The organism is Paraburkholderia nodosa (assembly GCF_001718195.1).
Lineage (GTDB): Bacteria > Pseudomonadota > Gammaproteobacteria > Burkholderiales > Burkholderiaceae > Paraburkholderia > Paraburkholderia nodosa_A.
Map to the genome: position 1 here is coordinate 1 of NZ_MCNV01000033.1, position 57,371 is coordinate 57,371.

Annotated in this window: 48 protein-coding genes and 2 pseudogenes; 20 read left to right on the forward strand and 30 right to left on the reverse strand. The window is 67.0% G+C overall.

Annotated features, from left to right (window positions below; translation table 11 throughout):
* Positions 1 to 235: pseudogene (locus BFD71_RS33875) on the forward strand (IS481 family transposase); the annotation flags it as partial.
* Between the two features lie 168 nt (positions 236 to 403).
* Here the strand turns inward: BFD71_RS33875 and BFD71_RS33880 are convergent.
* Genes BFD71_RS33880 through BFD71_RS33890 form a run of 3 tightly spaced genes read right to left on the reverse strand, consistent with a single transcriptional unit; the run spans position 404 to position 2,551 of the window.
* On the reverse strand, positions 404 to 1,249 hold the full coding sequence (locus tag BFD71_RS33880) for an anti-sigma factor family protein (protein WP_069268593.1): 846 nt from the start codon (positions 1,247 to 1,249) through the stop codon (positions 404 to 406).
* The gene (locus BFD71_RS33885) at positions 1,246 to 1,764 is read right to left on the reverse strand and encodes a sigma-70 family RNA polymerase sigma factor (RefSeq protein WP_069268594.1); all 519 of its coding nucleotides are present in this window, start codon (positions 1,762 to 1,764) and stop codon (positions 1,246 to 1,248) included. The genes BFD71_RS33880 and BFD71_RS33885 overlap by 4 nt, the downstream gene beginning before the upstream one ends.
* 55 nt (positions 1,765 to 1,819) lie before the next feature.
* A complete protein-coding gene (locus BFD71_RS33890; protein WP_069268595.1) occupies positions 1,820 to 2,551 on the reverse strand; it encodes a hypothetical protein in 732 nt (243 codons plus the stop codon).
* A 266-nt stretch (positions 2,552 to 2,817) separates the two neighbouring features.
* Between BFD71_RS33890 and BFD71_RS33895 the strand changes: the two genes are divergently transcribed.
* A complete protein-coding gene (locus tag BFD71_RS33895; RefSeq protein ID WP_083245620.1) occupies positions 2,818 to 5,010 on the forward strand; it encodes a hypothetical protein in 2,193 nt (730 codons plus the stop codon).
* A 12-nt stretch (positions 5,011 to 5,022) separates the two neighbouring features.
* Here BFD71_RS33895 and BFD71_RS33900 read toward each other — a convergent pair whose 3' ends face one another.
* The 11 genes from BFD71_RS33900 to aroQ form a co-directional block, all read right to left on the reverse strand.
* The gene (locus tag BFD71_RS33900) at positions 5,023 to 6,021 is read right to left on the reverse strand and encodes a diguanylate cyclase (RefSeq protein ID WP_176732995.1); all 999 of its coding nucleotides are present in this window, start codon (positions 6,019 to 6,021) and stop codon (positions 5,023 to 5,025) included.
* 184 nt (positions 6,022 to 6,205) lie between these two features.
* Entirely contained in the window at positions 6,206 to 7,231 is a 1,026-nt protein-coding gene (locus tag BFD71_RS33905) for a chemotaxis response regulator protein-glutamate methylesterase (RefSeq protein WP_069268596.1), read from the reverse strand.
* Complete coding sequence (locus BFD71_RS33910; RefSeq protein ID WP_069268597.1) at positions 7,228 to 9,522, reverse strand: hybrid sensor histidine kinase/response regulator; 2,295 nt, start codon at positions 9,520 to 9,522, stop codon at positions 7,228 to 7,230. Before BFD71_RS33910 ends, BFD71_RS33905 begins: the two co-directional genes overlap by 4 nt.
* Positions 9,519 to 10,223, reverse strand: a complete 705-nt coding sequence (locus tag BFD71_RS33915; protein ID WP_069268598.1) for a chemotaxis protein CheW — start codon at positions 10,221 to 10,223, stop codon at positions 9,519 to 9,521. Before BFD71_RS33915 ends, BFD71_RS33910 begins: the two co-directional genes overlap by 4 nt.
* Positions 10,216 to 11,694 carry a CheR family methyltransferase gene (locus BFD71_RS33920; protein ID WP_069268599.1) on the reverse strand — a complete coding sequence of 493 codons (1,479 nt, stop codon included), beginning with the start codon at positions 11,692 to 11,694 and terminating at the stop codon, positions 10,216 to 10,218. The genes BFD71_RS33915 and BFD71_RS33920 overlap by 8 nt, the downstream gene beginning before the upstream one ends.
* Positions 11,691 to 12,185 (reverse strand): chemotaxis protein CheW, encoded by a 495-nt coding sequence (locus tag BFD71_RS33925; RefSeq protein ID WP_069268600.1) that lies wholly within the window; start codon positions 12,183 to 12,185, stop codon positions 11,691 to 11,693. Before BFD71_RS33925 ends, BFD71_RS33920 begins: the two co-directional genes overlap by 4 nt.
* 13 nt (positions 12,186 to 12,198) lie before the next feature.
* Positions 12,199 to 13,872 (reverse strand): methyl-accepting chemotaxis protein, encoded by a 1,674-nt coding sequence (locus BFD71_RS33930; protein ID WP_069268601.1) that lies wholly within the window; start codon positions 13,870 to 13,872, stop codon positions 12,199 to 12,201.
* Between the two features lie 335 nt (positions 13,873 to 14,207).
* A complete protein-coding gene (locus BFD71_RS33935) occupies positions 14,208 to 14,876 on the reverse strand; it encodes a TetR/AcrR family transcriptional regulator (protein ID WP_069268602.1) in 669 nt (222 codons plus the stop codon).
* Positions 14,877 to 14,996: 120 nt separating this feature from the next.
* Positions 14,997 to 16,295, reverse strand: a complete 1,299-nt coding sequence (locus tag BFD71_RS33940; protein WP_256095033.1) for an MFS transporter — start codon at positions 16,293 to 16,295, stop codon at positions 14,997 to 14,999.
* A gap of 246 nt (positions 16,296 to 16,541) precedes the next feature.
* Complete coding sequence (locus tag BFD71_RS33945) at positions 16,542 to 17,462, reverse strand: shikimate dehydrogenase (RefSeq protein WP_069268604.1); 921 nt, start codon at positions 17,460 to 17,462, stop codon at positions 16,542 to 16,544.
* Positions 17,459 to 17,914, reverse strand: a complete 456-nt coding sequence (gene aroQ / locus BFD71_RS33950; protein WP_069268605.1) for a type II 3-dehydroquinate dehydratase — start codon at positions 17,912 to 17,914, stop codon at positions 17,459 to 17,461. Before aroQ ends, BFD71_RS33945 begins: the two co-directional genes overlap by 4 nt.
* Positions 17,915 to 18,219: 305 nt before the next feature.
* On the opposite strand from aroQ, the gene BFD71_RS33955 reads away from it, so the two are divergent.
* The 3 genes from BFD71_RS33955 (at position 18,220) to BFD71_RS33965 (ending at position 22,903) form a co-directional block, all read left to right on the forward strand.
* Positions 18,220 to 20,136: a bifunctional sugar phosphate isomerase/epimerase/4-hydroxyphenylpyruvate dioxygenase family protein gene (locus BFD71_RS33955; RefSeq protein WP_069268644.1), complete on the forward strand. Its 1,917-nt coding sequence runs from the start codon at positions 18,220 to 18,222 to the stop codon at positions 20,134 to 20,136.
* Between the two features lie 121 nt (positions 20,137 to 20,257).
* Complete coding sequence (locus BFD71_RS33960; protein WP_069268606.1) at positions 20,258 to 21,436, forward strand: porin; 1,179 nt, start codon at positions 20,258 to 20,260, stop codon at positions 21,434 to 21,436.
* Between the two features lie 123 nt (positions 21,437 to 21,559).
* Positions 21,560 to 22,903 carry a PucR family transcriptional regulator gene (locus tag BFD71_RS33965; protein WP_069268607.1) on the forward strand — a complete coding sequence of 448 codons (1,344 nt, stop codon included), beginning with the start codon at positions 21,560 to 21,562 and terminating at the stop codon, positions 22,901 to 22,903.
* Positions 22,904 to 22,929: 26 nt separating this feature from the next.
* Here the strand turns inward: BFD71_RS33965 and BFD71_RS33970 are convergent, their stop codons facing one another.
* On the reverse strand, positions 22,930 to 24,570 hold the full coding sequence (locus tag BFD71_RS33970) for an AMP-binding protein (protein WP_069268645.1): 1,641 nt from the start codon (positions 24,568 to 24,570) through the stop codon (positions 22,930 to 22,932).
* A gap of 317 nt (positions 24,571 to 24,887) precedes the next feature.
* Between BFD71_RS33970 and BFD71_RS33975 the strand changes: the two genes are divergently transcribed.
* On the forward strand, positions 24,888 to 26,471 hold the full coding sequence (locus tag BFD71_RS33975; protein ID WP_069268608.1) for an inorganic phosphate transporter: 1,584 nt from the start codon (positions 24,888 to 24,890) through the stop codon (positions 26,469 to 26,471).
* Here BFD71_RS33975 and aliA read toward each other — a convergent pair.
* The 4 genes from aliA to badH form a co-directional block, all read right to left on the reverse strand.
* Positions 26,407 to 28,125, reverse strand: coding sequence for a cyclohexanecarboxylate-CoA ligase (gene aliA / locus BFD71_RS33980; protein WP_083245623.1), 1,719 nt, complete (start codon positions 28,123 to 28,125; stop codon positions 26,407 to 26,409). The two genes, BFD71_RS33975 and aliA, sit on opposite strands and share 65 nt — an antisense overlap.
* Positions 28,126 to 28,171: 46 nt before the next feature.
* Positions 28,172 to 29,323 carry a cyclohexanecarboxyl-CoA dehydrogenase gene (gene aliB / locus BFD71_RS33985; RefSeq protein ID WP_069268609.1) on the reverse strand — a complete coding sequence of 384 codons (1,152 nt, stop codon included), beginning with the start codon at positions 29,321 to 29,323 and terminating at the stop codon, positions 28,172 to 28,174.
* A gap of 61 nt (positions 29,324 to 29,384) precedes the next feature.
* Entirely contained in the window at positions 29,385 to 30,167 is a 783-nt protein-coding gene (badI, locus tag BFD71_RS33990) for a 2-ketocyclohexanecarboxyl-CoA hydrolase (protein WP_069268610.1), read from the reverse strand.
* A 50-nt stretch (positions 30,168 to 30,217) separates the two neighbouring features.
* Positions 30,218 to 30,985 carry a 2-hydroxycyclohexanecarboxyl-CoA dehydrogenase gene (gene badH, locus BFD71_RS33995; protein ID WP_069268611.1) on the reverse strand — a complete coding sequence of 256 codons (768 nt, stop codon included), beginning with the start codon at positions 30,983 to 30,985 and terminating at the stop codon, positions 30,218 to 30,220.
* A gap of 230 nt (positions 30,986 to 31,215) precedes the next feature.
* Between badH and BFD71_RS34000 the strand changes: the two genes are divergently transcribed.
* Positions 31,216 to 31,641, forward strand: a complete 426-nt coding sequence (locus BFD71_RS34000) for a MarR family transcriptional regulator (protein ID WP_083245624.1) — start codon at positions 31,216 to 31,218, stop codon at positions 31,639 to 31,641.
* Positions 31,642 to 31,662: 21 nt separating this feature from the next.
* Positions 31,663 to 31,767 (forward strand): annotated as a pseudogene (locus BFD71_RS43065) (DHCW motif cupin fold protein); the annotation flags it as partial.
* 13 nt (positions 31,768 to 31,780) lie between these two features.
* Here the strand turns inward: BFD71_RS43065 and BFD71_RS34005 are convergent.
* The 3 genes from BFD71_RS34005 to BFD71_RS34015 all read right to left on the reverse strand — a co-directional run bounded on the left by BFD71_RS34005 (position 31,781) and on the right by BFD71_RS34015 (position 36,051).
* Positions 31,781 to 32,911: a J domain-containing protein gene (locus tag BFD71_RS34005; RefSeq protein WP_069268613.1), complete on the reverse strand. Its 1,131-nt coding sequence runs from the start codon at positions 32,909 to 32,911 to the stop codon at positions 31,781 to 31,783.
* A 117-nt stretch (positions 32,912 to 33,028) separates the two neighbouring features.
* Positions 33,029 to 34,807 carry a cobaltochelatase CobT-related protein gene (locus tag BFD71_RS34010; protein WP_256095030.1) on the reverse strand — a complete coding sequence of 593 codons (1,779 nt, stop codon included), beginning with the start codon at positions 34,805 to 34,807 and terminating at the stop codon, positions 33,029 to 33,031.
* 14 nt (positions 34,808 to 34,821) lie between these two features.
* Positions 34,822 to 36,051: an AAA family ATPase gene (locus BFD71_RS34015; RefSeq protein WP_069268614.1), complete on the reverse strand. Its 1,230-nt coding sequence runs from the start codon at positions 36,049 to 36,051 to the stop codon at positions 34,822 to 34,824.
* A gap of 167 nt (positions 36,052 to 36,218) precedes the next feature.
* Here BFD71_RS34015 and BFD71_RS34020 point away from each other — a divergent pair, with 167 nt between their 5' ends.
* On the forward strand, positions 36,219 to 37,031 hold the full coding sequence (locus tag BFD71_RS34020; RefSeq protein ID WP_069268615.1) for an AraC family transcriptional regulator: 813 nt from the start codon (positions 36,219 to 36,221) through the stop codon (positions 37,029 to 37,031).
* A gap of 25 nt (positions 37,032 to 37,056) precedes the next feature.
* On the opposite strand, the gene BFD71_RS34025 is transcribed toward BFD71_RS34020, so the two are convergent.
* Entirely contained in the window at positions 37,057 to 37,278 is a 222-nt protein-coding gene (locus BFD71_RS34025) for a hypothetical protein (protein WP_069268616.1), read from the reverse strand.
* Positions 37,279 to 37,647: 369 nt separating this feature from the next.
* Here BFD71_RS34025 and BFD71_RS34030 point away from each other — a divergent pair, with 369 nt between their 5' ends.
* Genes BFD71_RS34030 through BFD71_RS34045 form a run of 4 tightly spaced genes read left to right on the forward strand, consistent with a single transcriptional unit; the run spans position 37,648 to position 47,080 of the window.
* Entirely contained in the window at positions 37,648 to 38,976 is a 1,329-nt protein-coding gene (locus BFD71_RS34030) for an efflux RND transporter periplasmic adaptor subunit (RefSeq protein WP_083245625.1), read from the forward strand.
* Between the two features lie 18 nt (positions 38,977 to 38,994).
* On the forward strand, positions 38,995 to 42,153 hold the full coding sequence (locus BFD71_RS34035; protein ID WP_069268617.1) for an efflux RND transporter permease subunit: 3,159 nt from the start codon (positions 38,995 to 38,997) through the stop codon (positions 42,151 to 42,153).
* Entirely contained in the window at positions 42,150 to 45,464 is a 3,315-nt protein-coding gene (locus tag BFD71_RS34040) for an efflux RND transporter permease subunit (protein ID WP_069268618.1), read from the forward strand. Before BFD71_RS34035 ends, BFD71_RS34040 begins: the two co-directional genes overlap by 4 nt.
* 26 nt (positions 45,465 to 45,490) lie before the next feature.
* Entirely contained in the window at positions 45,491 to 47,080 is a 1,590-nt protein-coding gene (locus BFD71_RS34045; protein ID WP_069268648.1) for an efflux transporter outer membrane subunit, read from the forward strand.
* Positions 47,081 to 47,095: 15 nt separating this feature from the next.
* Here BFD71_RS34045 and BFD71_RS34050 read toward each other — a convergent pair whose 3' ends face one another.
* Positions 47,096 to 47,551, reverse strand: a complete 456-nt coding sequence (locus BFD71_RS34050) for a PACE efflux transporter (RefSeq protein ID WP_069268619.1) — start codon at positions 47,549 to 47,551, stop codon at positions 47,096 to 47,098.
* An 88-nt stretch (positions 47,552 to 47,639) separates the two neighbouring features.
* Positions 47,640 to 48,290, reverse strand: coding sequence for an oxygen-insensitive NAD(P)H nitroreductase (nfsB, locus tag BFD71_RS34055; RefSeq protein ID WP_069268620.1), 651 nt, complete (start codon positions 48,288 to 48,290; stop codon positions 47,640 to 47,642).
* Positions 48,291 to 48,474: 184 nt separating this feature from the next.
* On the opposite strand from nfsB, the gene BFD71_RS34060 reads away from it, so the two are divergent.
* From BFD71_RS34060 to BFD71_RS34080, 5 genes are all read left to right on the forward strand, one after another.
* Positions 48,475 to 48,894, forward strand: a complete 420-nt coding sequence (locus BFD71_RS34060; RefSeq protein WP_069268621.1) for a secondary thiamine-phosphate synthase enzyme YjbQ — start codon at positions 48,475 to 48,477, stop codon at positions 48,892 to 48,894.
* Positions 48,895 to 48,980: 86 nt separating this feature from the next.
* A complete protein-coding gene (locus BFD71_RS34065; protein WP_069268622.1) occupies positions 48,981 to 49,703 on the forward strand; it encodes a dienelactone hydrolase family protein in 723 nt (240 codons plus the stop codon).
* Between the two features lie 126 nt (positions 49,704 to 49,829).
* Complete coding sequence (locus tag BFD71_RS34070) at positions 49,830 to 50,603, forward strand: bestrophin-like domain (protein ID WP_069268623.1); 774 nt, start codon at positions 49,830 to 49,832, stop codon at positions 50,601 to 50,603.
* 46 nt (positions 50,604 to 50,649) lie between these two features.
* A complete protein-coding gene (locus tag BFD71_RS34075; RefSeq protein WP_069268624.1) occupies positions 50,650 to 50,961 on the forward strand; it encodes a cupin in 312 nt (103 codons plus the stop codon).
* Between the two features lie 139 nt (positions 50,962 to 51,100).
* Positions 51,101 to 51,805, forward strand: coding sequence for a glutathione S-transferase N-terminal domain-containing protein (locus tag BFD71_RS34080; protein ID WP_069268625.1), 705 nt, complete (start codon positions 51,101 to 51,103; stop codon positions 51,803 to 51,805).
* Between the two features lie 15 nt (positions 51,806 to 51,820).
* Here BFD71_RS34080 and BFD71_RS34085 read toward each other — a convergent pair whose 3' ends face one another.
* A complete protein-coding gene (locus BFD71_RS34085; RefSeq protein WP_069268626.1) occupies positions 51,821 to 52,480 on the reverse strand; it encodes a DUF4410 domain-containing protein in 660 nt (219 codons plus the stop codon).
* 67 nt (positions 52,481 to 52,547) lie between these two features.
* Entirely contained in the window at positions 52,548 to 53,165 is a 618-nt protein-coding gene (locus BFD71_RS34090; RefSeq protein WP_069268627.1) for an HAD family hydrolase, read from the reverse strand.
* Positions 53,166 to 53,320: 155 nt separating this feature from the next.
* On the opposite strand from BFD71_RS34090, the gene BFD71_RS34095 reads away from it, so the two are divergent.
* Positions 53,321 to 53,581 (forward strand): hypothetical protein, encoded by a 261-nt coding sequence (locus BFD71_RS34095; RefSeq protein WP_069268628.1) that lies wholly within the window; start codon positions 53,321 to 53,323, stop codon positions 53,579 to 53,581.
* Positions 53,582 to 53,599: 18 nt separating this feature from the next.
* Here BFD71_RS34095 and BFD71_RS34100 read toward each other — a convergent pair whose 3' ends face one another.
* Together BFD71_RS34100 and BFD71_RS34105 are read right to left on the reverse strand one after the other, a co-directional pair.
* Entirely contained in the window at positions 53,600 to 54,562 is a 963-nt protein-coding gene (locus tag BFD71_RS34100; protein ID WP_069268629.1) for a LysR substrate-binding domain-containing protein, read from the reverse strand.
* A gap of 16 nt (positions 54,563 to 54,578) precedes the next feature.
* Positions 54,579 to 55,658 carry a tartrate dehydrogenase gene (locus BFD71_RS34105; RefSeq protein WP_069268630.1) on the reverse strand — a complete coding sequence of 360 codons (1,080 nt, stop codon included), beginning with the start codon at positions 55,656 to 55,658 and terminating at the stop codon, positions 54,579 to 54,581.
* A gap of 253 nt (positions 55,659 to 55,911) precedes the next feature.
* On the opposite strand from BFD71_RS34105, the gene BFD71_RS34110 reads away from it, so the two are divergent.
* Positions 55,912 to 56,409 carry a GAF domain-containing protein gene (locus tag BFD71_RS34110; RefSeq protein ID WP_069268631.1) on the forward strand — a complete coding sequence of 166 codons (498 nt, stop codon included), beginning with the start codon at positions 55,912 to 55,914 and terminating at the stop codon, positions 56,407 to 56,409.
* A gap of 43 nt (positions 56,410 to 56,452) precedes the next feature.
* On the opposite strand, the gene BFD71_RS34115 is transcribed toward BFD71_RS34110, so the two are convergent.
* Positions 56,453 to 57,364 carry a LysR family transcriptional regulator gene (locus BFD71_RS34115; RefSeq protein ID WP_069268649.1) on the reverse strand — a complete coding sequence of 304 codons (912 nt, stop codon included), beginning with the start codon at positions 57,362 to 57,364 and terminating at the stop codon, positions 56,453 to 56,455.
* Positions 57,365 to 57,371 lie beyond the last annotated feature (7 nt).

Below are 57,371 nucleotides of genomic sequence, written 5' to 3' on the forward strand. Positions count from 1 at the left end.
CAGTGCGCACCGGTATCCGGAGACACTGCCGCCGATCGAATATCGCAGCGACGACACGGTGGTACGCGTGGGGTGGAATGGAGAACTCCGTTTCCGGTGCCGGTGTTTCAAGGTTTCAAATGCGCTGCACAAGCTGCCGGTTGCGGTGCGCCCCAGCGCAGGAAGCGGCAACCGCTATGACCTGTTTTTCCTGCATCATCATTTCGGAACCATCAACCTGGACCATCCCGAATGAGCGGATCATGTGTTACCCATGTCCCCGCACACCTGTTACCCATGTTTCCGGTCCATACACGGCTGCAAAGAAAAGTAGGTGCCGCCCCGCACAGGGGCAACGCATGCACACCGACGCGAACACAAGGAAAGGCCAACGCGGCCAGGAACAACGACAAAAAACCAACCCTCACCGCGGCGTCAGCTGCGCATAAACATCATGCGCAAGCTGCAGCAACGCCTTACGATCGATCCCCCCGGAAAGCGCATACCCAAAGTCGCCATCCACCCAATAAAACACATTCACAGGCCCATCCTGATAGAGCTTGAACGCGGTGGTATTGGCGCTCGCCTTGCGGTGCGAGATACACAGCGTCACCCGCTCGCCACGCGCATTGTGATACATGAACTGCGCGACTTCACCGCCGTCGTCGGCCGGCAACAACCGCCCACCCGAAAGCTCGAACCCGCTCTTCGAGAGCATCGGCGCGCGCACGTTGGTGCCGAGCCGGTTCGCGAGCCACTTCACGAAGTCCTGCTCCTGACTGTCGTCCATCGTGTCGGGACGCGCCACCGTCGGCATGTAGACCACGTGCGCAAGCGCCGCTTGCTGCGCAAAGCGCATGGTGCCATCCGCGCTCACCGCGCGCAGTTCGCCGCCGCCAGCCGCGCCTGCGGGTCCGCCCGTGCCGCTCATGCCGTAATGCATGCCCCACCCGATGCCCACGCCCAGCACGAGCGCCGCCGCGAGGCCCGCGAAGCGCGGCCAGTTTGCCGCCGGGCGCGCATTTCGCACCGCTTGCTGCGCGGGCTCAGGGGCGGCCACGCGCAGGCGCGCAGGCAGCGGCTCGTTGAGCACGCGGTCGTAACGCTCGTGCAGCAGATTGTTCAGCGCGAAGAAGTCGCTCGCGCGCGCGGCAAGCTCGGGGTTGCGCTCGAGCTCGCGCTCCACGTCGGCGCGACGCGCCTCGGAAAGCGTGCCGTCCACGTAGGCGTGGATCTCGTCTTGCGTGACTGGATTTTGTTGCTCGCTCATCGCACCACCTTCAGATTCGCACGCGGGACGGAACCGGCCATGAGCGCCCGCAAGCGCTCACGTCCCCTCGACAGACGCGACATGACCGTGCCGATCGGTATGTCGAGCGCCAATGCGACATCGGCGTAGCTCATCTCCTCCAGTCCTACCAGAAGCACCACCTCGCGCTGCTCCACGGGCAGACGCTGCAGCGCAAAGTCCAGATCCCGCACTTCGAGCGCACCCGTCTGCGCGGCGGGCACGGCGTAGTCGGTTTCGGGCACGCTGTCGTCGTCGACGGAAACGTGGGCCCCGCGTGCCGCCGACTTGCGCACCTGGTTCACGAACAGGTTGTGCATGATCGTGAAGAGCCAGGCGCGCAGATCGGTGCCCGAACGGAACAACTCCGTGCGGGCGATGGCGCGCTCGAGCGTGTCCTGCACGAGGTCGTCGGCAAGCTCGCGGTTGTTGATCAGCGCGCGCGCGTAGCGTCGCAGGCGCGGCACGTGTTCTATCAGCTCGTCACGGATGTCCATGTTTCATCCTGGATTGCCGCAAGGGTCATTGCGCGGTTTGCATCCTCGGGCGGGTTCACGATCCTTCGCCTTCGCGCGCCGGCTGCGCGGCGAGCGTCGCGAGGTCCGCCGCGCGCATCAAGCCGCGCGTTTGGGCGTTGCCCGCGAGCACCCAGCGCGTGCCGTGCTCGCGCCACATCAGGAGCCGCAGCGGCCCCGCGCGGTGTGCGCTCCACTGCGGCGCCGCGCCGGCCAGCCACGCGCGGCTCGCGAGCAGCACCACGCGCTCGCCCTGGTAGTTCTCGTACACATAGCGCTGCGCACTCGCAAACGGGCCAACCCGCACTTCGCCACCGCCGAGAAAATGCAGGCCCGCCGCGCCGAAATCGAACGGCGCACGCGCCGCGCCCGCTTCCAGCGCCTCCGGCTGCCCGTTTTCGGCTTCCATCAGCGCCATCACCGCGGCGTTGTTCAGCACTTGTTGCGACGGCTCCGTCACGCCGATCCACGCCACTGCGGCACCCGCCATCGCCAGCGCAGCCGCGAGAGCGATAGCGTAGCGCAACGCCCGCCTGCTCCGGGCTGGCGCGGCGCGCGAGTGCGGCGTCTGCGCGGGCCGGGCCGGGTAAGCATCGCGGATCTGGGCGTTCAGACGCCGGTAGAACAGGATGCGATGCCATTCGCCGGGCTTGCCGGCGAGGTAACGCCGCACGTGCGCCGCCTGCGCGCCGGCAAGCGTGCCGTCGCTATAGGCCTGGATATCGGCTTCGGAAACCGGCGGCTCGTCGAGCGGCCCGCGAAACTTCATGATCGTGAATCGACGTTGATTAGGTGGCGATGCGGGGGCTAACGCGCGGCGAGACCGGATTATTCCAGCAGGCGGCGAAATTCCCCTTTTGCGTGGCGCTCGAGCGACTTTGCGCCCCGCGGGCGGGCCATTCATCGCATCCGCATAAAAAAACGCCACATTACCCGCATTGAATAATATTTGAATTATTTCCTTAAAAGCGCATGCGAGCATCACGCCCAACTGCCGCGCATCCTGCGGCATGTTCGTAATTGACGGGAATTCAAGTGAAAAATGCTGCTCGCCTCATTGCCTTGTCGGTAGCGCTGCAAGGTCTCGCCATTCAACCCAGCGTTGCGCAAAGCACGCTCAACTACACCACGTCCTGGATCGGCAACAGCTTCGGTTTCGGCGACGGCAAGTGGATGCAGCAGGACGTACAGGCCATCGCCGTCGCGCCCGACGGCACCGTCTACGCGAACGCCCCCTGGGACGAAAGCGGCAGCGAGATCGGCGTCTACCGCGGCGCCGACAAGCTCGCGGTGGCCGGCAACACGCATGGCTGGGGCAATGCGGGCGGCGACGCCATCGCGGCGAACAGCACCTATGTCTATGCCGCGATGTCGATCGGCAACCAGAGCAATGCTCTCGTGGGCGCGGACTATCCGCCCGCCAACCAGACCTGGTTCGGCGTGACGCGCCGGCTGCGCTCGAACGTGGCGCAGGGCGCGCCGTTCGCGAGCGGCATCGGCAACAGCGCGAACGCGACGAAAAACAGCTTCCTGCGCGTGCTCGCCGCCGCGAGCAGCAGCGACGGCGCCGTGCGCGGCCTCGCCGCCACCGACGCCGAACTGTACGTTGCCGATACCGCGGACAACCGCATCGTGGTCTACGACGCGCAAACCATGCGTCAGCTGCGTGCTTTCACCGTGCCGACGCCGGGCCGCATTGCGCTGGCCACGGACGGCACGCTCTGGGTGATCCAGGGCATGCAGGACGCGAACGGCCCGAGCATCGGTCACTACCGCAAGGACGGCACCGCGCTCAACGATGCACCCGTGCTGCCTGCGGGCACCGTGCCGACCGATCTCGCCTTCGCGCCTTCCGGTCAGCTCTCGATTGCCGACAACGGCCCTTCGCAGCAGATTCTGCTTTACGCCCGCTCGTCGAGCGGCCAGTTGGCGGCCGCGGGCACGCTGGGCACGCGCCAGGGCATCTTCCACGTCGTGGAGGGCACGCCCGGCGACTGGCGCTTCAACGGCATCACCAGCATCGGCTACGACCAGGCGGGCAACCTGTACGTCGCGCAGAACGGCCAGGGGCCGCGACCGTACGGCACCGCGCTGGTCGGCCAGGGAGCGGTGCTCGAGAGCTACGCGATGGGCACGCGCACGCTGGGCTGGCGCCTCGACGGCCTGACCTTCGTCGATGCCGCCGCCTTCGACCCCGCCAACACCGCCAACGTCTTCACCGGCTCGAAGCGCTTCACGCTCGACTACAGCCAGGCGCCCGGCAAGCAATGGACCTATGCGGGCTTCACGCTCAACCGCTTCGTGTATCCCGACGATCCCGCGCTGCACTCCACGCGCGGCGTGCGCGGCTCGCCCATGGTGCGGCGCTTCAACGGCCAGCCATTCCTCTATACGCTCGACCAGTACGCGCACTACCTGAACATCTACCGCTTCTCGAGCGCGACCGATGGCGAAGTCGCGATTCCCTCGGGCCTGCTCGCCCAGAATCCGATGCCGGGCAACTGGCCCGCCGGCCAGCCGACCTACGGCGAATGGATGTGGCGCGACGCGAACGGCGACGGCCACGTGGACGCGAGCGAGATCACCTCGAACCCCTCGACGGGCGCGACCGTCGGCAACGGCTACTGGTGGGTGGACACGCCCGGCAACGTGTGGCTCGCCACGCCGCTTTCGGGAATTCGCGAGATGCCGATGCAAGGGCTCGACGCACAGGGGAATCCGCAGTACACCTATGCATCGTCGAAGATGTTCCCGATGCCGGCGCCGTTCAACCGCATCGCACGGATCGTCTACGTGGCCGAAACCGACACGATGTACATCACCGGCTTCACCGCGAACATTCCGTGGAATGCGTCGCACTGGAAGGAAGCCGGGCCCGTGCTCGCGCGTTACGACAACTGGTCGAGCGGTTCGCCCACGCTCACGTGGCAGGCGTCGTTGCCCTGGAACACGGGCAGCAGCCCGCAAGTGACAACGGTGGGGATCGCCGTGGCCGGCAACTATGTGTTCATCGCGGAGCTCTACACGCAGAAGGTCGACGTATACGACGCGCGCAGCGGCCAGATCGTCGGCTCGATGACGCCCGGTGCGAACGTGGGCAATACGAGCGGGTGGGTGGACATCTATATGGGCATGAGCGCCGCGCAGCGCGATAACGGCGATTACGTGGTGCTCGTGGAGGACGACGCGCGCGCCAAGATCCTGATGTACGACTGGACGCCGGGTTGAGGCGCTGCGCCTTTACGGCCGCCCCGACACGTGCGTGGAGAACGCCACGCGATTGCGGCCGTCGCGCTTTGCGCGGTAAAGCGCGGCGTCGGCTTCCTCGATCAGCGCCGTTTCCGCGAGCCCCGGCGCGGGCGTGAGCGTCGCCACGCCAATGCTGATCGTGAGGTGCTCGCTCACGGCTGAACCCACGTGCGGCAACGCGAGTCCCACCACGTCGCGGCGCATTTTCTCGGCGAGCAGCCGCGCGCCCGCGCTGCCCGTGCCCGGCAGCACCACGGCGAACTCTTCGCCGCCGAAGCGCGCCACGAGGTCGCGCGGCTGACGTATCTCGCGGCGGATCGTCGTCGCCACCGAGCGCAGCACGTTGTCGCCCGCCACGTGGCCGTAGGTGTCGTTATAGGGTTTGAAGTAGTCCACGTCGATCATCAGCAGCGACACTTCGGTGCGCTCGCGCTCCGCCCGCTTCCACTCGGCGCTCAGGAATTCGTCCAGGTAGCGCCGGTTCGAGAGGCCGGTCAGGCCATCCGAATGCGTCAGGCGGCGCAGTTCGAGGTTCGCACGGAGCAGTTCCTGCTGCGAGCGGCGCAGCGCGCGATAGGCCTCGTCGCGCTGGAGCATGTTTACGTAGGATCGCGAATGATATTTCACGCGCGCGATCAGCTCGACGCTGTCCGGCAGCTTGACGAGGTAATCGTTGGCCCCCGATGCGAACGCCGCGCTCTTGATGGCGGGTTCTTCCTTGGTGGAGAGCACGATGATCGGCACGTCGCGTGTCGCTTCGTTCGCGCGGTAGGCGCGCACGAGCGTGAGGCCGTCGGTGCCCGGCATCACGAGGTCCTGCAGGATCACGGTCGGGCGCACTTCCTCGGCCGTGCGCACGGCCTGGTCGGGATGCGCGCAATAGTGGAAGTCGATCTCGCGTTCGCTGGCGAGCGCCCGGCGCACCGCCTCCGCCACGATCGCCTGGTCGTCCACCAGCAGCACCATCATCGGCATGTCGGCGGCGGGCATCGTTTGCTCCAGCGCGCTGCGCACAGCCTCCAGCGCGACGGCGAGCGAAGCGTCGTCGGCGCTGCCGGGGTCGAGATCCGCGTCGATGCCGACGTCCGGCCCGATGCTGTCTGCAACGTTTGCGCTGGTTGGAGGATTGGACTTCTCGGTCATGATATCGGTCGCGTCTCGTGATGGCTGGCATCTAGCCGGCAGGTTGATGCGGGAGTTTCACCCGGCTCGCAAGCTCGGCGGCAATGGCGTCGAGCGGCAGGATCGCGCGCGCGGCGAAGAGCGCCGCCGCCGCTTTGGGCATGCCGTATACGGCGCTCGTCGCCTCGTCCTGGGCGATGGTGTGCCAGCCCTTGGCGCGCATCGCCTTCAGGCCGATCGCCCCGTCGCGTCCCATGCCCGTGAGCAGCACGCCAATCGCCTCGCCCGTCCAGCGCTCGACGAGGCTGTGAAAGAACGTATCGACGGAGGGACGGTAGGGTGTGTCGGCCGGCTCGCGAGTGTAAGCCAGCTTGCCGCCCGCTGTCATGCGCAGATGATCGTTGGTCGCGGCGAGCAGTACGCAGCCGGGCTCAGGCTGCTCGCCCTCGAGCGCGATGCGCACCGTGAGCGGCGTCTGGCCGTCGAGCCAGGCAGCCATGCCCGCGGCGAACGACTGGTCCACGTGCTGCACGATCACGACGCTCGCGCCGAAACCGGCGGGCAGCGCAGCGAGCACGGTGGCGAGCGCGCTGGGGCCGCCCGCCGAGGCGCCGATCGCAATGAGCGGCGCTTTCGGCATGCCGGAAGCGGTGAACGCCGGCGCGCGTGCGGCGAGATCGAGCGCGCCCGACACGCGCCCGATCTGCTCGATTTTCGCGAGCAGCAGGTCCATGGTGCGGCGCGTGTCGGGCCCGGCGAGCGTGGGAGTATCGACAGCATCGAGCGCGCCCGCGCCCATTGCCTCGTACACGCGCCAGGCGTTCGCGCCCACGCTGCTCGTCACGATCAGAATCGGGCACGGCGAGCGCGCCATGATTTGCCGCGTGGCCTCTACGCCATCGACCTTCGGCATCACGAGATCCATGAGGATCACGTCGGGCACCTGTGCCGCGCAGAACTGCACCGCGTCCTCGCCGTTCGCGGCGACCCACACCACGCGATGGCCTGGCCGCGTCGCGATGGCCTGGCGCAGCGCCTCGACTGCTAGCGGCATGTCGTTGGCGATACCGATTTTCATCCCGTCGCCTCTCCGATCAGGTCGTTCACCGCGTCGAGCAGCGCTTCGTCGTGGAAGCTGCCCTTGGTCAGATAGTAGTCGGCGCCCGCGTCGAGGCCGCGCCGCCGGTCGTCTTCACGATCCTTGTACGAGACGATCATCACCGGCACGTTGCGATGCATCGCGTCGCCCTTGATCATCGTGACGAGTTCGATGCCGTCCATGCGCGGCATGTCGACGTCGGTGATGACGAGGTCGAAGTGCGCGTTGCGCAGGGTGCTCCAGCCGTCCATGCCGTCCACCGCCACCGTGACGTCGTAGCCGCGTTTTTCGAGCAGCTTGCGCTCCAGCTCCCGCACCGTCAAGGAGTCCTCGACAACGAGAATGCGCTTGCGTGCGCGCGCCCCATCGTGTGCGCCGCCGCGCGCCACGCCCGCGAGCTGTCCGTCGCGCACGAGACGCGCGACCGACGTCACGATGTCCTCCACGTCGACGATCAGCGCGACCTCGCCGTCGTCGAGCAGCGCCGCTGCCGAGACATTGCGCACCTTGCCCAGACGCGCGTCGAGCGGCTGCACGGCGAGCGTGCGCTCGCCCGCGAAACGGTCTACGGCCACGCCATAGAGGCCCGCCTCGCTGCCCACCAGCACGACGTTGAGGTCTTCCGCGGTCGTGGCTTCGGCACCCGCGCCGAGCAGCTGGCGCGCGGTCACGAGCCCCACGGGCCGGCCTTCGAAGGCAATGTGCTGCTGGCCTTCGAGCATCTCGATCGTGCTGCGCGGCACGCTGAGCGCGCGGCGCACGTGCGCGAGCGGGAACGCATAGGCTTCGCCCGCGACCTCGACGATCAGGCTGCGCACCACCGAAAGCGTGAGCGGCAACTGCAGCACGAAGCGCGTGCCCTGCCCCGCCGCGCTCTCGATGCGCACCGTGCCGCGCACGGCCTTCGCGAAGTTCTGCACGGCGTCGAGGCCGACGCCGCGGCCCGACACGTCAGTAACGGTGTCGCGCAGCGAAAAGCCCGGCAGCAGCAGGAAGTCGAACAACTCGGCGTCGGACATCGCGGCCACGGCCTGGGGCTGCGCGAGCGAGCGCGCGGCGATGCTCGCGCGCAGTGCGTCGAGATCGATGCCCGCGCCGTCGTCTGCTACGGCGATCAGCAGCTTGCCGGCGCTATGGTGCGCTTCGAGCGTGAGGCTCGCCTCTTCCGGCTTGCCCGCGCGCTGTCTCGTTTCGGGGTCCTCGATACCGTGGTCGAGCGCGTTGCGCAGCAGGTGGCCGAGCGGCGCGTCGAGCATTTCGAGGATGTCGCGGTCTACTTGCGTCGACTCGCCGGCAATCGTGAAGCGCACGCGCTTGCCAAGCGAGCGCGCAAGATCGCGCACCACGCGCGGATAGGTGTGCGCCGTGTCGCCGAACGGCCGCATGCGACACTGCAGGGCCTCGTCGTAGAGGCGCTGCGCGAGTTGCGTGCCGCGCCGGTCGATGCGATCGACGTCGTCGAATCGTTCGGATAGCTGACGATCGAGCGACGCAACCGCATGGCGTATTTCCGCGAGTGCGTCGCGCGCGTCGACGTCGAGCGCATCCCCGTGGCGCTCCTGGAACTGGCCCAGCGCCGCGAGCACGTCGCCCTGCGCGCGGCGCGTGCGCAAGAGCCCTTCCGCGAACGGCCGCATGCGGCGCGACTCCACCAGCGATTCGCCCGCGAAGCCGAGCAAGCGGTCGAGCGTGCCGGCGCGCACGCGCAGCATGCGCTCGGCGTCGGCTGAGCGGGGTGGCAGGGGTTGCGCGAGTGGCGCGGGTTCGACGTCGGTGGACGCCACCGCCTCACGCTCCGGCTCGGGCAGACGCAGTGACGCCGCGAGCGCGGCAAGGTCGTCGGTTTCGGGCGCACTTTCGGCGGTGGTGTTGGACACGCTGGGCTGCACCCCACCCTGAAGGCGCGCCGCGAACGCCACGACCGCCTCGTGCGAAAGCGGCGGCGCGTCGGCATCGCCTGCCGCGCTCAGCAAATCGATGCCGACGAGCAGTGCATCGATGCGCGCCGCGTCGATGCGCAACTCGCCGCGCTGCGCGGCCACGAAGCAATCCTCCATCGCGCTCGCCACCTCGACCGCCTCGGGCAGCCCGACGATGCGCGCTGCGCCCTTGAGCGAGTGCGTCGCGCGCATGCAGGCTTCCAGCGTGGCGGCATCTTCGGGTGCGGACTCCAGCGCGAGCAGGCCCGCGGAAAGCGTGCGCGTCTGCGCAGCGGCCTCCTCATGGAAGAGGTCGAGCAGCGAGCGGCGGCTCAGTTCGTCGTCGCTCATCGCAAACTCCTTGCAAGCGCATCGAATAGCACCTCGGCATCGAGCACGCCCACCGAACGCCGGCGCCAGTGCGTCACGCCGCGCACGTGCCGCCCGGCCGACTGCGCGAGCGTGGCGGGCGCGGGCAGGAGCGCGTCGGCGCCGAAGTTCGCGACGCCCTCCACGGCATCGACGGGAAACGCCGTCGTTGCGCCCGCCCATTCGGTCACGAGCAGGCGCGGCGTGGCGGCGCGCGACGGTGCGCCGGGCGCCGCGGCATCGATACGCAGCAGCGCGGCCAGCGATACCGCGAGCGTGAGCACGCCGCGCACGTTCACGACGCCCAGCACGGCGGCGCTGCGCCGGTGCGGCAGCGTGTGGATGGCGCGTGCCTCGTGCACCTGGCGCAGCGCGGTGGCAGGCAGCGCGAGCCACTCGCCGCCCACGCGAAACACGAGCGAGCCTGCCTCGCGCGTGCGCGTGTCCACTGACTCAGGCGCGCGTTCGAGCGCAAGCGCGGTTGGCGCAAGCGGCGCGGGACGGTCGAGCATGCGCGCCGCCGCTTCTTCGAAGATCGGGCAATTCAGGCAGCGCACGCACGTTTCGAGGCGCGGGCACGAGTTGTCGCCCAGCGTGCCGATGACTTTCCAGCACTGCTCGGGCAGTTGCGACGTCGGCACGAGGTCCTGCGCGCGGTCTTGCTCCAGTTCGCGCTCAGACATGCGGGCCTCCTGCGTCCGGTTCGGCACGCTGTGCGACTTCCTGTGCGGCGCGCTGTGCACGGCGCATCAGCCGGCGCGCGCCTTCGGCATCGCCTTGCATTTCGAGCAGCGCCGCCAGATGCGTGAGCGCTTCGTAGTGCGAAGGCTCCAGATAGATGGCCTTGCGATAGTGCGCGAGCGCCGCGGCTGCGCGGCCCTGCGCATCGGCGATCAGGCCTAGCAGGTACCAGGTGCCGGCGTTCTGCGTCAACGCCTGCGCCGCTTGCGTGGCGAGACGTTCGGCCTCGTCGAGCGCGCCGGCATCCGCGAGACGACGCGCGTCGGCAAGCGCGGCTTCGGGCGTGGCGCCAATGGACGGCCCGTCCGCCGCGTGGGCGTTCATCACGGCCGCCGCACGCGGAGCCGGCGCGACGTGCAAGGGCCGCAGCGAGAGCCGCGACGGCGCGGACCCGCGCGCTGCCGCGGCCAGCGGCGCGTCCAATGGTGCAAACACCGGCGCGCTGCCGAATGCGGGCGCCGCTGCCGTGGCGGCAATTACCGGCAGCGGCGTGAGCGCAGGCGGCACGGCGGCCGCCGGGCTCGCCGGATGTTGATGATCCGCCGTCGCGCCGGGTTCCGGCGCGCGAAAACCGAACGCGAGCGGAATATAGGCGGACACCATCTCATGGCGCATCATCAGCCCCGTTTCTGCCGGTCCGACGAAAATCATGCCGCCCGCCGAGAGGCGCGCACGCAGCAGGTCGATGGCGCGGTCCTGCGAGGCGCGGTCGAAATAGATGAGCACGTTGCGGCAAAAAATGAAGTCGTAGCGCACCGGGTGCGGCGCGAGCCATTCGAACAGGTTCGCGCGCTCGAAGGTCACGGCGCGGCGCACCGTCGCGGCGATACGCCATCCGTCCGGCGCCGCCTCGAAATAGCGGTCGCGAAACGCGAGGCCGTCGCCCCGAAACGCGTTGCGGCCATACACGCCGCGCGCGGCCGCCGCAATCGACTGGCCGCTGATGTCGATCGCGTCGATGGCGAACTGCTCATGCGCGAGGCCGGCGTCTAGCAGCGCCATGGCCGCCGAGTACGGCTCCTCGCCGCTCGAGCACGGCGCACTCAGCACGCGCAGCACGTCGCCGGGCTGCGCGGCCAGCCGCTTCGTGCCGAGGCGCGCGAGCGCGGCGAAGGCCTCGCGCTCGCGAAAGAACCAGGTCTCGGGCACCACGAGCGCATCGATCAGCGCCTGGCGCTCGGCAGGCGTGGTCGTGAGACGCTGCCAGTAGGCTTCGCGCGCCCAGTCGGGCAGCGCGGCGCCGCTCATCCACTCCTTGCGCGTGTCGGCCGGATGCAGGTCCGCGTGAACCTCGAGCGTCACTGCCGCCCGAGAGCCCACCGCGCGGGCGAGCGCGTTGGCGCCCAGCGATTCGGCGTCGATGCCGGTTTCCTCGAGCAGCCAGCCGGCAAAGCGCGGGTCGGCCTGTCTCATGGGGCGCCTTGCCACGAAGGCGGATCGGGAAAGAGCAGCGCACGCACGCGCGCATCGAGCAGCTGGGCGACTTTCACCCACTGCACGAAGCCGCGCTCGTCGCGCGCGACGGGCCCGAGCCAGCGCGCCTCGGGCGTGGCAATGCCGCCTTCGGCAAAGCGCTCGGGCGCAATCGACTGTGTGCGCGTCGCGCTTTCGAGCAGCAGCGCGAGGCGGCGCGGCGGCGCATGAGCGGCAGCGGCGCCGGTCGCGGCGCCACCGTCATACACGAGCACGAGCCGCGTGGACATGAGCGTGCGCGCAGGCCGCCCGAGCGCGAGCATCGGCAGATCGACCACGGGCACGGGCGCGCCCTCGTAGTCGATCACGCCGGCGATATACGCGGGCGTGCCCGGAAACGCGCGCACGGGCGCGAGCGGCAGCACGTGCGCAATCTCGCGGGCATCGAGCGCGTAACGCTCGCCGTCCAGTTCGAACACCAGGAAGAGCATCGCCGCTCCCGCGTCACGCCTCGATCCTGAACCGCGACACGCCGGTGCGCAGTTCGTTGGCGACGAGCGTGAGATTGTCGATGGCCTGCGACGACTGGCGCAGCGACTCCGCCGTCTGCTGGGCGGCTTCGGAAAGCTGCGTGAGCGCCTGGGTGATCTGCTCGGCGCTCGTGGCCTGCGCCTGCATGCCGTCGTTCACCACCTGGAAGCGCGGCGCGAGCGTCTGCACCGCGCCGATGATCTGCGAAAGCTGCGCGCCCACGGCCTGCACGTCGTGCATGCCGCGCCGCACTTCTTCCGCGAACTTGTCCATGCCCATCACGCCCGCCGAAACCGCTGACTGGATCTCTTTCACGGTCTGCTCGATGTCGTAAGTCGCGACGGCAGTCTGGTCGGCGAGGCGGCGGATTTCAGTCGCGACCACGGAGAAGCCGCGCCCGTACTCGCCCGCCTTCTCCGCTTCGATCGCCGCGTTCAGCGAAAGCAGATTGGTCTGGTCGGCCACCTTCGTGATCGTCGCCACGACCTGATTGATGCTCACGGCCTTCTCGTTGAGGATGGCGAGCTTGGCGTTCACCGAGCCCGCCGCTTCCATCACGCTGCGCATGGTGTCTTCCATGTGGGTGAGGCCGCTCTGGCTCGTGCTGGCGAGCCCGGCCGACTGCTCGGCCACTGTCGCCACCTCGCTCATGGTGCGCACGAGGTCGCGCGCCGTGGCGAAAATCTCGCGCGAGGTCGCGCCGATCTCGGTCGTGGTGGCCGCCGTCTCGCTCGCGGTGGCCTGCTGCTCTTTCGACGTCGCGGCCACTTCGGCCACCGAGGTCGAGACCTGCAGCGACGACTTTTGCGCCTGGGCGACGAGGCTGGCCAGCTCGTCGCTCATTCGGTTGAAGCCGTCTTCGAGCACGCCGAATTCGTCGGTGCGGTTTAGCGCGAGGCGCTGCGAGAGGTTGCCGGTGCGCATGGAGTCGTGCACATCCACGAGGCGCGCCATCGGCACCGTAATCGCGCGATAGAGCGCGTAACCCGTGGCGAGCGCCGCGAGCAGCACGACGCCCAGCGCCGCGGCAAGCGTAATCTCCGTGCCCGTGACCGAGTTGCGGATGGTCTGCGCGGACTCGTCGGCCTGCTGACGGTTTTCGTCGACGAGCGTGTTGGCCGTGGCGAGCACCTCCTGCCACGCCGGGCCGATCTGCGCAAACGCGGCCTGCGCGGCGGGGCGCGAGGCGGGCAGTTGGCTCACGACCGCCTTCGCCAGCGGCAGATAGCGCGCGTAAGCGTCGCGAAAGCGCTGGAAGCGCTCACGGTCGTCGCTGCGAAAAAGCGTGTGTTCATACTGCCGTGCGGTCTCCTCGACCCGCGCCAAGGCAGCGGGCAGGCCCGACAGGTCGCGGGCCACGCTTTCCGGGTCGGCATCGACGAAGGCCGCGCGTTCAACGAGGCTATAGGTCTGGTTGGCCGCCGCGCGCAGCGAGGTCGCGTAGAACAGGCCCGGCACCGAATCGCTCGTGAGGCTCATCGCCTCGCTGTCGATAGCGCGCAGGCGGTCCCACGAGATCGCGGCCATCGCGAGCATGAGCACGAACAGCAAGCCGAAGCTGAGGACGATGCGTGTGCCGAGGGTGAAGCGAGCCTGAGTCTGTCGAGGCAGGCCGGCTCGGCCGGAACGGGGCATGGCGGTGCTCATTGCGCTAAAGACTCTCCGGTGGCGTGGGCCGGCGCGACCGCCCTGCCGGCGAGGCGGGGCGCGGCTGCGCAGGGCGAGGCCGCGCGCGGCGGCCTTGACCGCCGTAGTGTAATGGGTTTGCGCACTTTTATGGAACAAGCGATGCTAGCGGTCAGCCACGCAGGACGGGGCTTGCCGGGCTTTCGGAGATAAATCTGCAGAGTTCGCCGGGCCTTTTGGCGGCCCGGCGCAGCGCCGCGCGGGGACGCGGGCGCGCCGTGGGCGATGCGTCCCGCATCGGCGGGCGGGCGAGAAACAGCCAAAGCGGCCGGGGCGGCCGCCGCGCAGGGAGCGCTTTACTTCTTGACGAAGCGCAGCGTAGCGTCGACGACCATCTCGCGATGGCGCGCACGCAAGCGCGGATGCGAGGGGTCGCGCCCGAACGCCGCGCCGAACGTGTGGCGGTTACCTACGCGATGAAAGCACATCGAGCTGATGAGCAGGTGCAGGTCGATGGGATCGATGTCTTCACGAAATGCGCCGCTCGCCACGCCGCGCGCGAGCAGGTCTTCGATCGTGCGGATCGCGCTGGCGTTGCGGCTGCGGAAGGTCTTCAGGCGCTCGATGTACTTCGCGCCATGAATGTTCTCGATGGTCACGAGGCGCACGAAGTCGCGGTGGCGGTCGTGATAGTCGAAGGTGAATTCGACGAGCCGCCGCAGGCCTTCCATAGGGTCCAGTTCGTCGATGTGCAGGTCCAGTTCGAGCGCGCGGATGTCGCCGTAGACCTTGTCGAGCACCGCTTCGTACAGCCCTTCCTTGCTGCCGAAGTAGTAATACAGCATGCGCTTGGTGGTGTTGGTGCGTTCGGCGATCGCGTCTACACGCGCGCCTGCGAGACCCATGGCCGAGAATTCGGCCGTCGCCACTTCGAGGATATTGCGCCTGGTCTGCTCGGGATCGTACTTGCGCCGGCTTTCGGATTGAGCATCGTTGCGTTCGGCCGAAGCCGCCGGTCTTGCCATGTTTTTTTGGCCCGCAGCAGGGAAGGAATGCGGGCGATTTTAGCACGCGGGGCGCGGCCCTATAGAAGGTGCCGCGCCCCGCTGTCCCGCCGAAAGCCGCGCGCAGGCGGCCTGCGAGTCTTACAGCTCGATGCGCTTGATATCGCCCACGATGAAGATATACGAGGCCGCGCCGATCAGCGCGATCACGCCGATGAATACGAGCGCCCAGACGAACGAGCCCGTCGCACCCACAATTAGCCCCACCACCAGCGGCGTGATGATGCCCGCGAGATTGGCCGCCAGGTTGAAGATGCCGCCGGTGAGACCGAGCATGCCGGCCGGCGCGATATCCGACACGAGCGTCCAGCCGAGCGCAGCCATCCCTTGCGCGAAGAACGCCACCGAGAGGATCGCGATCACGGCCACGTTGCTGTCCACGAAGTTCGCGAGAATGATCGTCGAGGCGAGCAGCAGACCGGCGATGATCGGCAGCTTGCGCGCCACGTTGGCCGAGATGCCGCGGCGCAGCATCCAGTCGGAGAAGGTGCCGCCGAACATCACGCCGATCGACGCGGCAATGAACGGCATGATCGCGAAGAAGCCGATCTTGAGCCAGCCCATGTGGCGCTCGGTGGCGAGATAGGTCGGGAACCACGTGAGGAAGAACACGAGCGTGGAGTTGCCCGCGAACTGCCCGAGGCAGATGCCCGCGAGCTGACGGCGGCGCACCAGTTTGCCGGCCATGCGCCAGTCGAAACCCTGCTTTTTCGGTTCGCCGGCAGCGGCTTGCGCGTCGGCCTTGCGTTCGTGGCGAGCGAGACCGCCGCCCGCCTCGATGTAGTCGAGTTCGGCGCGGTTGGCCGCGGGGTGCTCGTGCGGCTCGCGATACAGGAACCACCACACGAGGCCGAACGCGATGCCCACGCCGCCCACCACGTAGAACAGCGAGCGCCAGCCATACGCCCCCATCAGCGCGAAGAGGAACGGACTGAAGAACGCGAGACCGATGTATTCGCCGACCGTATAGGTGCCCGTGGCGAATGCGCGCTCGCTTTGCGGGAACCATGTGGCGACCACGCGGCTATTGGTCGGGAAGCACGGCGACTCCGCGGCGCCGAGACCCAGACGACACGCGAACAGCGCGCCCACGCCGCTGATGAAGCCCTGAGCGAGCGTGCACATCGACCAGAGCGTCATCGAGAGCCAGTAGGTGAACTTGCTGCCGAAGCGGTCGAGGAACACGCCGCCCGGAATCTGCGCGACGACGTAGCTCCACGAGAACGCCGAGAACACGAGGCCCATGAGCGCCGCGTTGATGCCCAGTTCCTTGGTGAGCTGCGGCGCTGCGATGCCGAGCACGGTGCGATCGAGGTAATTGATCATCGTGCCGACGGCCAGCAGGCCCAGGATGCGATAGCGCGCTTTCGAGCGGCGCATCGCGCCCTCGACGGGGGCGGCTGCGGAAAGGTTCGGCGCGTCGCCGCGCCCCGTGGATACGGGTGGTGCCATGTCTTCGTCTCCGATATGTCGACGGGAGTTGGCGCTTCAGCGCTTACTCCCGTCCCATGCCCATGTGGCGGTCGACAGGAGTTGGCGCTTCAGCGTTTACTCCTGTCCCATGCCTATGTGGCGGTCGACGGGAGTTGGCGCTTTTGCGCTGACTCCCGCCGCGCGCTGTCGTTGTTATTCGCTGGCGCTTGCAGCATTCGCCGCCAGCATGGACTGCAGATGCGCATACATGCGTTCCGCGTCGGGCTCGACACCCGTGAACAGCCGGAACGCATCCACTGCCTGGTACACCGCCATGCCGCCGCCGCTCAGCGTGCGGCAGCCGCGCGCCTCGGCCGCTTCGAGCAGCGCGGTGCGGATCGGGAAATAGACGATGTCCGCCACCCACAGCCGCTCGTGCAGATACTCCGCAGGCAACGGCATACCGGGCAACTTCGCCATGCCGGTAGGCGTGGCGTGGATGAGGCCGGTGGCGTGCTTGAGCACTTCGCGCAGATCGCCGCCCGCGCTCACGCGAGCCGCCGGGAAGCGCGCCTGCAATTCGCTGGCGAGCGATTCGGCACGCGACGCGTCCACGTCGAACAGCGTGAGCGCCTGGGCGCCCATCTGCAGCGCCGCGTGTGCGACCGCCGCGCCCGCGCCGCCCGCGCCCAGTTGCACCACCGCTTCGAGCGAGACATCGGGCAGGCCGCGCTGGAACGCGCGCGCGAAACCCGACCAGTCGGTGTTGTGGCCGATGCGCTTGCCGTCGCGGAAGAGCACCGTGTTCACGGCGCCGAGCGCGCGGGCGTCATCGGAGAGTTCGTCGAGCAGTTCGATCACGGCCTGCTTGCACGGATAGGTGATGTTCAAACCGTCGAAACCCATGCGCTCGGCGGCCAGCAGCAACTCGGGCAGCGCGGCGGGCGTGAGCTTCAGCGCTTCGAGGTCGATGCGCCGATATACATAGTGGAAGCCGAGTTCGCGGCCTTCCTGCTCCTGCATCGCGGGCGTGAGCGAACCGCCGATGCCCGAGCCGATCAAACCGCAGAGAAACGAGTTGGCGGTTGCGCGCGCGCCCAGCGCATTCGTTTTGGCGTGGTTCTGGGCGCTCATTTCGTCACCTTTTTGGCGAGCAGCGTGGCCATGCGCTCCAGCGCGAGCACATACCCTTGCGTGCCGCAGCCGACGATGATGGCCTCTGCAATGGGCGAAACGAACGAATGGTGCCGGAACGCCTCGCGCTTGTGCACGTTCGAGATATGGACCTCGATCACGGGCTTCGCGATGGCGGAAAGCGCATCGGCGATCGCCACCGACGTATGCGTATAGGCCGCCGGATTGATGACGATGCCGTCCACGCGCGTGCGCGCTTCGTGCAGCCAGTCGATCAGCTGATGCTCGGCGTTCGACTGGCGAAAATCGATCTCGAGCCCAAGACGCGCCGCCGCCTCGCGGCACAGGTTGGCAACGTCATCTAACGTTTCAGCGCCGTAGATCGCAGGCTCCCGCGTTCCCAGCAGATTCAGGTTCGGTCCGTTCAGGACCAGCACCGAAGGCATTCCCATTACACACACTCCAGAACAGCTTGACGACCGGCACGGCGCATGCTCGAGAACCGTTGCATGTTTCACCGCATGGTCGCCAGTGTGCCGCGAAGCGGTACACCGGTCACCTGGGGTTTGCCAGAATTTGTACTAACTAGTTAGTTTGGCGTATCCTTCGGACACTCCAGCGGCAAGTGTGTCTGCGGTGCGCCAGTTAGTTAAATGCCGCCCTACACCGCCGCGCCGGACCCTTGTTCAACACCGAAGTCGCCGTCAGCAAGCTCGCCATGCCCATGTCCAAGCCGCTCCACGCCCCCTCTCGCGCGCTGCGTCGCTCGATCGCCACGGTGTCGATCAGCGGCACGCTCGCCGACAAGCTCGCCGCGATCCGCGCCGCCGGCTTCGACGCCGTCGAGATCTTCGAGAACGATCTGCTCTATTTCGAAGGCTCGCCCGCCGACGTGCGCCACATGGCCGGCGATCTCGGCCTCGATATCGTGCTGTACCAGCCGTTCCGCGATTTCGAAGGCGTTGCGCCTGAACGCCTCGCGCGCAACATCGAACGCGTGAAGCGCAAGTTCGACGTCATGCATCAGTTGGGTACGGACCGTTTGCTGGTGTGCAGCAATGTCTCGCCCGACACGATCTGCGATGACGGCCTCGCCGCCGAACAGCTTGGCGCGCTCGCGCAGGCCGCCGGGGAAGCGGGCATGACAATCTGTTATGAGGCGCTTGCGTGGGGACGCCACGTGCGCACCTATGGCCACGCGTGGCGGCTCGTCAACACCGTCGATCACGCGAACCTGACGCTCGCGCTGGACAGTTTCCACACGCTCTCGCTCGATGACGCGCCCGACGGCATCGCTACGATCCCGGGCGCGCGCATCGGCTTCGTGCAGATCGCCGACGCACCGAGAATGCAAATGGACGTGCTCGAATGGAGCCGGCACTATCGCTGCTTCCCGGGCCAGGGCGACTTCGCGCTCGCGGATTTCACGGCCCAGGTGGTGAAAAGCGGCTACACGGGCCCGCTTTCGCTCGAAATCTTCAACGACGGCTTTCGCGGCGCGCCGCCCGCCGCCACCGCCGCCGACGGCCATCGTTCGCTCTTGCTGCTCGAATCGCTCACGCGCGAAGCCCTGCAGGCGGAGCATGTCGAAGCGAGTGCGCTCTACCACCCGAGCGCCGCACCCGCGAACGCGCAGTGGCAATTCCTCGAGTTCGCCGTGGACGACACCGCCCGCGCGCATGTGGCGAACTGGCTTGAAAAGCTGCATTTCCGCCGCGCGGGCCAGCATCGTTCGAAGGACGTGACGCTCTATCAGCACGGCTCGGCCGCCATCGTCCTCAACGCCGAGCCCGACTCGTTCGCCGACGCGTTTTTTCAGCGCCACGGGCTCTCGCTCTGCGCCTCGGCGTTTCGCGTGGACGATGCGCGCCTCGCGCTCGAACGCGCGGCGGGATTTGGCTACCAGCCGTTCTCGGGCCGCGTGGGTCCGAACGAGCGCGTGGTGCCCGCCGTCCAGGGGCCGGACGGCAGTCTTAACTATTTCGTTAACGAGGAGCCGGGCCAGCCCACCCTCTTCGAGGCCGATTTCGCGCTCACGGATATCGACGGCCCGGTCGAAGTAGGACCGATCGCGGGCATCGATCACGTGAGCCTTTCGCTGCCTGCCGGCTCGTTCGATTCATGGGTGTTGTTCCTGAAGTCGGCGTTCGGGCTCGAAGCGACGCCCGCCGTGCTGCTGCCCGATCCGTACGGCCTCGTGCGCAGCCGGGCGCTCATGAGCCGCGACCGCGGGCTGCGCGTGGTGCTCAACGCCTCGGTGGACCAGCACACGGCCGCGGCCGAAACCGTGCGCGCCTACCACGGCACAGGCCTGAATCACGTGGCGTTCAGCACCGGCGACATCTTCCGCGCCGTGACCGAATTCGAGGCGGCCGGCGTGCCGCTCCTGCGCATACCGGCGAACTACTACGACGATCTCGACGCGCGCCACGCCCTCGACCCCGAGTTTCTCGACGCGCTGCGCAACCACAACCTGCTCTACGACCGCGACGAGCGCGGTGGCGAGTTCCTGCACGCCTATACGGAGACGCTCGACCAGCGCTTCTTCCTGGAGATCGTGGAGCGGCGCGGCGGCTACGACGGCTACGGCGCGCCCAACGCAGCCGTGCGCCTCGCGGCGCAGGCGCGCCAGCGCGCACTTGCCGCACAGAGCGCAGGCAAACCGCTGGATTGATTCAAACGCAGTCACCGTAGTCACTTCGCGCAGCAGTACGCATGCCGCATCGACCTGAAAGTCATGCGGCGTAGCAAAGAAAAATATAAGCAGTCCAAATCTCACCCGGAGACACACAACGATGAAGAAAGCAGGCCTTGGTATCGGCACGTTCCTCGCGACTAGCGCAGCCCTCGTGGCCAGCCCCGCGTTTGCGCAAAGCAGCGTTACGCTTTACGGCGCAGTAGACGACGCCATCACCTACGTCAACAACCAGAACGGTCACTCGAATGTCTATCTGCGCCAGGGCAACCTGTATGCGTCGAAGTTCGGCTTGCAAGGCAAGGAAGATCTCGGTGGCGGCACGTTCGCGATCTTCGACCTGCAGAATGGCTTCGACCTCAACTCGGGCGCGCTGTCGTCGAGCGGACTGATCTTCAATCGCCAGGCCTACGTGGGCCTGCAAAACCAGAACCTGGGCACGTTCACGGCCGGCCGCCAGTACACGCCGTATTACCTGTTCGTCGGGCCGCTCACGGGAAGCTCGTGGCTCACCGGCGCAACCGGCGCGCACCCCGGCGATATCGACGGTCTCGACACGACCGTGCGCATCAACAATTCGGCGACTTACACCTCGCCGATCTTTTACGGCGTGCAGGCGAGCGCCATGTACGCGCTCGGCGGCATTGCGGGGAGCACCGGCAAGGGTCAGACGTGGAGCGCCGCGCTGCGCTACTCCGCCGGCCCGGTGAGCCTCGCGGCGGCCATCCTGCGCATGGACAACGCGCAGTTGACGAGCGGATTCGACAGTTCGTCAACGGGCAGCTTCGGCAAGTCGTCGCTTAATACGGGCTATGTCTCGGCTAGCGCGGTCCAGCACATCGCGGCGGGCGGCAACTACACGCTCGGCAACCTGGTCCTCGGCGCGTCGTATTCGAACGTTCAGTACATCGCGGGCGGCAAGTCGATCTTCCACGACACGGCCATCTTCAACACCTGGGCGGCGCTCGCCGTGTATCGCTTCACGCCGGCCTTCGACGTGGGCGGCGGCTTCGCCTATACGCTGGCTTCGAAGGCCAACGGCATCACGAGCGCGGCGCGCTACCAGCAGTACTCGCTCAAGGAGTCGTACCACCTCTCGAAGCGCACCACGCTCTATGCGCTGCAGGCCTACCAGCACGCCGGCGGCCAGACGCTCGGGGCGAACGGCGCGGGCAACATCGTCAACGCAAGCCCCGCCGTGGGCGACTCGCAAAACTCCACGCCTTCGTCCACGCGCTCGCAGTTCGTCGGCATGGCCGGTATCGCGCTGCTGTTCTGATCCGGTGTTCCGATGCACCGGCGGGGGCCGCCTGCACGGCCCCCCCCCTCGACGCAGCGGCACGGCGCTGAGTACACTCGCGGATATCGCCTAAACGAATCCACGCGAATCCGCGAACTCACCGTGCCGCCCCCCGTTCCCGCCATCAGCCCACGCCTGCGCAGCAGGCTTCGCACGCTCGCCAAAACCCAGCCCAAGGCTGTTCAGCGCACCTATGACACGCTGCTCTCGCTCGAAGGCTATAGCGCGCTCTCGGCGGCGGCGCGCAAGGACATCTTCACGTCGATCGCGTTTTCCGCGAACCAGTGGTTCCAGTGCCTGCTCGACGGCACGCCGCCCACCGCCGAAGTCATGGATCAGACTGCGGCGTTCGCGCGCCGACGTGTCCACCAGAACGTGCCGCTGCGTTCGCTGCTGCGCGCCTTTCGCCTGGGCGCGCGTGAGTTGTGGCGCACCTGCACGGAGCTCGCCGAGTCCGACCCGGCGCTCGCGCATGAACTGCTATTCGATATTTCGCCTTATCTGCTCGATTACTTCGACGCGATGGCCGAGCACATCGCCGAAGCCTATCTCGACGAGCAGCACCAGCAAGCACGCTGGCGCGGCTCGCTGCTGCAGCAGCTGTACGACCTCGTGTTCCATGCTCCCGATGACACCGCGCGCTTTCGCGAGACCGTCGAGGCGCTCGGCCTCGACGCCACGCTGCCGCGCATTGCGCTCGCTGTCGATCTGGATTTGCGCGACCACGCGCCTTCGGTGCGCGAGGATGCGCTCGACCGTTTCGCGCTCAGCGCCTCGCGGCACTTCGAGCTGAAGCCCGACGCGCTGGTGCGTGCGTGGCATCGCGAGCGGCTGATGTTCTGGCTGCCGTGCGTGCGCGGCGATTCGATGACGCGCAACGACCAGCGTGTGACCGAGCATGCGGCCGCGCTCGCGCGCGCCGAGCCGCGCGTGCGCAGCATCGGCATCGGGCTGATGAACGAAGGGGCGCGCGGCTGGGCGGCCTCGGTGGAAGAGGCGCTCAAGGCGGTGGACTTTGCGCCGCGGGGCAGCCACGTGGACGACAGCGAGGAGAATGGCGACTTCCTGCGCGTGCACCGCTTTTCCTCGATCGCAATCGAGGAGAGTGTGCGCAGCAGCGCCAACGTGCTGCGTTATCTCGTCTCGCTCGCCGAGCAGCTGGCGACGGAGGCCGACCTGCTCGCCACGCTCGAAGCGTGGTTTGCAAGCGGCCAGCGCCGGCGCCAGACGGCCGAAACGTTAGGTGTACATCCAAACACGCTCGACTACCGGCTCGAGCGCATCGAGACGCTGCTGGGCGCGAAGCTCGCTGATGCGCACTGGATTGCGCGGCTGGATATCGCGCTGAAGCTGCGCGGAGCGACGCAGGGTGCCCAGCGCGATGGCAAGAAGAAGGAGAGGAAGGGGCGCCTCGGAGTAAAGAAAGCGAAGAGCGCGGCGCGCTGAATGACGCGGCGCGCCCCTGTCGCGCGTCACCCCGCGTCGCGCAATTCACGCCGCAAAATCTTGCCCACCGTCGACTTCGGCAGCGCTTGAACGAAGCTCACCACGCGCGGCACCTTGTACGCCGCGAGTTGCGCCCGGCAATGCGCGATCACGGCTTCCTCGCTCAGCGCCGCCTCACGCGCGGGCACCACGAACACACGCACGGCCTCGCCGCTGCGTTCGTCGGCCACACCCACGCACGCGCATTCGGCCACGCCCGGCAGCGCGGTCACGACCGCCTCGATTTCATTCGGATACACGTTGAAGCCCGAAACGAGGATCATGTCCTTCGAGCGATCGACGATGCGCAGGAAGCCGCGCTCGTCGAACACGCCCACGTCGCCGGTGCGAAAGTAGCCATCGTCCGTAAAGGCGGCGCGCGTGGCCTCGGGCTGGTTCCAGTAGCCCTGCATCACCTGCGGACCCTTCGCGCAGATCTCGCCCGGCTCACCCGGCGCGGCTTCGACGCCGTCGTTCATCAGCTTGACGTCGGTGGAGGGCACCGGCAGTCCCGTCGTCCCGGTGAAGCGATCGACGCTCCCCGGATTGAACGACAGCACCGGGCTCGTCTCCGATAGTCCGTAGCCTTCGCGGATGAAACCGCCCGTCATGGCCTGCCAGCGCTCGGACACCGTGGGAATGATCGCCGCGCCGCCGCCGCCCGCGAGCCGCAGCCGCGAAAAATCGACCTCGCCGATGCGCGGATGCGCAACGAGCCCCGCATAGAGCGTATTCACGCCCATGAAGCTCGTCGGCCGCGCGGCCTTGAACACGTCGATCACGCCGCCCAGATCGCGCGCGTTCGCAACGAGCCAGTTCTCGGCGCCAATCGAGAAGTAGGTGATGAGATTCACCGTCAACGCGAAGATGTGATAGAGCGGCAGCGCGGTGACGACGACTTCCTCGCCCGGGTTCATGAAGCCCGGCATGAAGGTCTTGAACTGCTCGACGTTGGCGACGAGGTTGCGGTGCGTGAGCAGCGCGCCCTTGGATAGCCCGGTCGTGCCGCCCGTGTATTGCAGGAAGAGCGGATCGTCGCCGCACAACGCGGGGGCTTCGAACGGCAAGTCGGCGCCCTGCGCGAGCGCCGCCGCAAACGAGCCGGGCTGCGCATCGCGCTCACCGCTCGCGCTTGTGCAATCGCTCGCGGCAACACTCAGCACGTTCTTGACGGCCGTATTCGCCTTGATCGCATCGAACGTCGGCAACGCGCCGTCGAACGCCACGAGCGTTTGCGCGCCGGAATCCGCCAGCTGGTGCTGAAGCTCGCGCGGCGTATAGAGCGGATTCACGTTCACCTGCACCGCCCCTGCCCGCACGATGCCGATCAGCGCGATGGGAAACGCGAGCAGGTTCGGCAACATCACGGCGACGCGGTCGCCCTTCTTCACGCCCACGTGCTGCAGATACGCGGCGAAATCGCGCGAGAGACGATCGACGTCGGCGTAGCTGAGCGAAGCGTCGCCCGGCGAAGCGTCGCCCGGCGAAGCGTCGCCCGCGCGCAATGCCGGCCGGTGCGCATGTTCGCGCATCGCCTCATTGAACATATGCGCGAGCGACGGATGCCGGTCGGGATCGATGGTAGCGGGAATCTCGCCATAGCTGGCGAGCCAGGGGGCTTTCGACACGTTCGTCTCCATGAAATCAATGCGCGGCTTGTATGCGACGTGCCGCGTTTCACGTCCATGCTACGGGCTTGGCCGCGCCGGGAGAACTGGGAAAGCGGATAAGGTGATTGTGAAAAGTCACAAAAGCGCGCCCGCACGCGAACCGGTGCGGCGTCACGTCCGTGTCTGATTTCTGTCAATTGTGCGACACTGCGTCGTCTCGTCCGCGACGCTCTTTAAGCGTGCCGACGCGGCACCGCGCCACGCACGTTTGCGAACCCGCATACGCTGCGCCGAGGCGCTTCCCCGAGCGGATTGACCAGAGCCCCCACGCTTTCATGCCGGACATACCCTTGTCCCCCTACCGCGCGCAGAGCGCACGCCGCCGCGGTATTGGCATCGCCCTATTTCTCGCCGTCATCGCGGCCGGGGCGATTTATGTAATCGATCATCTCGTCGTCGATTTGCGCGCCGTGCGCGAAAGCTCGGCGCTGCCCTTCATCCTGCTCGGGCTTGCGCTGCTCATCGCGCTCGGCTTCGAGTTCGTGAACGGCTTTCACGACACCGCCAACGCCGTCGCCACCGTCATCTACACGAACTCACTCGATCCGCATCTCGCGGTGGCGTGGTCGGGCGCGTGGAATTTCGTCGGCGTGCTCGTCTCCAGCGGCGCGGTCGCGTTCGGCATCCTGCAACTGCTGCCGGTGGAACTCATTCTCCAGGTGGGCAGCGGCGCCGGCTTCGCCATGGTGTTCGCGCTCCTGCTCGCCGCGATCGTCTGGAACCTCGGCACCTGGTATTTCGGCTTGCCTTCATCCAGTTCGCATACGCTCGTGGGCTCGATCATCGGCGTGGGCATCATGAACCAGTTCATCAGCGGGCCTTCGGGCACGAGCGGCGTGGACTGGGACCAGGCGTCGGGCGTGGGCAAGGCGCTGCTGTTCTCGCCCGTGGTCGGCTTCGTCATGGCCGCCCTGCTGCTCCTCGTGCTCAAGCTGCTCGTGCGCGTGCCAGCGCTTTATGCAGAGCCCAAAGCCAACCAGGCGCCGCCGCTCTGGATCCGCATCCTGCTCATCCTCACCTGCACCGGCGTTTCGTTCGCTCACGGCTCGAACGACGGTCAGAAAGGCATGGGCCTCATCATGCTGATCCTGATCGGCGTCGTGCCGACCGCCTACGCGCTCAACAAGGCCGTCACGCCCGAGCAAACCGCGGCGTTCGTGGTCGTGGCGCGCGAGGCGTCCGCAACGCTGGGCCGATACGCGCACGGCGCGCCGCCCGAGAACGCGCGCGCCGAGGTCGAGGCGTTCGTGCGCACACGCCAGCTCACGCCCGCCACGCTGCCCGCGCTGCGCCAGCTCACCGATACCATCGCCGACCAGGTCGCCCTTTCCGGCTCGATGGCGACGGTGCCCGACGCGATCGTCGACAACGTGCGCAACGACATGTACGTGGCGAGCGAAGCGATCCGCCTGATGCAAAAGGCGAAGGCACCGGAGATGTCACCCGCTGACGCCAAAGTGCTCGACACCTTCCGCAAGCAGATGGACCACTCGACCAAGTTCATTCCGACCTGGGTGAAAGTGGCCGTGGCGCTCGCGCTCGGTCTAGGCACGATGGTGGGCTGGAAGCGCATCGTCGTGACGGTGGGCGAAAAGATCGGCAAGCAGCATCTCACCTATGGTCAGGGCGCCTCGGCCGAAACGGTGGCCATGATCACGATCGGCATGGCCGATGTCTACGGCTTGCCGGTGTCGACCACGCACGTGCTCGCTTCGGGCGTGGCCGGCACGATGGCCGCGAACGGCTCGGGCCTGCAGTGGGGAACCGTGCGCAACCTCGTGCTCGCGTGGGTGCTCACGTTGCCGGCTTCGATTGCGCTTGCTGCGGGTCTTTACTGGATGTTCCGGCAAGTTTTCTGACATCGGCTTCGCGCAGCATGTCGCGCAACCGGAACTTCTGCACCTTGCCTGCGGGCGTGGTCGGCATGGCGTCGAGCAGCCATAGCCGTTCGGGCAGGTACTGCAGGGCAACCTTGTGCGACTTGAGAAAGCCAACGAGCGAAGGCAAATCGACCGCCTCGCCGGGCCTCGCCACCACCACGGCGCAGGCGCGCTCGCCCAGCCGCTCGTCCGCGTACGCGACTATCGCCACCTGCGCAACGGCGGGATGACGATAGAGCAGCGACTCGATCTCCACCACGGGAATGTTCTCGCCGCCGCGGATGATCACGTCCTTGCTGCGGCCGCTGATGCGGATGTAGCCGCGCTCGTCGACGATCGCGAGGTCGCCCGTGTCGAACCAGCCTTGCGCGTCCGTCGCATTGAGGTGCGCGCGCTTGAGATAGCCGCCGAATCCCGAGCACGCCCGCACGAATAGCCGCCCCGCCATGTTCGGCGGCAGCGCCTGGTCGTTCTCGCCCACCACCTTCACTTCCACACCCGGCAGCGGCGCGCCATCGGTCGTGGAGGCGCGTTCGTCTTCGTCGTCCAGATGCGTGAGCGTCACGGCGCCCAGCTCCGTCATGCCCCACGCGGAGACGATCTTCGCCCCCAGCGCCGTGCGTGCGCGATCGACCAGTGCGCCGGGAATGGGCGCGCCCGCACACAAGAACGTGCGCAGCGTCGGCACGCGCGTGCCTGACTCGATGGCCGCGTTGGTGAGATCGCCGAGAAACGCCGTGGACGCCATCGTGAACGTCGCACGCTCCTGCGAGATGAGCGCGAGCGCCGCCTCGGGCTGCCATACGTCCTGCAGGACCGCGCTCCCCCGCAATGCGATCGGCATCATGAGGCCATACATGAAGCCGGTTTGATGCGCCATGGGCGAGGCCATCAGCACGACATCGTCGCGGCCTAGACGCATGGCCTGCGCGTAAGGATGAATGTTCGAAAACAGCGTGTTCGCCGTATGCATCACACCCTTGGGCTCGCCCGTCGTGCCGGAGGTGTAGAGCAACTGCGTCACGTCGTCGGGGCCTGGGCGATTGTGGGCGAGGATGGCTTCGGCGTCACTCGCCTCTTCCCAGCGCGGGCCGCTCAGCAGCGCTTCGAAACTGTTGCGCGCCGGCTCGCCTGCGTCAGTCGCGCCCACGACCACCACGTGCTGCAAGGCGGGTAGTTCAGCCCGCAACGCGCGCAGCATGGCCTCGTAGTCGAAGCCTCGATAGCGCTGTGGCACGATCATCACCTTGCTGCCGCCGTGGTTGAGCATGAACGACAACTCGCGCTCGCGAAAGATCGGCATGAGGGGATTGAGCACCGCACCGATGCGCGAGCACGCAAGATACAGCAGCGTAAACTGCCAGCAATTAGGCAGTTGCATCGAGACCACGTCGCCCTTTACCACACCGAGCCGAGCGAGGCCAACGGCAATCCGGTCCGCCATGCGCGCCATCTGCGCGTACGTGAAGCGCGTGGTCTTTCCGTCTTCGATTCGTACCGCCGTAAGCGCGATCTTCGCCGGACATTCGGCCACGCAGGCGTCCAGTTCGTCGTTGATGGTGCGCCCGGGCCACCAGCGCCGTGCCTCCTCCCGCGCCCGGCGCGGCCCGATCAGTACCGCGTCGAACTCCATGTGCACCCTCCCGTGGTGTTGCAGGAAACGTCGCAGGCAGCGCGCATCATGCCGGCACCGCGTCGCGGCCCGCGTTCGAGCGCGCGATGATGGTCTTCATGATCTGAGCCGTGCCGTCGCCGATCTGGAAGCCGAGCACGTCGCGCAGGCGCTGTTCGAGCGGCCCGCGGTCGTAGCCGCCGTGCCCGAACGAAAGCAGGCATTGATGCACCACGTCGTAGGCGAGCTTCGGCCCCCACCATTTGCACATGGCGGCTTCGGCCGTATGCGGCAGCCCACGGTCCTTGAGCCACAGCGTTTGCAGACACAACAGCCGTGCGGCCTCCACCTGGGTTGCGTATTCGGCGAGCGGATGCGAAACGCCCTGGAATGCAGAGAGCGGCTTGCCGAAGGCCTCGCGCTGCGCGACGTACTCCCACGTTTCTTCGAGGCTCACGTTCGCCACGGCGAGCACCTGCAGGCCGATCAGCGCGCGCGAAAAGTCGAAGCCCTGCATCACCTGGACGAAGCCCTTGCCCTCGTCGCCCAGCAGATGGTCCACCGGCACGCGCACGTTCTCGAAGAAGATCGAACCGCGTCCGATCGCGCGCTGGCCGTGGCAGTCGAAGCGATTGCGCGTAACGCCCGGCAGATCCATCGGCACGAGAATGGCCGAGACGCCTCGCGCGCCGTCTGCCACGCTGCCGGTGCGCGCGAACACCACGGCGGCGTCGGCCTGATCGGCGGCCGAAATCGAAGTTTTCTCGCCGTTGAGGACGTAGTGATCGCCCACGCGCTCCATTTTCAGCCGCAGGTTCGCGGCATCCGAGCCGCCGCGCGGCTCCGTCAGCGCGATTGCGAGCAGCGCGCGGCCCTGCGTGAGGCGTTCGAGCCACGGCCGTGCAATCTCGGGGGCGGCATGCTTGGCGAGTATCTGCCCGTTGAGCGAGGCGAGCAGGTTGATGTACGAGAGGCTCAGGTCCGCGCGCGCAATCTCCTCGTGGATCACCCCGGCGGCGAGGCAGCCCAGACCCTGGCCGCCATACTGCTCGGGCAATTCCGGCGCGATGAAGCCCATCTCGCCCATTTCGCGCATGAGGCCGCGATCGAGCACGCGTGTTGTGTCGCGCTCGATAAAGCCAGGCGCGACGCGCCCTTGTGCGAAGCGCCGCGCGTGCTCGCCGAGCGCGACGAGGTCTTCGTCGATATACGGATTCATGGTGTCTCCTTGAAGCGGCCTGCTCTATTCATTCGTCATCCTGATCGTCACGGAGACACCGTTATTTGGCGTACTTGCGGAACTCGGGTTTGCGCTTTTCCTGGAACGCGCGCACGCCCTCGCGGGACTCTTCCGTGTCGTAGTAGAGCTTGAGCGCGTACATGCCCATGCCCGCAATGCCGGCCTGATGCGCGGTGTCCATATTGAACGAGCGCTTGGCGATCGCAATGGCCGTGGGGCTCTTTTCCATGATCTCATCGCACCACTTCTGAACTTCCGCGTCGAGCTGATCGTGCGGCACGACGGCGTTCACGAGGCCCATGGCCAGCGCTTCGGCAGCCGGATAGCGGCGGCACAGATACCAGATTTCACGCGCCTTCTTTTCGCCCACCACGCGCGCGAGAAACGCCGTGCCGTAACCGGGATCGACCGAGCCGACCTTCGGGCCCGCCTGGGCGAACACGGCCTTTTCAGAAGCAATGGTGAAATCGCAGATCGTGCACAGCACGTTGCCGCCGCCCACCGCATAGCCCTGCACGCGTGCGATCACGGGTTTGGGCACGTCGCGAATCGCCGTGTGCAGCTCTTCCATCGGCAGGCCGATCGTGCCGCGCCCGTCGTACTGTCCCGCGTGTGCGGACTGGTCGCCGCCCGTGCAGAACGCCTTGTCGCCTGCACCGGCAAGGACGATTGCGCCGATCTCGCGGTCGTAGCCCGCCTTGTTGAGCGCGTGAATCAGTTCGTCACAGGTGCGGCCGCGAAACGCGTTCATCTTGTCGGGCCGGTTGATGGTGATCCATGCCGCGCCGTTGCGCACTTCATAGAGGATGTCTTCGTAGTTCATGATCGATGCCTTTAATGATTCGTAGTCGATAGAGCGCGCGTTCGCCGGCGTTAGCCCGCCATGGTCAGGCCGCCCGATACGCTCAGCACCTGGCCCGTGATGTAGTTCGCGTCGTCGCTCGCGAAGAACACGATCGCGCCGGGCAGATCATCGGGCTGCCCGATGCGGCCGAGCGGAATGGAGCGCTGGAACGCTTCCAGCAGCTTTTCTGGGTTGCCAGCGCCTTCCTTGTACTCGGCGAAGAGCGCGGTGTCGGTCGGGCCCGGACACACCACGTTCACGGTGATGCCGTGGCGCGCATGCTCACGCGCAATGGTTTTCGAAAACGCCACGAGGCCGCCCTTGCACGCCGCATAGACCGCCTCGCCCGATGAGCCCACACGCGCGGCGTCCGAGGCGATGTTGATGATGCGTCCGCGCTTGCGCTCGACCATGCCGGGCAGCACCGCGTGATGCATGTGCAGCGCGCCCGTGAGATTGATGGCGATGAGCTTGTCCCACTGTGCCGGTTCGGTTTTCGTGAACGGGCGGAAAACGTCCCAGCCCGCATTGTTCACGAGCACATCCACAGGACCGAGCTGCGCTTGCACTTGCTCGAGCGCCGTTTCCACCTCGGCGCGGTTCGTGATATCGCAACGCAGCGCCAGCGCCTGGCCGCCCTTTTCGTGAATTTGGTCAGCCACCTTCAGCGCTGCTTCGAGCGACAGATCCAGCACCGCCACGCGCGCGCCCTCGGCCGCGAAGCGCCGGCAGGTCGCCCCGCCGATGCCGCCGCCACCCCCCGTCACCACGACCGTCTTGCCTTCGAGTTTTCGCACCGCGATTCTCCATTCGGTTGAGCAGTACCATAGACGCCTTCGATGCTGCCCCACCTTTGGGTCTCGCCTCGAATTACGTCAATATGTTGACGTATACTAGGTAACACTCAGATCGAAGACAAGCATAGAAGCATCAGGAGAAACCCTTGCCCAAAACACCAAAAATTCAGGATTCAAGCCGCTTCGATCTTGCCAACCGGCTGTTCTTCCGGCTCTACCAATGCGCAAACATGTTGCATAAAACCGGCACGCGCGCCGTGGAAGCCGAGGGTTTGACCACGCAGCAATGGGCCGTGCTCGGCGCGCTCTCGCGCCCGGACGCCCAGCCGGGCATGAGCGTGGGCGATCTCGCGCGGTATCTGATGGTGAGCCGCCAGAACCTCTCGGGCTTGATCAGCCGGATGGAACGCGACGGCCACGTGAGCACCCAGGCGGATGCGCGCGATCGCCGCTCGCGCCTCGTTAGCATGACCGGGCCGGGCCGCAAGCTATGGGTAGCGCAGGCCACGCCGAAAATCGAGGCGTACTACGGAGCCGTGCTAGAAAATTTTTCGTCAGACGACATGACGCACACGCTGCACTATCTGCTGAAGCTGCTCGATAACATGAAGCGAGTGGACGACCGGGAACGCGTGGCGGACGACGACGAGGCGTGAGCGCGCTCCGCTACACTCTGACGCAAGTTCGTGCTCACGCCCGGCATGAGCTATCAGGTGGGCGACAACGCCGAGGCGCACCAGTCGTACACGCGCACCGGTGCGAAGCTCTTCGTCGTCGATTGAAAGCGATACCGCTTTAGCGCGGCGCGCCGAGATCGGCGTCGAGCCGCTTGCGCAGGTCGCGCACCACGCGCGCGGCGGGAACGAGCCACCACGTGGGCGCCGCCACGGAGAAGTCGTACGCGAGCGCGGTCTGCGCGGCGCCGGTCGTGTGCGCCCGGCAGCGGAACGCCACCATATGGCGTCGCGTGGCGGTTTGCGAGCCAGGCGAAAAGCGCATGACCGCACGCAGCGCGAATTGTGTATCGTCGGGTGCGGCCTCGTACGATTCGATGCTCCACTCCGCTCCGTAGTGCGCCTCGTGACGCAGCGCCGCGCTCACGCGCCGGCGCGTTTCATCAGCGGGTAAGGCCACGGGGTGCTCGCGCCCCGCACGCCCGGCGCGATACAGCGTGCGCTGCGACCAGCCCCAGCCGAACGTGAGCACCACGCCGCCTGCCACGAGCGTCCACTGCAGAATATGCGTAAGCCAGCGGCCCACCTCGAAGCGCGCGATGGGCGCGAGCAGCAAACCCGAAATCCAGTGCGCGACGACGAAGATCACGACGCACGCGAACACACTCGCGGAGAGCGTCAGCAGCCAGCCCCGCGACGGGTCGTCGAATTTCGCAAACAGGAAATCGCGCACGCCGCCTGAACGCGCGTGCACGTCATTGGCTTCGGCCGCGGTTGCCCCCTCCGGCTCACCTTGCTGCGCGGCATCCGCTTCATCGCGCAGCCCCGTGAGTTCGCCGTGCAGCGAGTCGCGCTCGGTCCGCATGCGCTGGATCTCGTCGAGGGTACGCGTGCGCTCGGCGCGCAGCCCGTCCAGCTCGGCGCGCACGCGTTCACGCTGCGCCAGCAACGCCTGCATCTGCGCGTGCAGTTCGTCGGCTTGCGCGACGCTCAGCGCGGAGCGGCTCACCGGCGGCGCATGATGCACGGACCAGTACGCCTCGAGCAGCTCGCGCGCCTCCTTGACGCGCTTGAACTGGTCGTCGGCCCAGCGCATCGAGGCGGCCGTGGGGTGCCGCCATTTGTCGGGATGCAGGATCTGCGCGAGATGGCGATAGTGATGCTTGATGTCCGCCTCGCTCGCCCCCGGCTCCAGATCGAGCCGGTAGTAGAGGCGGTCGTAATCCACGGGTCGGTAATCGCGGCCTGGCATGACCTGTATCTGTTCGTCAGTGGATGGGTTGGCAGGCGGCGCAACGCCTGCCCACTCAAGTTAGCGCAATGCGCCCAGTCCGGCAAGGAAAGCGCCGCAGCCGTTGCCCGCACCGTTTCAGCGCGGCCGGCCCGCGAGCAGGCGGCTCAACGTCGCAAACGCGGTGGCGGGCAGCTCGTGCAGCTTGCGCACGACCACGGCATCCGGATAGAACGCCTCGACAGCATCGTCCAGTATGCCGATGCCGACCAGCTCGATGCCCTGCTCCCTGACCGCCTGCACGCGCGCGAGCAGGTCGCTGCGCAACACAGCCGGGTCGCCGTCGCTCGTCGAAGGATAGCCGTCCGAGAGAACCAAAAGCAGCCGACGGCGCGCCTTGCGCTGGGCGAGCCGCGCCGCCGCCCAGGCGAGCGCTTCGTCGTCGGGGTTCTCGTGGCCGCATTCGATGGCCGCGAGCCCGCTCAGGTCGCGTGAGTCGAAGCGCTTGAACACGCGCAGATCCAGCCGCTCGACAAAGCGGTTATAGCCCCGCAGATCGGCGCCGGCCGCGCGCTCGCGCTCATAGCGCGCACGCAGTTCCGGCGCTTCGATCGAGCTGTAGCCGAGCACTTCCGAATCGAAGGCGAGTTGCGTGAGCGCGTCGGCGAGCGCCGCCGCGCACAGGCGCGCCAGCTCGATCTTGCGGCCCGCCATCGAGCCGCTCAGGTCGAGCAGCAGCGTGACGACCGTGTCGCGCCCGCTCGCATGACGCGCCACGCGAAACGGCGTACGGTAGCCGCGCGAGGCGGCGAGACGCGCGAGCGCCGCGCGGTCGATCTCGCCGCGCTCCTGCTCGCGCTTCCAGTGCGTGAGTTCGTCGGCCTTGAGCACGCGCTCGAGCTGTGCCTTGAGCGCACCGGTCTCCGCGCGCGCCAGGGCGCGCAGCTTGCGCCACGCGGCGGGGTCGCCGCGGCCCGTGAGATCGGTGACGACGTCGTAGGCCGTGGTCAGCGGGATCGACAATCGTGGCCGCGTTGGCGCGGGGCTGCGATTCGTGGCGGCGGCGTGCGGCGCGTCCGCTTCGGAAAGCGTTGAGCCGGAGGCGGAATCGGACTCGGCGCTCGCACGTGCCGAAGCGCCGTCGTCGCCTTCGCGGGCGTTGTCGGGCTGGGCGGCGCCGCCCGGCGGTGCGACCTCGTCCGCCTCGCCGAATTCGTCCATTGCCTGAGCGAGCCGCGCCGATTCGTCGTCGAGCCCTTCGGACGGGGCCGCCGTCTGCATCATGTTGTTCGCGCCGCGCGACGCGAGCGAGCGCACGCCCGCCACGATCGCCGCGGCAGCACTCAGGCTGGCGCGCGTCGACTGGCTCGCGCGGGCCGCGCCGAGCGGAGCGTCGATCGCGCGCAGCGCGGCGGCCAGCACCGCGGCATCGCGCTCGAGCACACCGGGCGCTTCGTCCCACAGCGTACGCTCGATCGCCCACGCAAGGCGCTCGCGCCACGCCAGTTTCGACCAGCGCCGCGCGACCGCGTCGCCGCGCTGCGTACGCCAGCTTTGCGCGTAGCGTGGCGCACCAGGAAACGCCAGCGCGAGTTGTGCGAGCACGCGACGGTCCTCGATCGCCTGCGCAATGCGCCCCGTCACGCCGGCTTGCGGCGTATCCAGACGCGCCGCTTCGCTGTAGCGACGGCGCGCCGCCAGCAAATCGAGCGCGCCGAGCAGTGCGGCTTCATCCACGCCATCAGTCGCGAGACGCCCGGGCAGCACGAAACGTTCGCCTTCAATGCGCGGCTCGCCCGCACCGAACGTCACGCTCACGCGCGAGTCGCCGGTCAGCACCCGCGCGAGACGGCCGAGCGCGCCCGCGGGATCGGCGCTCGCCGTCAAACTATGTGTTGCGTCCTGCAAGCTGGCCACGGGCGCCTCCGCACTCACGCGTCGAAGATCACGTGATGCCGGATGACGCTGCGGATGAGCGCCGCATCGTCCGCGCTCACCTTCGCGTAGATCGCCGGCCCCGCCGCGCGCTCGACATCGCCGGTGCGCAGCATGAGTTCGGCCCAGTCGATCAGGCGACGCGTGGAGAACGCGCTCGCGAGATCCTCGCGGGCGAACGCGGCGCGGCAGTCGGCGGCGATGGCGGCGAGTGTGTGCGCGAGCGGCCGCGTGAGCGCAGGCAGCGTGCGCAGCAATACTTCGGTTTCCTCTTCAAGTGAAAGATAGTCGAACAGGTAGACGCGCCAGCGGTCGAGAAACGCCTCGTTGAGCAAGTTCGCGCCCTGGTACAGATGTCGGTACGCGCTCATCGCGCCCGCGGCGTTCGCGGTGGCGAAGAGACGGAACGACGGATGCGGCTCGACGATTTCGTTGCCGCGCTCCTTGAGCAGCAGGCGGCCGTTCGGTTCCAGCACCGCGGTGAGCACCGCCAGAATCGAAGGCTCGGCAAAGTCGAGTTCGTCGATGATGAGCCAGTAGCCCTCGCGCATCGCCACGGGCAGCACGCCGTCCACCCAGATCGTCTCGCCGCCCTTCACGGTCCAGAAGCCGACGAAGTCGCCGATGGTGGTCTGGCCGTTCATGTTCGCGCGCAGCACGCCGTAGTCCGCGCGCGCCGCCACCTGCTCGATGAAGCTCGTCTTGCCCGAACCCGTATGACCGATCAGCATGACGCGACGATTTTCTACGATGTCCTGAACGATGTCGTCGCCGCGTTCGGTGAAGAGGTAGGCCGCGTTCACGCGCGGCACTAGCGCGTTCGGTTCCCCGCGCGGCAGGTCGACACTGCCGATGCGTACGGTGGGCGTGTGGATTTGCGGGCTGGCTTGAGTCGCTTTGGCCTCGCGCGCCACTTCGACGGCCCGCTGCAAGGCGGCGGCAAATGTGCTGCCCGCTTGTGTGGCTCGCACTTCGTTGGCGCGCTGAGCTTCGGAAACGAAGCCCTCGCGACGCCACTTGAGCAGCTTCGCTTCGAGATTGTCGAGATCGATTTCGGTGTCGATGTCGATGTCGACTTCACCGTCCTCGCCCTGGCCGTGCTCGATGCGGTACATGTGTGCGCGTTCCGAAGGCGTGACGCGCCACCATTCGCGCGCTCGGCCGGCGCCGCGTGTGTAGAGCCCGAGCGGGGCTTCGTCTTGTACTGCGGGATCGGTTGCGTTCATGGGCGGATAATGCAGGGCGCGGTCGGTCAATCGTCACATATTACCGATGCGCATCGCAGGGCGGCAATGCCACCGCCGTGCTTCCGGCGCGCGCCCAACCATGCTAGCGTGGCGATCGCCATACGAGGCACGCACGCCACGCCCCACCTGTCACCCGGAGCCCCCCAATGCCCCAAGCCGCGCCGCCCGAACTCGACAACGAGCCCGGGCGCGGCCGTTCGCTAGCACGCCACTACCCGCGCGGCCTCCAGATCGAGCCGCACTCGCATACATGGGCGCAGGTGCTCTACGCCGTCTCCGGCGTGATGTGGGTCGAGGTAGAGCGCGAGGCGCTCGTCGTGCCGCCGCAGCGCGCCGTGTGGCTGCCTCCCGGCACGCAGCACGCCATCCACATGCTGAGCGCCGTCGAGATGCGCAATCTGTATCTGCACGAGCGCGACAGCCGGCACCTGAGCGAGCGGTGCGAAGTGTTCGAGGTCAACGGCCTGCTGCGCGAACTCATCACGAGCCTCGCGGAACGCGCGCGCGAAGACGACACCTGGCTCGACGCGGCCTATCGCCTCGCGTCGATCGAACTTGCCCACGCACCGCGCTCCACGCTGCGCATTCCGCTGCCCGACGCGTCCGACCGCCGCCTCGCCACGCTGTGCCGCGCGGTGATCGACAACCCATCGGCCGATATCGGCTTCGAACAACACTCGGCATGGGTGGGCGCGAGCGTACGCACGCTCTCGCGGCTCTTCACGCGCGAGCTTGGCATGGGGTTTGCGGAGTGGCGCCGCCAGGTGCAGCTCGCAGTCGCGGTATCGCACCTGGCGCAAGGCGAGCCCGTGAGTGCCGTGGCGCGGATGCTGGGCTATCTACCCAGCAGCTTCAGCGACATGTTCCGCCGCGAACTGGGCGTGCCGCCCAGCGAGTTCCGGCCCGCCGGCACCCTTGGCGACACGGCGGGTTTCGCAGAGGAAAGCGCCGCGCAGTAATACGCGCGCAGACGCGTGGCGCGACTCAATGCGGCGGCAGATCGCCCACTAGCGGAAACATGTCGGGCGTATAGCCCATATTGAAGTAACCGGCCCGTGCATAAGTAGCGATTCGCTCGAGATGCTCGGTTTCGCGCGACGCGTCGCGCAGTTCGGGCTCATCGGCTTGCGGCGTGGGCGGCGCCCGATTCGCCCGGCCGCGCCGCGTGAACCACGCCGGCACGGACAGTATCGACAGCTTCGACATTGCGGACTCCTTGCGAGGCGTTGACCCCTTCCAATCTAGACAGTCGGAGGCGTGCACGCAAACAAGCATTTCTGCGATGCATTGCACAGCGCGGCCCATGCTCAACCCTCAACCGGTCCGCGCGCTGTAACCGCCCGAAAATCTTACAAATAACTAACGTTTCGAAATTGGCGCACGAGTTGGTTAGACTGCGAGTCTTAGCCTTCGCTGCATGGCGGGGCACGGCTTCGACGGCATAACAATCATGAGAATGCGTATGCAGCAACTCGACAGTCTCCGGCAGCAATTCGCGGCGCCCAAGCCGTTGAGTGCGCCGACATGGTTTCTCCGCACCGCCTCGCGCGGTGTTCCGATCTCCTGGAGGCAGGCATGAGCGACGTCCCGCAGACGCAACCCGCGCCCCAGCCACCCCCGCCGCCCCCGCCACCGCCACCCGCTCCGCCCCCGCGGGCACCGAAGCGCCGCCGGCTCGGCCCGATCATTCTCGCCATTCTCGTGATCGTGCTAATTGTGCTCGTGATCGTGCACATCATGCGCAACAAGAAGACGGAGCATGGCGCGGCGCCGCAGGTCGTGACCGTGGCCGCCGCCACGCTCGGGCCCATGCCCGTGACGCTCAACGCGCTCGGCACCGTCACGCCTGTCGCGACTGTCACGGTTCTGCCGCAAATCAGCGGCTACCTCACCGAGGTGGGCTACAAGGAAGGCCAGGACGTCGTGAAGGGGCAGTTCCTCGCCCAGATCGACCCGCGCCAGTACGAGATCAGCAAGGAGCAGGCGCTCGCGCAGCTCGCCAAGGACCAGGCCTTGCTGGCACAGGCGCGCGCCGACCTCGCGCGGTATACGCAGTTGAACGCAAAGCAGTCGATCGCCGCGCAGACCTACAGCGACCAGCAGTTCCTCGTCAAGCAGTACGAAGCCGCGGTGCAGGCCGACAAGGCGAACGTCAGGCTCTTCGAGCTCGACCTGATCTATTGCCGCATCACGGCGCCGGTGTCGGGACGCGTGGGCCTGCGGCTCGTCGATCCGGGCAACTATGTGACTTCGTCCAGCTCCACGGGCATTGCCGTCATCACGACGATCAAGCCCACCACCGTGCAGTTCGCCATCCCGCAAACCTCGCTAGGCAGCGTGCTCGAGCGCGTCAACGCCGGCGCGAAATTGCCGATCACCGTCTTCAGCAGCGACAACACCCGCCAGATCGCCACCGGCACGCTGTTCGCGCTCAGCAACCAGATGGCCACGGCCACCGGCACGGTCACGCTACGCGCGAGCGTGCCCAACGACAACGAGGCGCTCTTTCCCAACGAGTTCGTCAACGTGAGGCTGCTCGTCGACACGCTGCAGAACGCCGTACTCGTACCGACGCCCGCCGTGCAGACCGGCGCGCCAGGCGACTACGTGTACCTCGTGAACGCCGACAACACCGTGTCGGTCCACAAGGTCACGCTCGGCCCGAGCGACGGCCGCTACACGGTGATCTCCGCGGGCCTGCAGCAGGGTCAGCATGTCGTGACCGACGGCCTCGACCGCCTCAACGACGGCACGAAGATCCAGCCTGCGGGGCCGAGGCCCGCCACGCACGCAGGCGCGGCGAGTGCGCCGCACCATGGCAGCGCCCCGGGCGCGGCGAGCGAACCCGGCGCCACGGCGCCGAACGCCTCCGACGCGAGCGCCGCGGCCTCGCAAGCGCGTTGAGCCCCGGACCCAGCGCCGATGAATATTTCGCGTCTCTTCATCCTGCGACCGGTCGCGACTTCGCTCCTGATGATCGCGATGGTGCTGATCGGCCTCGTCGCGATGAAGTTCCTGCCGGTTTCCTCGCTGCCCGCGGTGGACTATCCCACCATCCAGGTGCAGACCTTCTACCCGGGCGCGAGCCCGAACGTGATGGCGACCACGGTCACGGCGCCGCTCGAAGTGCAACTCGGCGAAATCCCGGGCCTGCAGCAGATGATCTCGTACAGCTCCGAGGGTGCCTCGATCATCACGCTGCAGTTCGACCTCTCGCTGAGCCTCGACGTGGCCGAGCAGAACGTCCAGCAGGCCATCAACGCGGCCAACAGCTTCCTGCCGAGCGGCCTGCCCGCGCCGCCGACCTACGCCAAGGTGAACCCGGCCGACCAGCCGATCCTCACGCTCGCGATCACGTCGAAGTCGATGTCGCTCACGCAGTTGCAGGACGCGGCCAACAACCGTCTCGCCACGAAGATTTCCGAAGTGCCGGGCGTGGGCCTCGTCACCACGGCGGGCGGCAACGTGCCCGCCGTGCGCGTCGAAGCCGACCCGCAGAAGCTGGCCGCCTACGGCCTGAATCTCGACGACCTGCGCACCCTGCTCGCCAACGTCAACGTGAGCAACCCGAAGGGCAATTTCGACGGCCCCGAACTGAACTACACGATCAATTCGAACGACCAGATCTCGGACCCGAAGGACTACGAAGACACCGTCATCGCCTATGAGAACGGCTCGCCCGTCTTCATGCGCGACGTGGCGCGCGTCTCAACGGCCGCGCAGGACGTGGAGCGCGGCGCCTGGTACAACAAGACGCCCGCCATCGTGCTGAACGTGCAGCGCCAGCCGGGCGCGAACGTGATCGCCACCGTCAACCAGATCATGCAGCAGTTGCCGCAGCTCGAAGCGGCGCTGCCTGCGGGCATGCAGGTCACGGTGGTGTCGAACAGCGTGGGCGTAATCCGCGCTTCGGTGAGCGACGCGGCCTTCGAACTCGTGCTCGCCGTGGCGCTCGTGGTGGCCGTGATCTTCGTGTTCCTGCGCAATCTGCCCGCCACCATCATTCCGAGCATCTCAGTGCCGGTCTCGCTGATCGGCACGCTCGCGATCATGTACGAGCTGGGCTATTCGATCGACAACCTCTCGCTCATGGCGCTCATCATCGCCACGGGCTTCGTGGTGGACGACTCGATCGTGATGATCGAAAACATCGTGCGCTACCTCGAGGAAGGCGACAAACCCTTGCAGGCGGCGTTAAAAGGCGCTGGCCAGATCGGTTTCACGATTCTTTCGCTGACGATCTCGCTCATCGCCGTGCTGATTCCACTGCTCTTCATGGGCGGCGTGATCGGACGCCTCTTCAGCGAATTCGCCGTCACGCTCGCGGTGACCATCGTGCTGTCGGCCGTCGTCTCGCTCACCGTCGTGCCGATGATGTGCGCGCGCATCCTGCGCGCCCAGGCCGAGCGCCACCCGAGCCGCTTCGAGCGCATCAGCGAAGGGCTTTTCAACAAGACGCTCAACGCCTACGAGCGCGGCCTGCGCTGGGTGCTCGACCATCAGACGCTCACGCTCGTCGTGTTCGTGGTGACGGTGGTGCTCACCGGGCTGCTGTACGTCGTGATTCCGAAGGGCCTGTTCCCGGTGCAGGACGTGGGCGTGCTGCAAGGCATCAGCGTGGCCGACAACTCCATCTCCTACCAGGCGATGGTGCGGCGCCAGTCCGCCCTGGCCGAGGAAATCCTCAAGGACCCCGATGTCGTTTCGCTCACCTCGTACGTGGGCATCGACGGCATCAACAACACGCTCAACAACGGGCGCTTCCTCATCAACCTGAAACCGCACGACGACCGCTCCGAAACCGCCGACGAAATCGGTCGGCGCATTCAGCAGTCGGTCGCGAAGGTCGCGGGCGTGCGCCTTTACATCCAGCCCGAGCAGGACCTCACGCTCGACACCACGGTCTCGCGCAACCAGTACAACTTCGTGCTGCGCGGGCCGAGCCAGGACGCGTTCGAGCAGTACGTGCCCGCGCTCATCGCACGCATGAAGCAGATCCCGTCGATCCGCGACGTCACGAGCGACCTCAACACGGATGGCCTTTCCGTGAACGTCGAAGTGAACCGCCAGCTCGCGGCGCGCTACGGCATCACGGCGGCGACCATCGACAACGCGCTCTACGATGCGCTGGGCCAGCGCATCGTTTCGACCATCTTCCAGCAGTCGGACCAGTACCGCGTGATTCTCGTGGCCAAGCCCGAGGCGCTGCCCACGGTCGAATCGCTCGGCGACCTTTACCTGCCGAGCCAGACGAGCAGCGAAGGCCAGGTGCCACTCAAGGGCATTGCGAAGATCAGCATCACGCGCTCGCCGCTCATGATCAGCCACCTCGCGCAGTTCCCTTCGGTCACGATCTCGTTCAATCTCGCCGATGGCGCGTCGCTCTCCGCCGCCGTGCGCGACGTGCGCAAAGCCGAGGCCGCCGTGAACCTGCCGCCTTCGATCACCTCGTCGTTCCAGGGCGCGGCGCAGGCGTTCGAGGATTCGCTTGCCAGCGAGGTGTATCTGCTGATCGCGGCGCTCGTGGCCGTGTATATCGTGCTGGGCGTGCTGTACGAGAGCTATGTGCACCCGGTCACGATTCTTTCTACGCTGCCTTCGGCCGGCATTGGCGCGCTGCTCGCGCTGATGATCGCAGGCAAGGACCTCGACGTGATCGGCATTATCGGCATCGTGCTGCTGATCGGCATCGTCAAGAAGAACGCCATCATGATGGTGGACTTCGCGCTCGAAGCCGAGCGCGTGCACGGCAAGCCGCCGCGCGAGGCGATTTTTGAAGCGTCGCTGCTGCGTTTCCGGCCGATTCTCATGACCACGCTCGCTGCCATGCTCGGCGCACTGCCCATGCTGCTCGGCAGCGGCACGGGCTCGGAGCTGCGCCGTCCGCTGGGTCTTGCGATCATCGGCGGACTCACGCTTTCGCAGATGCTCACGCTGTTCACGACGCCCGTGATCTATCTGCTCTTCGACCGGCTGGCCGAACGCTTCGGCCGCAAGCGCAGGCCTGAAAGCCACGCGGACGGCGACGCGGGCGGCGGTCCCGGCAACGGCGCGCCACCCGCGCCCGAGGGCACGCCGTGAACCTCTCGGCGCTCTTCATCCGGCGGCCGGTCGCGACATCTCTCCTCGCGATCGCCATCCTCATTTCGGGGATGCTCGCCTTTTTCCGGCTGCCGGTCGCGCCGCTGCCCAACATCGCCTACCCGGTGATCGTGGTGCAGGCCAACATGGCAGGCGCGAGCCCGGACATCATGGCGTCCACCGTGGCCGAGCCGCTGGAGCGCCGGCTCGGCACCATCGCCGATGTCAGCCAGCTCACGTCGATCAGCAACACGGGCACGGCGATCATCGTGGTGGTGTTCGGCCTGAACCGCGACATCAACGGCGCGGCACGCGACGTCGAAGCCGCCATCCAGGCCGCGCGCGCCGACTTGCCCACCACGCTGCGCAGCAACCCCACGTATCGCCAGTACAACCCCGCGAGCGCGCCGATCATGGTGCTCGCGCTCACCTCGGACACGCTCACCAAGGCGCAGCTGTACGACTCCGCCGATTCGGTCATCCAGCAGCAGCTCTCGCAGGTGGACGGCGTGGGCCAGATCACACTGGGCGGCGGCGCGCTGCCCTCGGTGCGCGTGGAGCTGGAGCCGGGCAAGCTCAACAGCTACGGCATCGGCCTCGAAGACGTGCGCGCGTCGATCGGCGCGGCCAACGCGAACAGCGCGAAAGGCCATATCGACCAGGGCAACCAGCGCTACACGGTGACTTCGAACGACCAGATCAGCAAGGCCGCGCCGTTTCGCGACGTGGTGATCGCCTATCGCAACGGCTCGCCCGTGTTCCTGCGCGACGTGGCTTCCGTCATCGACTCCAACGAAAACATCCGCAACGCGGGCCTCTACAACGGCAAGTCGGCCGTGCTGGTGATCGTCTACCCGATGCCGGGCAGCAACGTCGTGAAGACAGTGCAGCAGATCCGCGATCGCCTGCCCTCCATCGAGGCCGCGCTGCCCGCCACGATCAAGGTGGATGTGGCGATCGACCGCTCCGAGTCCGTGCGCGCCTCCGTGGCCGACACCGAACGCACGCTCTTCATCGCCGTGCTGCTCGTAATCGGCGTGGTGTTCGTGTTCCTGCTCTCGCCGCGAGCCACGCTCATCCCCGCCGTGGCGTTGCCGCTTTCCATCGTGGGCACGTTCGGGCCCATGTACCTGCTCGGCTACAGCATCGACAATCTGTCGCTCATGGCGCTCACCATCGGCACAGGCTTCGTGGTGGACGACGCCGTGGTCGTGCTGGAGAACATCGTGCGCCACATCGAGGCCGGCATGGACCCGAAGGAAGCCGCGCTCAAAGGCGCGGGCGAAGTGGGCTTCACGGTGCTTTCCATGAGCCTTTCGCTCATCGCCGTGTTCCTGCCCATTCTGCTCATGCCCGGCATCGTGGGCCTGCTCTTTCATGAGTTCGCGATGACGCTTTCGATCGCGATCCTCATCTCGCTCGTGATCTCGCTCACGGTCACGCCCACCATGTGCGCCTACGTGCTCAAGCGCGAGGCGCTGCACAAGAAGCCATCGCGCGCGGCCGTGTGGATCGACGCGCAGTTCGAGCGCTTCAAGCAGTTCTACTCGCGCACGCTCGACGTCGCGCTCGATCACGCGCGGCTCACGATCTTCATCCTGTTCGCGCTGCTGGTCGGCAATGTGTTTCTCGCGCGGCTGCTTTCCGGCACGTTCTTCCCCGAGCAGGACACCGGCATTCTGATCGGGCAGATCATCGCGGACCAGAGCATTTCGTTTACGGCGATGGAAAAAAAGCTCGCGCAGCTGCAGGCCATCGTGAAGGCCGATCCGGCGGTGCAATCGGTGGCGGGCTTCACGGGCGGCCGCGCGCTCAATTCGGCCACCGTGTTCGTCGAACTGAAACCGCTCAACGAACGTCGCCTGACGGCCACCGAGGTCGTGAACCGCCTGCGTCCCAAGCTCAATGGCGTTTCGGGCGCACGGCTTTTCATGCAGGCCCAGCAAGACCTGCAGATCGGCGGGCGGCAGTCGGCGGCCGAGTATCAGTACACGCTCACGAGCGACGACGCCGACGCCCTCTTCACCTGGGTGCCGCGCCTCGTGGACGAGCTGAACAAGCACCGCAGCCAGATGTCGGATGTGAACTCGGACCTGCAGCAAAATGGTCTGGAGGCCTACATGACGGTGCAGCGCACGACCGCCAAGCGCTACGGGTTCGACCCGAACCAGGTGGACAACGTGCTCTACGACGCCTTCGGCCAGCGCACCGTTTCGACCATCTACAACGCGATCAACCAGTACTTCGTCGTGATGGAAGTGGCGCCGCAGTACTGGCAGTTTCCACAGTCGTTCCAGGACATCTGGCTGAGCACGGCGGCGGGCAACGCGAGCGGCGCCGCGCAAACGCAGATGCCGTCGAGCGTCATCTCGGGCGTCACGCCCTTCACGGCCGTGACCACGGCCACCACGGCGAACGGCAACACCAACGAGCGCAACGCCAACGCGGTGGCCAATCAGCAGAACAACGCGATCGCCAACAGCAAGGGCGGCAGCTCCAGCGGCAGCGCGGACAGCACGGCCGCCGAAACCATGGTGCCGCTCATGGCGCTCATGGACTGGAAGACGCGCCATACGGCCACCCAGGTCAATCACCAGGGCACCGAAGTGGCGGGGACGATTTCGTTCAATCTGCCCAAGGGCGGCTCGCTTTCGGAGGCTGGCACGATCATCGAGCAGGCCGAGCGCAACATCGGCATGCCGGCCTCCATCCACGGCGCGTTCGCGGGTGCGGCGCAGGCCTACGCACAGTCCATGGGCGTCGTGCCGCTGCTCATTCTCGCCGCGCTCGCCGTGGTGTATATCGTGCTGGGCGTGTTGTACGAAAACACCATCCACCCGCTCACGATCCTCTCCACCCTGCCTTCGGCCGGCATCGGCGCGATTCTCGCCATGCTGATCTTCGGCACGCCGTTCTCGGTGATCGCGATGATCGGCATCATCCTGCTCATCGGCATCGTGAAGAAAAACGGCATCATGATGGTCGACGTCGCCATCCAGTTGCAGCGCAACGAGGGCATGGAGGCGCGGCGCGCGATTCACGAAGCCGCCGTGGTGCGCCTGCGACCGATCATGATGACGACCTTCGCGGCCGTGCTCGGCGCGCTGCCGCTCGCCATCGGCATTGGCCAGGGCGCTTCGCTGCGCCAGCCGCTCGGCGTGACGGTGATGGGCGGCCTGCTCCTGAGCCAGGTCTTTACCCTGTACACCACGCCGGTGATTTACCTGTTCCTCGACCGCGTGCGCGCACGCCTCGCGCGCTGGGCCGCGCGCCTGCCGTGGAATCGCCAGGCCGATGAGAGCGCATCATGATGAAAACCCGCCTTAATCCATCGCTCATGCGAATGCTGATCCCCGCCGCCGCAAGCGCTGCCACGCGCGCGCAGGCGCTCGCGCCCCTCACCGTAGCGCTGCTGCTCGCAGGCTGCATGGTCGGGCCGGACTACCACCGCCCGCAGGTCACCGTGCCCGCCACGTGGAAAGAACTGCCCGGCTGGACCCAGGCCGAGCCCGAAGCCGCCCAGGGACCCAAAGGCGAATGGTGGACCGCCTTCCAGGACCCGCTGCTCGACGAACTGGAACCGCTCGTCCAGGTCTCGAACCAGACCGTGCGGCAGAGCTACGCGAACTACCAGCAAGCGCTCGCCGAAGTGCGTGTCGCGCGTGCGAGCCTCTTCCCGACCATCGGCATTACCGGCTCGCTCGCGCGCGAGCGCTCCTCCACCGGCACGCTCAGCAGCGTGAGCAGCATCACGTCCACGCCGAGCGGCGCGCGTATCGTCAACGGCGGCACGCTCGAAGCGAACGCGAGCTGGGACATCGACCTCTGGGGCCAGGTGCGCCGCCAGATCGAGGAACAGTCGGCCACGGCGCAGGCGAGCGAAGCGACGCTGGCCAACGCTACGCTCTCCGAACAGATCGCACTGGCGAACGCCGTGATCGATCTGCGCATCACCGATGCCGATATCGACCTGCTCACGCATACCGTGCAGGCGTACTCGGACTTCCTGCGCGTGGTGGCCAACCAGGACCAGGCGGGCACCGTGCCGCCGTCCGACCTGATCTCCGCGCGCACGCAGCTCGAATCCGCGCGTGCGAGCCTGATCGCCCTGGGCGTGGCGCGCGCGCAAAACGAGCACGCCATCGCGGTGCTCGTGGGCCGCAACCCCGAAGAGGTCGATATCCCGCACAGCACTCAGCTTCCCGCGCTGCCCGCCATTCCCGCCGGCGTGCCCTCCACGCTGCTGCAGCGGCGGCCCGACATTGCGACCGCCGAACGCCAGATGGCGTCGGCCAACGCGGCGATCGGCGTGGCGGTGGCTGCGTACTATCCGACGATCTCGCTCACTGCGCTCGACGGCTTCACGCAGTCGCCGCTTTCGGGCCTGCTGCACATGAGCAACTATGTGTGGTCGCTCGGCGCGAGCGCGACCCAGACGATCTTCGACGGCGGCCAGCGCAGCGGCCAGGTGGCGGCCGCGCGTGCGAGCTACGACGCGGCGGTGGCGAACTATCGCGGCACGGTGCTGACGGCGTTCCAGGGGGTGGAGAACGATCTCTCGGGGCTGCGCATCCTCGCGCAGCAGGCCGACGTGCTCGATACCGCCGTGCGCGACGCCATCCGCGGCGCGCAGATCGCGCAAAACGAATACGAGGCGGGCACCGTGGACTACACGACAGTGGCCACGGCCCTGGCTACACAGGTGACCAATCAGCAGAGCGCGCTCAACGTGCATCAGCAGCGGCTGCTCGATACGGCTTCGCTGATCGGCGACCTGGGCGGCGGCTGGTCCGGGCAGCTGCACGATGCGCAGCATCCGGCGCGTGCGGTGGCGCCGGCTTCCGACGCCGCGGCGGCGGGCGCGAGCGCAAGCGGTCCGGCAAACGTGGAAGCGAGCAGGACGCAGGGCGCCGCTGCGAGCCCCTGACCGGGCGACCCTGCGTTACGCGCGCGGCTCGCGTTCCGAAGCCGTCGTCACCGGCATGGCGGAGGCCGGCAGGCCGAACACGGCATCGAAAATCAGGTTATAGACGTAGTTGTAGACGAGAAAGAACATCGAGAGGCCGATATCCATCGCGAACGCCTCGATCAACGTCACGTGCAGCGTGAGCGCGATCATCGGCACGAGGAACACCACGAGGCCGCCCTCGAAGCCGACCGCATGCGCAATACGGCGCGCGACACTGCGGCCGCGTTTCGTCTGGCGCGCTTCCCAGCGCTCGAACAGCAGGTTGAAGACGAAGTTCCAGCCCACCGCGATCAGCGATGAAAACACCGCCGCCGCGCCCGCGCGGTCCATGCCGCTGCCCGAGAGCGAGGCGAAGCTCATGCTGGTAATCAGGATCGCGATGCCTTCGAACAGCGTGACGTACACGATCCGGCGTTTGATACCCTGCATGGACCCATGCTCCTGATGCGGCTCCCGCGTGGCTTCGGGCCGCGTCAATCGCCGCACCGGCTGCGAGCGCGGCGAAACCCTGCGCGAATCAACCGAGATCGGTGAATACCGAATCTGCGGACAAACGCGACTTCGGCAGCTTCGCGTTGAAGTCGTCGGCGCTGCGGTAGCCGAGGCCGACCACCACCAAAGCGGTGAGGCCCTGCTCGCGCAGGCCCAGTTCCTCGTCGAGCGCTTTCGCGTCGAAGCCTTCCATCGGGCAGGCGTCGATTTCGAGCGTCGACGCGCCGATCAGCAGCGTGCCGAGCGCGAGATACGCCTGCTTTTCCATCCAGGCCGGCAGGTCGTTGCGCTCGCGATGCAGGTTCACATAGAACGCGCGCGTCTTTTCCTGACCCGCCTTCGCCTCGGCATTGGCGAAGCGGCCGTCCGCTTCTTCCTGCGCGAGCACTTCGGCGAGGTGCGCTTCGTCCATGTCGGTGCGCACGCACAGCACTACCACGTGCGAGGCGCGCGTGACCTTCGGCTCGTTGTACGCGAAACCTTCCATGCCCTTGGCGATACGCGCACGCGCCGCGTCGCTTTCGGCCACCACGAAATGCCACGGCTGCGAATTGACCGACGAGGGACTGAAGCGGATCAGCTCCTTGAGTTCGTCGATGACGGCCGCGGGAATCTTGCGGGCGGGATCGAACGCCTTGGTGGCGTGGCGGGCTTTCGCGAAGCGGGTGAGGTTCAAGCGGTTTTCTCCTTCGTATGCGGTCGGCCGGGGCAGTACCCGGCAAGGGCGACATCGTACCAGCATCGTGTGCCGGCCGCGGGGGCGGTCTGCGCGCCCGGCGCGCCTGCGCTATGCTTGAAGGCTGAAATCGCCGCGGCGGCGGCTCAGCAGCCATGCGCCGCCAGCAAGGAGAATACCGATCATGCGCCAGGCCATCCATCATCTGCCGGTGAGCACGCGCACGCGCGGGCTCGTCGAGATCAGCCAGGAGGTGCGCGCGTTCGTGCGCGAACAGCGCATCGCCACCGGCTTGCTCACCCTCTTTTGCCGCCACACTTCAGCGTCGCTCGTCATCCAGGAAAACGCCGATCCTTCGGTGCGCCGCGATATCGAACGCTACTTCGAGCAGCTCGCGCCCGAAGATCCCCAGCGCTACGAGCACGACACCGAAGGCCCCGACGACATGCCCGCGCATTTGCGCACGGCGCTCACGCACACGCAGCTCTGCATCCCGGTCGAGCACGGCAATCCCGTGCTGGGCACGTGGCAGGGCATCTATGTGTTCGAGCATCGGCGCGCGGCGCACACGCGCGATATCGTGCTGCATCTGATCGGCGAATGAGCAGGTCAGGCGCAGACACGCAAATCCCGTACGCAAGCGCTATGCTTGCGTCTTTCGTTCAACCGACTCACCGAGGGTTGCCCCAAATGAAACAGTCCGCCGGATCCATGATTTCCTTCACCCGCCCTGACGGCCAGTCGCTCCAGGGTTATCTCGCCAAACCGGAGAAGACCGAAGGCGCGCCCGCCATCGTCGTGATCCAGGAATGGTGGGGCTTGAACGACCAGATCCGCGGCGTGGCCGACCGGCTCGCGCAAGCTGGCTACTTCGCGCTCGTGCCCGACCTCTATCGCGGCAAGAGCACGGTCGAACAGGAAGAGGCCCACCATCTGATGACGGGCCTCGACTTCGCGGATGCCGCCTCGCAGGACGTGTATGGCGCGGTCAACTATCTGAAGACGCTCACGGACCGTGTGAGCGTGACGGGCTACTGCATGGGCGGCGCGCTCACGCTGCTCGCGGCCACCATGGTGCCGGGCCTTGCGAGCGCCGTGGTGTGGTATGGCTTCCCGCCGCTCGAATACATCGACGCGAGCAAGATCACGGCGCCCATCCTCGGCCACTTTGCAACCCAGGACCAGGCGTTCAGCATCGAAACCGTCGCGGAACTCGAAACGAAGCTCAAGGGCGCCAACGTCGACGTCGAGTTCCATCGCTATCTCGCCCACCACGCGTTTGCGAACGAGACCGCCGTGGGCCCGAACCGCATCCCCATCACGCAGTACGATCCGGTCTGGGCGCAGCTCGCGTGGGACCGCTCGCTGACGTTCTGGGGCCGCACGATGTGGCCGCAGCGCACGGCGCGCTAAAGCACCGGCAGCGGCCCGCGCCGCCGCGCGGAACTGTCGTAGAATCGGCGTCGCCCCGCCTCGCGCGGGCGACGCCGATTTGCATTGCAGCGCCTTCGTCCCTCTCACGCTTTTCGCGGAGACTCCATGACGCCGCTCATCCTCCAGCGCCCCGCGCTGCTGTTCATCGTGCTGATCCTGGTGCTGCCGCTTGCCGCCGCACTCGGCGCAAACGTGCTGCACCGCTACTTCCCGCTCGCCGAGGAGGCGCGCGAGAACTACAAGATCGTGCAGGGCGCGACACTCACGCTGCTCGCGCTCCTGATCGGCTTCACGCTCTCGATGGCCGTGAGCCGCTACGACCAGCGCAAGAACCTGGAGGAAGAGGAAGCCAACGCGATCGGCACGGAGTATCTGCGCGCCGAGCTGCTTGGCGGCGAGGCGGCTGCCCAGACCAAGGCGCTGCTTGCGCGCTATCTTCAGGCGCGCATCCACTTCTACGTCGTGCACGAGCCCGGCGCACTCGATCAGATCAACCGCGACACCGGCGAGCTTCAGACGCAACTCTGGGCGAGCGTGCGCGATCCCGCGAAGTCGCAGCCGAATCCGGTGATGGCGCTCGTGGTCTCCGGCATGAACGACGTCATCAACACCCAGGGCTACACGCAGGCCGCGTGGATCAACCGCATTCCCGTCGCCGCGTGGGTGCTGATGATCAGCATCGCCATCTTCAGCAACCTGATGCAGGGCTACGGCGCGCACGGCCAGGTCGGCCGGCGGGTGCTGCTGCTCATCCTGCCCGTCACCGTGACGCTGTCGCTCACGCTCATCGCCGATATCGACAGCCCGCGCGGCGGCCTCATTCGCGTCGCGCCGCTCAATCTGATGAGTCTTGCGCAATCCATGCCTGCCAATCCCTGACCCCCGCTCCGCGGCGCCGCACGATCACACCCAAGGCCGTACCACCATGAAAGTCATCCGCTCGAAAACCTTCACCGCCACCCGCCCGTGGGGCGCGCTCGACATCGCCAACATGAACGGCACCACCGTGCGCCTGCACTGGACCGACCAGCCGTACCAATGGCACGTCAACGACGGCGAGGAAGTGTTCGCCGTGCTCGACGGCGTGGTCGACATGCATTACCGCGAAGACGGCGCGGAGCGGGTCGCGGTGCTCGAAGCCGGCGACGTGTTCTTCGCGGGCGTGGGCTGCGAGCACGTCGCGCATCCGCGCGGCGAGGCGCGCATTCTCGTGGTCGAGCGCGAAGGCAGCGTGTAAGCCGCGTCTTGCGGCGAAAAGACGGCATGCGCCATTTCCACTAAACTTGGCGGCCTGACTCCACTCCCGCCTGTCGATCAGGCCGCGGCGCGCCTTGCACGGCAAGCGCCGCGCCGTTGAAGGCCTTCAAGGACGCCGCATGAACGACCTTTCCGCATTTCCCATCACCCGCAAGTGGCCAGCGCTTCACCCCGATCGCATCCAGCTCTATTCGCTGCCCACGCCCAATGGCGTCAAGGTCTCGATCATGCTGGAGGAAAGCGGCCTGCCTTATGAGCCGCATCTCGTGCGCTTCGACGCGAATGACCAGATGTCGCCGGAATTCCTCTCGCTGAACCCCAACAACAAGATTCCCGCGATCCTCGATCCCAACGGCCCGGGCGGCGAGCCGCTCGCGCTGTTCGAATCGGGCGCGATCCTCATCTATCTCGCCGACAAGAGCGGCCGCTTTCTCGCCCGTGAAGGCGCGGCGCGCTACGAAACGATCCAGTGGGTCATGTTCCAGATGGGCGGCATCGGGCCGATGTTCGGTCAGGTGGGCTTCTTCCACAAGTTCGCGGGCAAGGAGTACGAGGACAAGCGTCCGCGCGACCGCTACGTCGCCGAGTCGCGGCGTCTGCTCGCCGTGCTCGACCAGCGCCTCGAGGGGCGCAAGTGGATCATGGGCGACGAGTACACCATCGCCGACATCGCCACGTTTGGTTGGGTGCGCAACCTCGTTGGCTTCTACGAGGGCGGCGACCTCGTCGGTTACGCCGATTTCAGGAACGTCGCGCGCGCGCTCGGAGCATTCGTCGCGCGTCCGGCGGTCGAGCGCGGGCTCAACATTCCGCCGCGCGGCTAAGGCGCGCCCACGGCGTCATTGCGGCGCCGCTTTCACGCGCGCCGCAACCGAGTCGGCCACTTCGGCCGCCGCACGGTCCACGTTCTTGCGGTCATCCGCGCGCGCGAGCACGAATTTTGCCGCCGCCACGTACGGATTGAGCGCGATGGCCGCGCCGGCGCCCGGCTTCGCATGGCTCGACTGGCTGTCGATCACCTGATAAAGCGGCTGCGGCGCCTGGGTGGCCAGGTTGTCCACGGCCACCGCCAGTTCGATCTGGCTCGCGCCCGAGCCGAACCCCACCACCGCGCGCCGCATGCTGTTGCCTTCGTCCACGCTCAGGAAGACGCCGCGCACGAGCCAGCCCTGCGCGGGTAGCGGCGTGCCGCTGGGCAGGCGGCGTGCGTCGAGGCCCTTCTCGCGCAGGTCGTTCACCAGCGCATCGGCCATTTTCGTGACGACCTGATCGGCCTGCTGCTGCGGGTCGCGGTGGCGCAACAGCGGTCGTGGCAGCAAGCCGCCCATGTGCTCGCGCGCATTCTCCACAGGATTCGAATCCTGCTTGACGTTGGCCGCGTCGAGTTCGAAGTCCGTCACGTAGACGAGCGGCGCGCCCGGTTGTTGAGCCGCGGCGAGCGGCGCGAATGCGCACAGGCAGACTGTCGCGAACAGCTTCCAGTTCCATTGCATCTTCATCGCAAGCTCCCGTACGTTCGCCAGCCATCCATTCATTCACGCCGTGGGCGCCCGTGCGGCACGGCCATCAAGCGTCGATCAGCCCGAGCCGAGCCAGGTCGCTCTCGAGCGATTCGGTTTCGACGAAGTGGCATGCCTGCAACCCCGCGTCGAGCGCGCCCGTGACGTTCGCTTCGCTGTCGTCGATGAAGAGCGTTTCCTGGGGCTGCGCGCCGAGCTGTGCAACGCAGCCCAGGTAGGTCTGCGCGGCCGGCTTGACCGCGCCGAACGTCGCCGACGAATAGACCTGTGAACCGAAAAGCCGCGCAACGGGCGGATTCAGATAGTCGAGGTGATGCGTGACGAGCGAGCAGTTGTTGGTCAACACGGCGATGCGGCAACGCGCGGCTACACGCTGTGCCAGCGCGAGCGCCGCCTCGTTCGGCGTGATCGACGCGCGCCTCGCCGCGAGCCACACGTCGCGGCCCACCTCACAGCCGAGCATTGCGCCCAGTGCGCGCAGATAAGCGTCGGGGTCGATTTCGCCCGCGTCGGCGCGCGCTTCGAGACCCGAGCCCCAGATCGCGTGACGCACCGCTGCAGGCGGCGCGCCGGTGGCGGCCGCGAGGCTCGCCACGCGCGCGTCGCGATCGTAGTGGGACAGCACGCCTTCCATGTCGAACAGGACTACGCCGATCGCCGCCATCTGCCGCTCCCGCCACGATATTTCGCACTGCGGTCCCGCCACATCCGCAGCCGATCATACCGCCGGCCGGCGCCAGGCGGCGCACGAATGGCACTCGTGAGGCGCGCTGATCGCGCCCCTAAAACCACCCATCGATTTTGGGTAAACTGGGACGCATGGACACCTGCCGTTACTGCGGAAAACTGCGCGACGAATGGGATTGCCACGGGCCAGCGTGCCGCCAGGCGATCGCGCAGGCGCTGCACCGCCAGCGCAAGGGACTGCCGATGGTCGCGAACGTGATCCGCAACGAAATCCCCGCCGACGCCACCACCGGCCAGATCATCACCGTGCTTTCGCGCCAGCGCCAGCGTGCGAGGCGCGGCAACGAGGAACGACGCGAGCGCAAGGCGCTCGATCTCCCCGAGAGCGAGTAAGGCTCCCGCCGAACCCGGTCAGCGCCCGCTCTCGTCCTCGTTTGCCGGCGCCGCAATGCCGATGCGCGCGAACGTTTCCTCCAGATGATTGACGCACACGCGGACCTTCGCGGACTGCGCGAGGCGCGCCGGGTACACGGCCCAGACATTGGCCGGCTGCGTGACGCCGGGCAGCACGCGCTGCAGGCGCCCGCTCTCCAGCAGTGGCGCAACATCCCACATCGAGCGCAGCACGATGCCGCGGCCCGCCAGCGCCCACTGCACGGCCACCTCGCCGTGATTGGTCGAGAGCGGCCCGGCTACCTTCACCGAAACCGTCTCGCCATGCCTGGTCAGGCGCCAAACGCCGAACGGATGATCGCGCTCCTTGATCGCGAGACACGCGTGTTCGGCGAGATCGGCGACCTCCTGTGGCGCGCCGCGCCGCGCGAGATACGCGGGCGCTGCGCAAAGCACGCGATAGTTCGTGGCGAGACGGCGCGCGATCAGATGGCCGGCGATCTCGTCGCCGATACGCACGTCGAGATCGAAACCCTCTCCCGCCACGTCGACGAGCCGGTCGAACAGTTCGAGGCGCACGCTCAGTTGCGGATACCGCTCGGAAAGCCCGGCGAGCGCGGGCGCGACGAAGTTGCGGCCAAAGCCGAAGCTGCTCGACACGCGCAGCGTGCCGCGCGGAATGCGCCGCGTAGTGGAGACGTCGTCCACGAGGCGCTCGACGTCGTCTAGGATCTTGCCCGCCGACGCATAGACGCGCTCGCCCGCCTCGGTCATCGCGACGCGCCGCGTCGAGCGGTGCAACAGGCGCGTGCCGAGACGCGCCTCGAGCACGCCCACGCGCTTGCTCACATAGGCCGGCGACGCCGCAAGCGCTTCGGCCGCCGCGGTGAAGCTCGCTTTGCGCGCGACCATGCAGAACACGCGCAGGTCGTCGAGCTCCGGCGACGCGACAGATTTCGGCGCTTTCGGTGCGTCCGGCATAGGCGTCACCGCGGCGTCACAGCGCGGCGGCTACCGCTTCGCCCAGCGCAGTCGTGTTCGCCGTGCCGCCCATGTCGGGCGTGCGCGGGCCTTCCACCAGCACCTTCTCGATGGCCTGCATGATCGCGTCGTGCGCGGCCTTGTATTGCGCGTCGCCGTTGCCGAGGAAGTCGAGCATCATCGCGCCCGACCAGATCATCGCGATGGGGTTGGCGATCTGCTTGCCGAAGATGTCGGGCGCCGAGCCGTGCACCGGCTCGAACAGCGAGGGGAACTTGCGCTCGGGATTCAGATTGGCCGAAGCCGCCAGACCGATCGTGCCCGTGCATGCGGGGCCGAGGTCCGAAAGGATGTCGCCGAAGAGGTTCGAGGCGACGACCACGTCGAAGCGGTCCGGCTGCAGCACGAAACGCGCGCACAGAATGTCGATGTGCTGCTTGTCCCACTTCACGTCGGGATACGCCTCGCCCATCGCCGCCACGCGCTCGTCCCAGTACGGCATGCTGATCGAGATGCCGTTCGATTTGGTGGCTGCCGTGAGTTTCTTGCGGCCGCGCTCGTTCGCGAGTTCGAACGCGTACTTGAGAATGCGGTCCACGCCGTGGCGCGTGAACACCGACTCCTGCAGCACGAACTCGCGCTCGGTGCCTTCGAACATCTTGCCGCCCACCGAGCTGTACTCGCCCTCGGTGTTCTCGCGCACGACGAGAAAGTCGATGTCGCCGGGCTTACGGTTGGCGAGCGGACACGGCACGCCGGGCAGCAGACGCACCGGGCGCAGGTTGACGTACTGGTCGAACTCGCGGCGGAACTTCAGGAGCGAGCCCCACAGGGAAATGTGATCGGGCACCTTGTCGGGCCAGCCGACCGCGCCGAAATAGATCGCGTCGAAGCCCTTGAGCGTGGCGAACCAGTCGTCGGGCATCATCTTGCCGTGCTGCAGGTAGTAATCGCAGCTTGCCCAGTCGAAATGGCTGATTTCGAGCTTCAGGCCGAACTTCGCGGCCGCCGCCTCGACCACGCGCACGCCCTCGGGCATTACTTCCTGGCCGATACCGTCGCCGGCGATGGCGGCGATCTTGAATGTCTTGCTCATGTCGCGTTCTCCGTTTCTGTGTTGATTCTGTGCTGATGCGCCAGCATGCCCGAAAAACCGCCGGCAACCAGCCCCGCAGGCGTGGACAGATTCAACACGAAACGTGAATAATCGCACGAGGGCGCGCTACCGTCCATGGATACGCCATATTCAGCGCCCGCCGATTGCCTGCCGATAGCCGATCTCGCCTAGAATCTCGTTTGGCTCCACCGCGCCTTTCGCTGGAACGGCGCATATCCAGATCGACCGACTTATGTTCTCGCTTTCCGACACCCTTCCCTCCGACAAACCCGCCCTCTACGAATCGCTGGCTGCGCAGGCGCGCTCGCTGATCGAAGGCGAAACCGACGTCATCGCGAACGCCGCGAACTTCGCTTCGCTCGTGTTTCATTCGCTCGAAGGCCTGAACTGGGCGGGCTTTTACTCGTTCGACGGCACCGAGCTCGTGGTCGGTCCGTTCCAGGGCAAACCGGCGTGCGTGCGCATTCCCCTGGGCAAGGGCGTATGTGGCACGGCGGCGGCCACGCGGCAAACGCAAGTCGTGCCCGATGTGCACGCGTTCGCGGGCCACATTGCGTGCGATTCGGCTTCGCAGTCGGAAATCGTCGTGCCCCTCGTCACGCCGGACGGCGAGCTGATCGGCGTATGGGACGTGGACAGTCCGCATCTCGCGCGCTTCGACGAAGAGGACGCGAAAGGCATGGAGTTGCTGTGCCGCACGTTCATCGAATACGGCATGAAGCGTCGCTGAGCGCTGTTGTTACGCGCCCTTATACTGGGCGCTCGACGCGTACTCAGGATGCCGAATCGTCTGACGCATTCGCCTTGACGAAGTCGACGAACGCGCGCAGCGGCGCCGGCAGGTGCCGCCGCCCAGGGTAGTAGAGAAACGGCCCCGGAAACGACACATCCCAGTCGTCGAGCAGGCGCACGAGCGCGCCGCTGCGGATATGCGGCAGCAACATCTCTTCGAACAGATACACGATGCCGACGCCGTCGAGCGCCATGTTGATCAGCAGGTCGAGCGCTGCGCCAGGACGCACGACGAGCACCGTGTGCGGGTCAAGGCGCAGCACTTCGCCGTCCCGCTCGAAATGCCAGAGCGGCATCGCGCCGCCCGCAAACTGCACGCGCAGGCAAGCGTGGTCGAGCAGTTCGCGTGGATGTTCAGGCCGCCCCCGCGCCGCGAGATACGCGGGAGAAGCGACCGTCGCGAAGCGCTCCACGCGCGGACCGATGGGAATCGCGATCATGTCCTGCTCCAGCCGCTCGTCGTAGCGAATACCGGCGTCGCAGCCGATCTGCAGCACGTCGACGAAGCCGTCCTCCACCACCACCTCGACGCGGATCTCGGGATACTCGCGTTGGAACGGCGCGAGCACGCCCGGCAGGATGGTGCGCGCCGCGCTCGCGGGCACGTTGAGCTTGAGCGTGCCCGCCGGCTTTTCGCGGTAGCCGTTGAGCACGTCGAGCGCCGCTTCCATCTCGCTGAAAAGCGGCGTGATCGATTCGAGCAGACGCTGCCCTGCCTCGGTCGGCGCGACGCTGCGCGTGGTGCGGTTCAACAGGCGGAGCCCGAGCTTCGCCTCCAGCCTGCGCACCGCGGCACTCAGGCTCGACGCCGAAACGCCGCCCACGCGCGCCGCGTCGCGAAAGCCGCCCGCACGCGCCACCGAAACGAAAGCGGCCAGATCGTTCATTTCCATCGGCATG

Bases quoted from the DNA above. Each gene is read 5' to 3' on its own strand.
- BFD71_RS33880 (WP_069268593.1), bottom strand. From the start codon at position 1,249: ATGAGCGAGCAACAAAATCCAGTCACGCAAGACGAGATCCACGCCTAC.
- BFD71_RS33885 (WP_069268594.1), bottom strand. From the start codon at position 1,764: ATGGACATCCGTGACGAGCTGATAGAACACGTGCCGCGCCTGCGACGC.
- BFD71_RS33890 (WP_069268595.1), bottom strand. From the start codon at position 2,551: ATGAAGTTTCGCGGGCCGCTCGACGAGCCGCCGGTTTCCGAAGCCGAT.
- BFD71_RS33900 (WP_176732995.1), bottom strand. From the start codon at position 6,021: ATGCCCGCCGCCGACATGCCGATGATGGTGCTGCTGGTGGACGACCAG.
- BFD71_RS33905 (WP_069268596.1), bottom strand. From the start codon at position 7,231: ATGAAAATCGGTATCGCCAACGACATGCCGCTAGCAGTCGAGGCGCTG.
- BFD71_RS33910 (WP_069268597.1), bottom strand. From the start codon at position 9,522: ATGAGCGACGACGAACTGAGCCGCCGCTCGCTGCTCGACCTCTTCCAT.
- BFD71_RS33915 (WP_069268598.1), bottom strand. From the start codon at position 10,223: ATGTCTGAGCGCGAACTGGAGCAAGACCGCGCGCAGGACCTCGTGCCG.
- BFD71_RS33920 (WP_069268599.1), bottom strand. From the start codon at position 11,694: ATGAGACAGGCCGACCCGCGCTTTGCCGGCTGGCTGCTCGAGGAAACC.
- BFD71_RS33925 (WP_069268600.1), bottom strand. From the start codon at position 12,185: ATGCTCTTCCTGGTGTTCGAACTGGACGGCGAGCGTTACGCGCTCGAT.
- BFD71_RS33930 (WP_069268601.1), bottom strand. From the start codon at position 13,872: ATGAGCACCGCCATGCCCCGTTCCGGCCGAGCCGGCCTGCCTCGACAG.
- BFD71_RS33935 (WP_069268602.1), bottom strand. From the start codon at position 14,876: ATGGCAAGACCGGCGGCTTCGGCCGAACGCAACGATGCTCAATCCGAA.
- BFD71_RS33940 (WP_256095033.1), bottom strand. From the start codon at position 16,295: ATGCGCCGCTCGAAAGCGCGCTATCGCATCCTGGGCCTGCTGGCCGTC.
- BFD71_RS33945 (WP_069268604.1), bottom strand. From the start codon at position 17,462: ATGAGCGCCCAGAACCACGCCAAAACGAATGCGCTGGGCGCGCGCGCA.
- aroQ (WP_069268605.1), bottom strand. From the start codon at position 17,914: ATGGGAATGCCTTCGGTGCTGGTCCTGAACGGACCGAACCTGAATCTG.
- BFD71_RS33960 (WP_069268606.1), top strand. From the start codon at position 20,258: ATGAAGAAAGCAGGCCTTGGTATCGGCACGTTCCTCGCGACTAGCGCA.
- BFD71_RS33975 (WP_069268608.1), top strand. From the start codon at position 24,888: ATGCCGGACATACCCTTGTCCCCCTACCGCGCGCAGAGCGCACGCCGC.
- aliA (WP_083245623.1), bottom strand. From the start codon at position 28,125: ATGGAGTTCGACGCGGTACTGATCGGGCCGCGCCGGGCGCGGGAGGAG.
- aliB (WP_069268609.1), bottom strand. From the start codon at position 29,323: ATGAATCCGTATATCGACGAAGACCTCGTCGCGCTCGGCGAGCACGCG.
- badI (WP_069268610.1), bottom strand. From the start codon at position 30,167: ATGAACTACGAAGACATCCTCTATGAAGTGCGCAACGGCGCGGCATGG.
- BFD71_RS34000 (WP_083245624.1), top strand. From the start codon at position 31,216: ATGTTGCATAAAACCGGCACGCGCGCCGTGGAAGCCGAGGGTTTGACC.
- BFD71_RS34005 (WP_069268613.1), bottom strand. From the start codon at position 32,911: ATGCCAGGCCGCGATTACCGACCCGTGGATTACGACCGCCTCTACTAC.
- BFD71_RS34015 (WP_069268614.1), bottom strand. From the start codon at position 36,051: ATGAACGCAACCGATCCCGCAGTACAAGACGAAGCCCCGCTCGGGCTC.
- BFD71_RS34020 (WP_069268615.1), top strand. From the start codon at position 36,219: ATGCCCCAAGCCGCGCCGCCCGAACTCGACAACGAGCCCGGGCGCGGC.
- BFD71_RS34025 (WP_069268616.1), bottom strand. From the start codon at position 37,278: ATGTCGAAGCTGTCGATACTGTCCGTGCCGGCGTGGTTCACGCGGCGC.
- BFD71_RS34030 (WP_083245625.1), top strand. From the start codon at position 37,648: ATGAGCGACGTCCCGCAGACGCAACCCGCGCCCCAGCCACCCCCGCCG.
- BFD71_RS34035 (WP_069268617.1), top strand. From the start codon at position 38,995: ATGAATATTTCGCGTCTCTTCATCCTGCGACCGGTCGCGACTTCGCTC.
- BFD71_RS34045 (WP_069268648.1), top strand. From the start codon at position 45,491: ATGCGAATGCTGATCCCCGCCGCCGCAAGCGCTGCCACGCGCGCGCAG.
- BFD71_RS34050 (WP_069268619.1), bottom strand. From the start codon at position 47,551: ATGCAGGGTATCAAACGCCGGATCGTGTACGTCACGCTGTTCGAAGGC.
- BFD71_RS34060 (WP_069268621.1), top strand. From the start codon at position 48,475: ATGCGCCAGGCCATCCATCATCTGCCGGTGAGCACGCGCACGCGCGGG.
- BFD71_RS34065 (WP_069268622.1), top strand. From the start codon at position 48,981: ATGAAACAGTCCGCCGGATCCATGATTTCCTTCACCCGCCCTGACGGC.
- BFD71_RS34070 (WP_069268623.1), top strand. From the start codon at position 49,830: ATGACGCCGCTCATCCTCCAGCGCCCCGCGCTGCTGTTCATCGTGCTG.
- BFD71_RS34075 (WP_069268624.1), top strand. From the start codon at position 50,650: ATGAAAGTCATCCGCTCGAAAACCTTCACCGCCACCCGCCCGTGGGGC.
- BFD71_RS34080 (WP_069268625.1), top strand. From the start codon at position 51,101: ATGAACGACCTTTCCGCATTTCCCATCACCCGCAAGTGGCCAGCGCTT.
- BFD71_RS34085 (WP_069268626.1), bottom strand. From the start codon at position 52,480: ATGAAGATGCAATGGAACTGGAAGCTGTTCGCGACAGTCTGCCTGTGC.
- BFD71_RS34090 (WP_069268627.1), bottom strand. From the start codon at position 53,165: ATGGCGGCGATCGGCGTAGTCCTGTTCGACATGGAAGGCGTGCTGTCC.
- BFD71_RS34095 (WP_069268628.1), top strand. From the start codon at position 53,321: ATGGACACCTGCCGTTACTGCGGAAAACTGCGCGACGAATGGGATTGC.
- BFD71_RS34100 (WP_069268629.1), bottom strand. From the start codon at position 54,562: ATGCCGGACGCACCGAAAGCGCCGAAATCTGTCGCGTCGCCGGAGCTC.
- BFD71_RS34105 (WP_069268630.1), bottom strand. From the start codon at position 55,658: ATGAGCAAGACATTCAAGATCGCCGCCATCGCCGGCGACGGTATCGGC.
- BFD71_RS34110 (WP_069268631.1), top strand. From the start codon at position 55,912: ATGTTCTCGCTTTCCGACACCCTTCCCTCCGACAAACCCGCCCTCTAC.
- BFD71_RS34115 (WP_069268649.1), bottom strand. From the start codon at position 57,364: ATGGAAATGAACGATCTGGCCGCTTTCGTTTCGGTGGCGCGTGCGGGC.